The 56,394-nt window shown below is 67.4% G+C and carries 49 protein-coding genes and 1 tRNA gene (2 of these 50 running past the window's edge); 25 read left to right on the top strand and 25 right to left on the bottom strand.

What is annotated here, in order from left to right; all coding sequences use genetic code 11:
* The 5 genes from OLX23_RS06625 to OLX23_RS06605 form a co-directional block, all read right to left on the bottom strand.
* Window positions 1-2,892: the 5' portion of an error-prone DNA polymerase gene (locus OLX23_RS06625; protein ID WP_264443924.1), read on the bottom strand. The gene continues 486 nt to the left of window position 1, outside the view; the window shows 2,892 of its 3,378 coding nt (coding positions 1-2,892); the start codon lies at window positions 2,890-2,892; the stop codon falls past the left edge of the window.
* Window positions 2,889-4,424: a Y-family DNA polymerase gene (locus tag OLX23_RS06620; RefSeq protein ID WP_264443922.1), complete on the bottom strand. Its 1,536-nt coding sequence runs from the start codon at window positions 4,422-4,424 to the stop codon at window positions 2,889-2,891. Before OLX23_RS06620 ends, OLX23_RS06625 begins: the two co-directional genes overlap by 4 nt.
* Complete coding sequence (locus tag OLX23_RS06615; protein ID WP_264443920.1) at window positions 4,324-5,091, bottom strand: ImuA family protein; 768 nt, start codon at window positions 5,089-5,091, stop codon at window positions 4,324-4,326. The genes OLX23_RS06620 and OLX23_RS06615 overlap by 101 nt, the downstream gene beginning before the upstream one ends.
* Before the next feature lie 186 nt (window positions 5,092-5,277).
* Window positions 5,278-5,622, bottom strand: coding sequence for an arsenate reductase (locus tag OLX23_RS06610; RefSeq protein WP_264443919.1), 345 nt, complete (start codon window positions 5,620-5,622; stop codon window positions 5,278-5,280).
* Entirely contained in the window at window positions 5,622-5,930 is a 309-nt protein-coding gene (locus tag OLX23_RS06605) for an antibiotic biosynthesis monooxygenase family protein (RefSeq protein WP_264443918.1), read from the bottom strand. Before OLX23_RS06605 ends, OLX23_RS06610 begins: the two co-directional genes overlap by 1 nt.
* 73 nt (window positions 5,931-6,003) lie before the next feature.
* Here OLX23_RS06605 and aroC point away from each other — a divergent pair, with 73 nt between their 5' ends.
* Window positions 6,004-7,071 carry a chorismate synthase gene (gene aroC, locus OLX23_RS06600; RefSeq protein WP_264443917.1) on the top strand — a complete coding sequence of 356 codons (1,068 nt, stop codon included), beginning with the start codon at window positions 6,004-6,006 and terminating at the stop codon, window positions 7,069-7,071.
* Between the two features lie 93 nt (window positions 7,072-7,164).
* On the opposite strand, the gene OLX23_RS06595 is transcribed toward aroC, so the two are convergent.
* From OLX23_RS06595 to OLX23_RS06585, 3 genes are read right to left on the bottom strand one after another with little or no spacing between them, the layout of a single operon-like run.
* Window positions 7,165-7,761 (bottom strand): Smr/MutS family protein, encoded by a 597-nt coding sequence (locus tag OLX23_RS06595; RefSeq protein WP_264443915.1) that lies wholly within the window; start codon window positions 7,759-7,761, stop codon window positions 7,165-7,167.
* Complete coding sequence (locus OLX23_RS06590) at window positions 7,762-8,985, bottom strand: murein transglycosylase A (protein WP_264443914.1); 1,224 nt, start codon at window positions 8,983-8,985, stop codon at window positions 7,762-7,764.
* Window positions 8,986-9,003: 18 nt separating this feature from the next.
* On the bottom strand, window positions 9,004-9,684 hold the full coding sequence (locus OLX23_RS06585) for a Tim44/TimA family putative adaptor protein (protein ID WP_264443913.1): 681 nt from the start codon (window positions 9,682-9,684) through the stop codon (window positions 9,004-9,006).
* A 254-nt stretch (window positions 9,685-9,938) separates the two neighbouring features.
* Between OLX23_RS06585 and secB the strand changes: the two genes are divergently transcribed.
* From secB to trpS, 3 genes are all read left to right on the top strand, one after another.
* Complete coding sequence (gene secB / locus OLX23_RS06580) at window positions 9,939-10,439, top strand: protein-export chaperone SecB (RefSeq protein ID WP_264443911.1); 501 nt, start codon at window positions 9,939-9,941, stop codon at window positions 10,437-10,439.
* A 96-nt stretch (window positions 10,440-10,535) separates the two neighbouring features.
* Window positions 10,536-12,143, top strand: coding sequence for a murein biosynthesis integral membrane protein MurJ (gene murJ, locus OLX23_RS06575; protein ID WP_264443910.1), 1,608 nt, complete (start codon window positions 10,536-10,538; stop codon window positions 12,141-12,143).
* A gap of 5 nt (window positions 12,144-12,148) precedes the next feature.
* Window positions 12,149-13,168: a tryptophan--tRNA ligase gene (gene trpS, locus OLX23_RS06570; RefSeq protein ID WP_264443908.1), complete on the top strand. Its 1,020-nt coding sequence runs from the start codon at window positions 12,149-12,151 to the stop codon at window positions 13,166-13,168.
* A gap of 183 nt (window positions 13,169-13,351) precedes the next feature.
* On the opposite strand, the gene OLX23_RS06565 is transcribed toward trpS, so the two are convergent.
* A complete protein-coding gene (locus OLX23_RS06565) occupies window positions 13,352-14,551 on the bottom strand; it encodes an amidohydrolase family protein (protein ID WP_264443907.1) in 1,200 nt (399 codons plus the stop codon).
* 133 nt (window positions 14,552-14,684) lie between these two features.
* The gene (locus OLX23_RS06560) at window positions 14,685-15,761 is read right to left on the bottom strand and encodes an AraC family transcriptional regulator (protein ID WP_264443905.1); all 1,077 of its coding nucleotides are present in this window, start codon (window positions 15,759-15,761) and stop codon (window positions 14,685-14,687) included.
* Between the two features lie 164 nt (window positions 15,762-15,925).
* Between OLX23_RS06560 and OLX23_RS06555 the strand changes: the two genes are divergently transcribed.
* Window positions 15,926-16,999: a hypothetical protein gene (locus tag OLX23_RS06555; protein ID WP_264443904.1), complete on the top strand. Its 1,074-nt coding sequence runs from the start codon at window positions 15,926-15,928 to the stop codon at window positions 16,997-16,999.
* Here OLX23_RS06555 and OLX23_RS06550 read toward each other — a convergent pair.
* On the bottom strand, window positions 16,988-17,470 hold the full coding sequence (locus OLX23_RS06550) for an Lrp/AsnC family transcriptional regulator (RefSeq protein WP_264443903.1): 483 nt from the start codon (window positions 17,468-17,470) through the stop codon (window positions 16,988-16,990). The two genes, OLX23_RS06555 and OLX23_RS06550, sit on opposite strands and share 12 nt — an antisense overlap.
* 268 nt (window positions 17,471-17,738) lie before the next feature.
* On the bottom strand, window positions 17,739-19,181 hold the full coding sequence (locus OLX23_RS06545) for an NAD-dependent succinate-semialdehyde dehydrogenase (RefSeq protein ID WP_264443901.1): 1,443 nt from the start codon (window positions 19,179-19,181) through the stop codon (window positions 17,739-17,741).
* Window positions 19,182-19,369: 188 nt separating this feature from the next.
* Here OLX23_RS06545 and OLX23_RS06540 point away from each other — a divergent pair, with 188 nt between their 5' ends.
* The 6 genes from OLX23_RS06540 (at window position 19,370) to OLX23_RS06515 (ending at window position 26,774) form a co-directional block, all read left to right on the top strand.
* Window positions 19,370-20,758: an aldehyde dehydrogenase family protein gene (locus tag OLX23_RS06540; protein ID WP_264443899.1), complete on the top strand. Its 1,389-nt coding sequence runs from the start codon at window positions 19,370-19,372 to the stop codon at window positions 20,756-20,758.
* Window positions 20,759-20,907: 149 nt separating this feature from the next.
* Window positions 20,908-22,365 (top strand): aldehyde dehydrogenase family protein, encoded by a 1,458-nt coding sequence (locus tag OLX23_RS06535; protein WP_264443898.1) that lies wholly within the window; start codon window positions 20,908-20,910, stop codon window positions 22,363-22,365.
* A gap of 44 nt (window positions 22,366-22,409) precedes the next feature.
* Window positions 22,410-23,210 (top strand): SDR family NAD(P)-dependent oxidoreductase, encoded by an 801-nt coding sequence (locus tag OLX23_RS06530; RefSeq protein WP_264443897.1) that lies wholly within the window; start codon window positions 22,410-22,412, stop codon window positions 23,208-23,210.
* 2 nt (window positions 23,211-23,212) lie between these two features.
* Window positions 23,213-24,532: a cytochrome P450 gene (locus OLX23_RS06525; protein WP_264443895.1), complete on the top strand. Its 1,320-nt coding sequence runs from the start codon at window positions 23,213-23,215 to the stop codon at window positions 24,530-24,532.
* A gap of 149 nt (window positions 24,533-24,681) precedes the next feature.
* Window positions 24,682-25,716: an NADP-dependent oxidoreductase gene (locus tag OLX23_RS06520; protein ID WP_264443893.1), complete on the top strand. Its 1,035-nt coding sequence runs from the start codon at window positions 24,682-24,684 to the stop codon at window positions 25,714-25,716.
* A 32-nt stretch (window positions 25,717-25,748) separates the two neighbouring features.
* Window positions 25,749-26,774, top strand: coding sequence for a DUF2889 domain-containing protein (locus OLX23_RS06515; protein WP_264443891.1), 1,026 nt, complete (start codon window positions 25,749-25,751; stop codon window positions 26,772-26,774).
* On the opposite strand, the gene OLX23_RS06510 is transcribed toward OLX23_RS06515, so the two are convergent.
* Together OLX23_RS06510 and OLX23_RS06505 are read right to left on the bottom strand one after the other, a co-directional pair.
* Window positions 26,771-27,535, bottom strand: coding sequence for an enoyl-CoA hydratase/isomerase family protein (locus OLX23_RS06510; protein WP_264443890.1), 765 nt, complete (start codon window positions 27,533-27,535; stop codon window positions 26,771-26,773). The genes OLX23_RS06515 and OLX23_RS06510 overlap by 4 nt on opposite strands.
* A gap of 12 nt (window positions 27,536-27,547) precedes the next feature.
* A complete protein-coding gene (locus OLX23_RS06505; protein WP_264443889.1) occupies window positions 27,548-28,771 on the bottom strand; it encodes a CaiB/BaiF CoA transferase family protein in 1,224 nt (407 codons plus the stop codon).
* A gap of 217 nt (window positions 28,772-28,988) precedes the next feature.
* Between OLX23_RS06505 and OLX23_RS06500 the strand changes: the two genes are divergently transcribed.
* Entirely contained in the window at window positions 28,989-32,474 is a 3,486-nt protein-coding gene (locus OLX23_RS06500) for an indolepyruvate ferredoxin oxidoreductase family protein (protein ID WP_264443888.1), read from the top strand.
* Window positions 32,475-32,638: 164 nt separating this feature from the next.
* On the opposite strand, the gene OLX23_RS06495 is transcribed toward OLX23_RS06500, so the two are convergent.
* Complete coding sequence (locus OLX23_RS06495; protein WP_264443886.1) at window positions 32,639-33,049, bottom strand: GbsR/MarR family transcriptional regulator; 411 nt, start codon at window positions 33,047-33,049, stop codon at window positions 32,639-32,641.
* Window positions 33,050-33,178: 129 nt separating this feature from the next.
* Between OLX23_RS06495 and OLX23_RS06490 the strand changes: the two genes are divergently transcribed.
* The 4 genes from OLX23_RS06490 to OLX23_RS06475 are packed head-to-tail and all read left to right on the top strand — an operon-like array spanning window position 33,179 to window position 36,019.
* Entirely contained in the window at window positions 33,179-33,982 is an 804-nt protein-coding gene (locus tag OLX23_RS06490) for an SDR family NAD(P)-dependent oxidoreductase (protein ID WP_264443885.1), read from the top strand.
* Between the two features lies 1 nt (window position 33,983).
* Window positions 33,984-34,496 (top strand): nuclear transport factor 2 family protein, encoded by a 513-nt coding sequence (locus tag OLX23_RS06485; RefSeq protein WP_264443884.1) that lies wholly within the window; start codon window positions 33,984-33,986, stop codon window positions 34,494-34,496.
* Window positions 34,493-34,981, top strand: coding sequence for a nuclear transport factor 2 family protein (locus OLX23_RS06480; RefSeq protein WP_264443882.1), 489 nt, complete (start codon window positions 34,493-34,495; stop codon window positions 34,979-34,981). The genes OLX23_RS06485 and OLX23_RS06480 overlap by 4 nt, the downstream gene beginning before the upstream one ends.
* A gap of 3 nt (window positions 34,982-34,984) precedes the next feature.
* Entirely contained in the window at window positions 34,985-36,019 is a 1,035-nt protein-coding gene (locus tag OLX23_RS06475; RefSeq protein WP_264443880.1) for a zinc-binding dehydrogenase, read from the top strand.
* 151 nt (window positions 36,020-36,170) lie between these two features.
* Here OLX23_RS06475 and OLX23_RS06470 read toward each other — a convergent pair whose 3' ends face one another.
* The 4 genes from OLX23_RS06470 to OLX23_RS06455 form a co-directional block, all read right to left on the bottom strand.
* Window positions 36,171-36,917: an SDR family NAD(P)-dependent oxidoreductase gene (locus OLX23_RS06470; RefSeq protein WP_264443879.1), complete on the bottom strand. Its 747-nt coding sequence runs from the start codon at window positions 36,915-36,917 to the stop codon at window positions 36,171-36,173.
* Window positions 36,918-36,992: 75 nt separating this feature from the next.
* Complete coding sequence (locus tag OLX23_RS06465) at window positions 36,993-37,787, bottom strand: sterol desaturase family protein (RefSeq protein ID WP_264443878.1); 795 nt, start codon at window positions 37,785-37,787, stop codon at window positions 36,993-36,995.
* 17 nt (window positions 37,788-37,804) lie between these two features.
* Window positions 37,805-39,442: a carboxylesterase/lipase family protein gene (locus OLX23_RS06460; RefSeq protein ID WP_264443877.1), complete on the bottom strand. Its 1,638-nt coding sequence runs from the start codon at window positions 39,440-39,442 to the stop codon at window positions 37,805-37,807.
* Window positions 39,443-39,506: 64 nt separating this feature from the next.
* The gene (locus OLX23_RS06455; protein WP_264443875.1) at window positions 39,507-40,388 is read right to left on the bottom strand and encodes a LysR family transcriptional regulator; all 882 of its coding nucleotides are present in this window, start codon (window positions 40,386-40,388) and stop codon (window positions 39,507-39,509) included.
* A 96-nt stretch (window positions 40,389-40,484) separates the two neighbouring features.
* Between OLX23_RS06455 and OLX23_RS06450 the strand changes: the two genes are divergently transcribed.
* The 4 genes from OLX23_RS06450 to OLX23_RS06435 all read left to right on the top strand — a co-directional run bounded on the left by OLX23_RS06450 (window position 40,485) and on the right by OLX23_RS06435 (window position 45,096).
* Window positions 40,485-42,086 (top strand): carboxyl transferase domain-containing protein, encoded by a 1,602-nt coding sequence (locus tag OLX23_RS06450; RefSeq protein ID WP_264443874.1) that lies wholly within the window; start codon window positions 40,485-40,487, stop codon window positions 42,084-42,086.
* A 5-nt stretch (window positions 42,087-42,091) separates the two neighbouring features.
* Window positions 42,092-43,936 (top strand): acetyl/propionyl/methylcrotonyl-CoA carboxylase subunit alpha, encoded by a 1,845-nt coding sequence (locus OLX23_RS06445; protein ID WP_264443873.1) that lies wholly within the window; start codon window positions 42,092-42,094, stop codon window positions 43,934-43,936.
* Between the two features lie 146 nt (window positions 43,937-44,082).
* Complete coding sequence (locus tag OLX23_RS06440; protein ID WP_264443872.1) at window positions 44,083-44,538, top strand: MaoC family dehydratase; 456 nt, start codon at window positions 44,083-44,085, stop codon at window positions 44,536-44,538.
* A 24-nt stretch (window positions 44,539-44,562) separates the two neighbouring features.
* Window positions 44,563-45,096 (top strand): YybH family protein, encoded by a 534-nt coding sequence (locus tag OLX23_RS06435; RefSeq protein WP_264443871.1) that lies wholly within the window; start codon window positions 44,563-44,565, stop codon window positions 45,094-45,096.
* Here the strand turns inward: OLX23_RS06435 and OLX23_RS06430 are convergent, their stop codons facing one another.
* The 3 genes from OLX23_RS06430 to OLX23_RS06420 all read right to left on the bottom strand — a co-directional run bounded on the left by OLX23_RS06430 (window position 45,097) and on the right by OLX23_RS06420 (window position 49,143).
* Complete coding sequence (locus OLX23_RS06430; protein ID WP_264443870.1) at window positions 45,097-45,501, bottom strand: nuclear transport factor 2 family protein; 405 nt, start codon at window positions 45,499-45,501, stop codon at window positions 45,097-45,099.
* Window positions 45,502-45,643: 142 nt separating this feature from the next.
* Window positions 45,644-48,115 carry a TonB-dependent receptor gene (locus tag OLX23_RS06425; protein ID WP_264443868.1) on the bottom strand — a complete coding sequence of 824 codons (2,472 nt, stop codon included), beginning with the start codon at window positions 48,113-48,115 and terminating at the stop codon, window positions 45,644-45,646.
* A 221-nt stretch (window positions 48,116-48,336) separates the two neighbouring features.
* A complete protein-coding gene (locus tag OLX23_RS06420; RefSeq protein WP_264443867.1) occupies window positions 48,337-49,143 on the bottom strand; it encodes an IclR family transcriptional regulator in 807 nt (268 codons plus the stop codon).
* Window positions 49,144-49,258: 115 nt separating this feature from the next.
* Here OLX23_RS06420 and OLX23_RS06415 point away from each other — a divergent pair, with 115 nt between their 5' ends.
* The 5 genes from OLX23_RS06415 (at window position 49,259) to OLX23_RS06395 (ending at window position 54,827) form a co-directional block, all read left to right on the top strand.
* Complete coding sequence (locus tag OLX23_RS06415) at window positions 49,259-50,836, top strand: acyl-CoA synthetase (protein ID WP_264443866.1); 1,578 nt, start codon at window positions 49,259-49,261, stop codon at window positions 50,834-50,836.
* 25 nt (window positions 50,837-50,861) lie between these two features.
* Window positions 50,862-51,986, top strand: coding sequence for a MaoC family dehydratase N-terminal domain-containing protein (locus tag OLX23_RS06410; protein WP_264443864.1), 1,125 nt, complete (start codon window positions 50,862-50,864; stop codon window positions 51,984-51,986).
* Window positions 51,987-52,171: 185 nt separating this feature from the next.
* Entirely contained in the window at window positions 52,172-53,398 is a 1,227-nt protein-coding gene (locus tag OLX23_RS06405) for a CaiB/BaiF CoA transferase family protein (protein WP_264443862.1), read from the top strand.
* 43 nt (window positions 53,399-53,441) lie between these two features.
* Window positions 53,442-54,374: an SDR family NAD(P)-dependent oxidoreductase gene (locus OLX23_RS06400; protein WP_264443861.1), complete on the top strand. Its 933-nt coding sequence runs from the start codon at window positions 53,442-53,444 to the stop codon at window positions 54,372-54,374.
* A gap of 198 nt (window positions 54,375-54,572) precedes the next feature.
* Window positions 54,573-54,827: a hypothetical protein gene (locus OLX23_RS06395; RefSeq protein ID WP_264443860.1), complete on the top strand. Its 255-nt coding sequence runs from the start codon at window positions 54,573-54,575 to the stop codon at window positions 54,825-54,827.
* A gap of 16 nt (window positions 54,828-54,843) precedes the next feature.
* Here the strand turns inward: OLX23_RS06395 and OLX23_RS06390 are convergent.
* From OLX23_RS06390 to OLX23_RS06380, 3 genes are all read right to left on the bottom strand, one after another.
* A tRNA-Gly gene (locus OLX23_RS06390) sits at window positions 54,844-54,917 on the bottom strand.
* 41 nt (window positions 54,918-54,958) lie between these two features.
* Window positions 54,959-55,990, bottom strand: a complete 1,032-nt coding sequence (locus OLX23_RS06385; RefSeq protein WP_264443859.1) for an acyl-CoA dehydrogenase family protein — start codon at window positions 55,988-55,990, stop codon at window positions 54,959-54,961.
* Between the two features lie 4 nt (window positions 55,991-55,994).
* A protein-coding gene (locus tag OLX23_RS06380) for an acyl-CoA dehydrogenase family protein (RefSeq protein WP_264443858.1) crosses the window boundary here: on the bottom strand, window positions 55,995-56,394 show its 3' end. Its footprint extends 749 nt past the window's final position; only the last 400 of its 1,149 coding nucleotides appear in the window; its start codon lies beyond the right edge, outside the window — the gene reads right to left on this strand; its stop codon occupies window positions 55,995-55,997.

Raw genomic sequence — 56,394 nt, 5'->3', positions numbered from 1 at the left:
CTTCAGCGACAGCCGCGTCGTCTGGTAATCGGCCGCGACCTGTTCGCCGAGCGTCATCGCCGGCAGCGCGACCGCGGGCTCGACGCCGAGCTCGCGCGCCTGAGCATGGGCGAACAGCGGCAGCGCATCGGGCGGCGTGCGCCGCGCCTCCCACAGTGCCGCGCGGCGGTCCATCGCGATCGAGCCGAAGGCATCGGCATCGGCGAGCAGGCGCAAGCCCCGCTGCGGCACCTGCCCGCGCCGCGCCAGTTCCTCGACGCTGGTGAAGGGTCCCGAGGCTCCGATCGCTTCGGCGTAGAGCGCGTGGGCCCAGTCCTGGCGGAACCCGCCGACCTGCCGCAGGCCGAGCCGTAGCGCGAGCTTGCCGTCCGAACGGCATTCGAGCGTGCAGTCCCAAGCCGAATGGTTGACGTCGACCGGCCGCACCTCGACCCCATTTTCGCGCGCGTCACGCACGAGTTGCGCGGGCGCGTAGAAGCCCATCGGCTGCGAGTTGAGCAGCGCGCAGGTGAACACGGCGGGGTGGTGGCACTTGATCCAGGCCGAGACGTAGACCAGCCGCGCGAAGGACAGCGCGTGGCTCTCGGGGAAACCGTAGGAGCCGAAGCCCTTGATCTGGTCGTAGCAGCGCTGGGCGAAGTCGCGCGGATAGCCGCGCGCGGCCATGCCCTCAATCATCTTGCCTTCGAACTCGTGGATCGTGCCGACGTTGCGGAAGGTAGCCATGGCGCGGCGCAGCTTGTTGGCCTCGGCGGGGGTGAAGCCGGCGGCGGTGATCGCCAGCTTCATCGCCTGTTCCTGGAAGATCGGCACGCCATAGGTATAACCGAGCAGGCCTTTTAGCTCCCCGGGATCGTGTGGCGGCGCGGGGGAGGGATATTCGACCTTTTCCTCGCCGCAACGGCGGCGCAGGTAGGGGTGGACCATGTCGCCTTCGATCGGTCCCGGACGGACGATCGCGACCTGCACGGTCAGATCGTAGAGCGTCCGCGGCTTGAGCCGTGGCAGCATGTTCATCTGCGCGCGGCTCTCGACCTGGAACACGCCCAGACTCTCGCCCTTGCACAGCATGTCGTAGACCGCGTCATCGCTCGAATCGATGTCGACATCGAGTTCGTGCTCGCCAAGCCCGTGGTCCTTCATCAGCTCGAAGCTCTTGGCGATGCAGGTCAGCATGCCCAAGGCCAGGACGTCGACCTTCATCAGACCCAGCGCGTCGATATCGTCCTTGTCCCATTCGACGAAAGTGCGATCGTCCATCGCCGCGTGATGGATCGGTACGGTCTCGTCGAGCCGGTCCTCGGTCAGCACGAAGCCGCCGACGTGCTGCGACAGGTGGCGGGGGAACTGCAGGATCGCTTGCACGAAATGGTTGAGCCGGCCGATCTCGGCATTTTCGGGATCGAAGCCGGCATCGATCAGCCGCTTGCGTTCGTAGGTCGAGGCATAGGAGCCCCACACGGTGCTTGACAGCCGCGCGGTGACGTCTTCGGAAATGCCCAGTGCCTTGCCGATCTCGCGCACGGCGCTGCGCGCGCGAAAGTGGATCACCGTCGCGGCGATGCCGGCGCGGTGGCGGCCATAGCGTTCGTAGACGTATTGCATCACCTCCTCGCGCCGCTCGTGCTCGAAGTCGACGTCGATGTCGGGCGGCTCGGAGCGCTCTTCCGAGACGAAGCGCGAGAACAGCAGATCGTATTGCGCGGGATCGACCGAGGTCACGCCCAGGAGGAAGCAGACGATGGAATTCGCCGCGGAGCCGCGCCCTTGGCAGAGGATCGGCGGCTTCTGTGCGCGGGCGAAGCGGACGAGATCGTAGACCGTGAGGAAGTAATAGGCGTAGTTCCGCTCGCGGATCAGCTCGAACTCTTCGCGCAGCAGCTTGCGCACCTTCTCGGAGAGCGGATGTCCATAGCGCGTGATCGCCGCGCGCATCACCAGCCGGATCAGCCAGGCGAGCGGCTTCCAGCCCTCGGGCACGGGCTCGTGCGGGTATTCGTACTTGAGGTGTTCGAGTTCGAACTTGATTAGGTCAAGAAACCGCTGAGTCTCGGCGATCGCTTCGGGACAATCGGCGAAGAGCCGCGCCATCTCGGCCGGTGCTTTCAGGTGCCGCTCGCCGTTGGCCTCCAGGACCCTGCCGGCCTCGGTGATCGTCGTGCCTTCGCGGATGCAGGTCATCACGTCGTGGAGCTGGCGGTCGCCCGCCTCGGCATAGAGCGCATCGTTGGTGGCGATCAGCGGGACGCGGGCGGTTTCGACAAGGTCGCGCCAACGCGCGAGCCGGCGCGCGTCGTCGCCCTTGCGGTCCATCGTCGCGCCGAGCCAGACCCGATGGGGCGCGCGACGGGTCAGGCGTTCGAGCAGCGGCAGCAGGCCTGGCGGCTGGACCAGCCGCAGCGGCGGGATCGGTTCGTCGTCGCAGTATTTCGCGGGCTTGGGATGCGGTCGCTGCGGGGTCGAGGTCGATTCGGGCAGGACGATCAGCAGCAGGTCCTGGTGGAAGGTCAGCAGGTCGTCGAGCCCGAGGATGCAGTCGCCCTTGAGTGCGCGCAGGTTGCCGCGTGTGAGCAGGCGCGTCAGCCTGCCCCAGCCGTAGCGGCTGGTCGGATAGGCGAGGATGTCCGGTGTGCCGTCGACGAAGACCAGCCGCGCGCCGACGACGAGCTTGAACTTGGGAAAGGCCTCGCCGGCGGCCTCGGCATCTTCGCGTGCATGCTTCAACGTGGCATGCGCGCGGACCACGCCCGCAACGGTGTTGCGGTCGGCTATGCCGATCCCGGCCATCCCGAGCGCGATGGCCCGCGCCACCATGTCCGAGGGCTGCGAGGCGCCGTGGAGGAACGAATAGCTGGTCGCCGAGCCCAGTTCCGCGAAAGCCGGCGCGCTCATGCAAAAAGGCCGTGGATGTACCAGTCGGGATGTTCAACTTCGAGGCCGTAAAGACCATGCCGGAACAGCCAGAAGCGGTGGCCGGCCTCGTCCTCGACGCGGTAGTAGTCGCGAGTGAGGCCGGGGTTGCCCTGGTACCCGTCGCGGCGGTGCCACCATTCGGCGGCCAGGCGCTCGGGGCCTTCGTGGCGGAGCACGCTATGCGCCTTGCCGCGCCAGGAAAACTGTCGGGGTGGGCCTTCGGGAAGCGCATTGGTCACCCGCACCCGCTGGGGCGGATCGAGCAGGACCAGAGGGCGCAGCGGCGGCTCGTCCTCCTGGCCCTCAGGCCAGGGCGTGGTTTCCCGATCGTCGCGCAGGCCGCGCAATGTGCCGGCGCGTTCGGGCGTGTGGCTGTTGCACGCGACGAAGCGGAGCACGCGTTCGGGCCCATGGCGTACGGCGAGGCGATCGAGCAGTGGGCCGAGGTCGTCGGGACGCTTGCGTTCGGCTTCGAGGCCGACCTGCCGGTCGGGCAGCGCCTCGGCGTGGACGATCAGGAGATCGATGGCGTCATAGCCGAAACCGGGATCGAGCGGATCGGCAAGACCGTCGATACGCTCGCGCAGCAGGCGCAGCACCAGCGCGGGGTCGCGCGTCGGCGCGCCGGTCTCGACCGCGAGGCGGGCGACGTGGCCGTCGCTGCGGTGGAGCCGCGCGCGGAAGGCGCGGCCGCCTTCGCCACGTTCGCGCAGGGTGACGGCGGTGCGCTCGAGCAGGTGCTCGATCACGTCGAGCACGTCGTCGGTGCGGCCGATCGGTTCGGCGAAGCGCGCCTCGGCGAAGACTCTTTCGCGCGCCTGCTCGGGGACGATATGCGCGTCCTCCTCGCCGAGCAGGCGTGCGAGCCGGGTGGTCGTGGCCATGCCGAAGCGCGCGGCGAGCGCCTTGCGCGAAACCCTGCTCAGGTCACCCAGGCGGCGGAAGCCGGCGCGGGTCAGCGCGTGCAGCGTCTCGGCCTCGCAATCGAGCGCGGCGAGGGGCAGGGCAGAGAGATCACTGCCGCCGAACCGCGCGAGCGCGCGGGCGCCCTGCGGCGTCTTTGCCAGACCCGTGTGGACGGTCAGGCCCTCGGCGGCCACGCGCGCGACCAGGTGATCGCGCATCTGCGCCTCGCCGCCGTGGAGGTGGGCGCATCCGGTCACGTCGAGCAGCAGTCCCTGCGGCGGATCGCATTGCACCGAGGGCGTATAGTCTCCGCAGATTCGCGCCAGCCGGGTCAGCAGCGCGGCGTCGGCCAGGGGATCGTGCGGGAAGGCGGCAAGGTCGGGCAGGCGCCCGCGCGCGTCGGCCAGCGCCTGGCCGGGTTCCAGTCCGAGTCGGGCGGCCTCCGGGTTCAGCGCGACGATGCGCAGCGCCCCGCGCTGCTTCTCGATCAGCGCGAAAGACTGGTCAGCCGGTGCTTCTCCTCTGCTCATCAGCCGCTCCGCTGGCAGCCACGGCAGGAACAGCGCCAGGTAGCGGCGTTCGTGCGCGAAAAGAGACTTGGTCACGGTTCCACTCCAGGGTGATCGAAAGGCCTTCGCCGCCGCCGCGGCGGCGCAGCAGAGTCAGCGCGAAGGCGGGTTGGCCGGGGGCGTCGGCCGGCAGGACGCGCGAGGGCGCGGCCGCGACTTGCCAGCGGGTATGCGCGGCGCTGGGCGACAGGACGGATGAGGACGGCGGCGCCTGCGCGCGGGCGAGCAGGACCATCGTCGCGCTGGCGGCACCGGCCAGCGCCAGCCGCCGTGTCGCGGTGAGATCGAGCAGCGGCTGCCTGCCGTGGAGTTCGAGCAGCACCGCCGCGGCGGCGCCGTCGCGCACGCAGTCGAGCCCGGCGCGCAGCAGCGCCTTGCCGTCCTTGAGCATGAGCAGCGTCACCGCATCGGGATCGAGGCCCAGTTCGACGAGACCAGGGCCATAGGGCCGGCCCAGGGCATCGTCCTGTCGTGCCCAGATCAGCGGCCGCCCGTCGAGCTCGCGGCGCAATCGCGCGACGAGCAGCGCGAAGCCTAGCGCCGTCGCGCCGTCGAGCGGATCGGCGGCGTGGAACTCGTGCAGCCCGTCGGCGCGCAGCCCGCCCGCGAGCGCCTGGTCCAGCCAAGTCTCGCCGAGCGGCACCACGCCCATCGGCAACGGTGCCACCGGTTGCGCGGCGGGCAAGGGCGAATCGATTCGCATATGTTCATGATATGTTCTTTTTGCGAGAGAGTCAGCCTTCATCCTCCCCGGCACGGGGAGGTGGCAGCCCGCAGGGCTGACGGAGGGGGCTATCGGTAGGAACTATCATGGCGAAGATGGGCTCGATCGCGAGCCCCCTCCACCACGCCGCTGCGCGTCGCGGTCCCCTCCCCGTACCGGGGAGGATCAGAACGCCGCGTCCCATTCGGCTTCCTTGAAGCCCACGAGCAGCCCGCCCGGATGCTCGACCACCGGACGCTTGATCGCGCTGGGATTGGCTTCCATCACGCGCACGGCCTTGGCTGCGTCGAGGCCTTCCTTGTCGGCATCGGGCAGCTTCTTGAAGGTCGTGCCGGCGCGGTTGAGCACCTTCTCCCAGCCGGCCTGCTCGACCCAGGCCGCGAGCTTGGCCGGATCGGCACCCTGCTTCTTGTAGTCGTGGAAGGTGTAGGCCACGCCCTTCGTATCGAGCCAGGTGCGTGCCTTCTTGACCGTGTCGCAGTTGGGGATGCCGTAGAGGGTGACGCTCATCAATCGGGTCTTTCGAAGCGCCGGATGCGCGGGGCATCGCAGGCGAACAGGGTGAAGTCGTGATAGTATTCGGCGCGGCCGCGCTGCTGGATCGCGGCGTGGTCGGGATGGCTGCCCCAGGCGTGCATCGCCGCCTCGCTCGACCATTCGGAGATCGCCACGACCTCGCCGTCGTCGGCGACATAGCTCTTGAAGCTCAGGAAGCCGGGTTGGGCGCGGGCGAGCTCTTCCATGCGGGCGGCGTCGGCACCATAGGCCTGGGCGTCGATGTCGGCGCGCTTGCGGTTGCGGAAGACGACGAGGAACATGCGCGTGTTCCTAGCTGCTTCGCGCCGGCGGGGGGAGTGGACTTTTCCGCCTATTCACGACAAAGCGCAGCCCATGAGCGTCAACAGCTTCGGCCGTCTTTTCCGTTTCACCACCTGGGGCGAAAGCCATGGGCCGGCGCTGGGCGCCGTGGTCGACGGGTGCCCTCCGGGCCTGGCGATCTCCGAGGCCGATCTCCAGCCGTTCCTCGACGCGCGTCGTCCCGGCCAGTCGAAGTTCACCACGCAGCGGCAGGAACCCGATGCGGTGAAGATCCTGTCGGGTGTCTTCGAAGGCCGCACCACGGGCACGCCGATCTCGCTGATGATCGAGAACGTCGACCAGCGCTCGAAGGACTATTCCGAAGTCGCCAAGGCCTATCGTCCGGGCCACGCCGACTATGCCTATGATGCCAAGTACGGCTTCCGCGACTATCGCGGTGGCGGGCGGAGCTCGGCGCGCGAGACTGCGGCGCGGGTCGCCGCGGGCGGCGTCGCGCGGCTGGTGATTCCCGAGGTCACGATCCTCGCCTATGTCACCGAGATCGGTGGCGATGCGATCGACCCCGCGAATTTCGACGCGGCCGAGATCGCCAAGAACCCGTTCTTCTGCCCCGATGCCGAAGCCGCCAAGCGCTGGGAGAAGCTGGTCGACGACGCGCGTCTCGCCGGCTCCTCGCTTGGTGCCGTGGTCGAATGCGTCGCCGAGGGCGTCCCCGCCGGCTGGGGCGCGCCGCTCTACGGCAAGCTCGACGCCGACCTCGCTTCGGGCATGATGAGCATCAACGCGGTCAAGGGCATCGAGATCGGCGACGGCTTCGCCGCGGCGCGCCTGACTGGCGAGCAGAACGCCGATCCGATGCGGCCGGGCAATGGTGGCCCGCGCTTCCTGGCCAATCACGCGGGCGGCATCGCCGGCGGTATTTCGACCGGGCAGCCGGTGGTCCTGCGCGTGGCGTTCAAGCCGACCTCGTCGATCCTCACGCCGGTCGAGACGATCACGCGCGAGGGTGAGGCCAGCGAGATCCGCACCAAGGGCCGCCACGATCCCTGCGTCGGCATTCGCGGGGCGCCGGTGGTCGAGGCGATGATGGCGCTGGTCCTGGCCGACCACAAGCTGCTGCATCGCGGGCAGGTCGGCTGATTCCTCAGGGGCTTCGACAAGCTCAGCCTGAGCGGGTTTTAAACGGTTTCAGCAATACCATCCGCTCGGCCTGAGCTTGTCGAAGGCCAGGCGCTATCGCACCCGCTTGAGCACGATGTAGACCGCACCCGCGCCGCCGTGGCGTTGGTGCGCGGGGCGGATCGCGGCGATGCGGCTGGCGTGCGAGCCCGCGGCCAGCCAGTCCATGAACTTGCGCCGGATGGCGCCGCGGCTGCGGCGGTCCTCGCTCGGGCGTTCGCGTCCCGTCACCAGCAGCACCAGCCGCGCGCCTTGCGCCAGCGCAAGGGTCAGGCCGTGGTCGAGCCGCGAATAGGCGGCGTCGAGCGTCGCGCCGTGGAGATCGAGCGTGAAGTCGGGCGGCACCAGCCCCCGCGACAGGCGGCGATCCCAGCCGGCGTCGAGGCCCTGCTTGTCGAAGGTAGGGCGATAGAGCTGGGCGGTGGCGGGTTTGCGATCCTCCCCGGCACGGGGAGGGGGACCGCCGGCGCGTAGCGGCGGTGGTGGAGGGGGCTTTCGAACAGGCGCTGCGCTTGGCGGCGAACCCCCTCCACCAGCCTGCGGCTGGTCCCCCTCCCCGGAGCGGGGAGGATGCAGGCGTTCGACCGTCTGTGCCACGCGGGCCCAGAGCGCCGCCTCGTCGGCGGTCAGCTTGCGGCCCGGCCGTTTCACTTAGCGGGCGCCGAGGCGCGTCAGCGTGCCCTTGGGCAGCAGCAGCAGGGCCCGGCCGCGCGCGCTCATGCCGCCGGCGGTGGCGCGGGCTTCGGGGCCGGCGCCCCAGAAGGTGTCGAAGCGGTTGGCGCCCTTGATCGCGCCGCCGGTGTCCTGGGCGACCCACAGCCCGTTGGCCTCGCGATTGTCCATGCCCGAGAGGAACAGCGGCGCGCCCAGCGGCACGAACAGTGGGTCGGCCGCGGCGCTCGACCGCGCGCGCACGACGATGCCCAGTGCGCCGACCGGGCCGTCGGCGCTGATCTCGCGGAAGAAGACGAAGGATTCGTTGGCGCGCAGCATCGCGTGGCCATCCTCGGGCCGATCGCGAAGGAACTTTTGGATGCCCTGCAGCGAGCCCGAATATTGCCCCGGCTGGTTTCCGATCAGCCCGCGCTCGCGCATGATCGAGCCGATCAGCTTCGATGAGCGGCCGTTCTGCGCGGCATAGCCGAGGTGCATCACGCTGCCGTCGGGACCGACGAGCTTGCCCGAGCCCTGGATCTGCAAAAAGTAGAACTCGACCGGATCGGCAGCCCAGCCGATCTCCAGGCCTTTGCCCGCCAGCGCCCCGTCCTCGATCTCGCCGCGGTTGTAGTAGAGCTGGAAGCGCCCGTTCTCGTCATAACGGCCGAGCGGCTGGCGCCCATCGGGCAGCGGCGTGGCATCGCCGGGCCGCGCACGCACGAGATCGGTGGGGGCGGCATAGATCGGCACGTCGAAGCCCGGCTGGCGCACGCGCACGCCGGCGATCTCGGGTTCGAAATAGCCGGTGGCGAAAGCGGCGCCGTCACCGATCCGTGCGGTCTCGAGATAGCGTGCGAAGAAGCCGCGGGCGTCGGCCGAGAACCAGCTCGCCGCGGCGTCGCAGGCGGGCTTCCAGTCGGTGCCGCGGGTCAGGCCGCTGGTGTCGGTGCGCCGCTGGAGGCTGGGGCACGAGGCGCGGAAGGCGGTGAGCGCCTCGGCTGCATCGCTCGCGCCGATGTCGAGGCTCTCGATCGCCGGACCGCGCGTCACCCCCGCCGAGACGGCGTTGTTGGGCAGGACGATCGGCGGCTGGGTAACCGGGCGCGAAACCGGCGGCCGCGATACGGGCGGCAGCGGGCGCGGACCATGCGCGGGCGGAATGACGCGGCCGCAGGCTGCGAGGAAAACGAGCAGCGCGAGGGCCGCGTATCTGCGCAAGCCCCCCACTCCGAGAACTCAGCCTTCGTCGGTCTCGTCGAGCAGCCAGTCCGGATCGGACGAGGCGACGTTGCGGCTGAAGGTCCAGATGTCGATCGCCTCGATCGCATCGTCGAGCGAACCGGCGACGACATGGCCCTCGGCATCGCGCGTCACGGCAGCGATGTCGGCGCGGAAGCGCACGGTGATACGCGCGGTCTGGCCGTCGAGCTCCGCCGCGGAGATCGCCGATTCCTCGATGCGGATCAGGCGGTTGTCGAGCGATTCGCCGGCGGCGATGCGCGCGTCGATGGCACCTGCGAAGCTGGCGTAGACGTCACGATCGCAGAGCTGCTGCAACTCTTCCTTGTCGCCGCGCCAGAAGGCTTCGAGAATCATGCGATAGGCGCTGCGCGAACCCTCGAGGAAGGCGAAGGCGTCGAAATGGCGGTCGGCCGCGGCGATGGCGCGCAGGCCGCGCTCGACCGAAGCGGTGACCGTGGGCATCTCGCGCGGGCGGGCGACGGGGTTCTGCGTCTGCTGCTGGCGCTCGACCGGCTGGCGCGGCGCGGGCGCGGCGGGCGCACCGGTGCCGGTCTTGTTGTCGAACCGGCCGGGAACGACCTCTTCCTCGTGTTCGGCACGGCGCCCAAGCACCGAGTAGAGACGCAGCCCGAGAAAGGCTGCGATCATGGCCAGAATGACGATTTCGACAGTCACGCCTTTGCTTTCCAATTCTGTTGCCACGCACGCGGCGGGCCAACCATCATAGTAGACCCAGATAGGACGGGTTGACAAATGAACAACGCACGAGCGGCCGATCCGGGTGAATTTTTCGTCGATCGGATGTCATAAAGGCCACTCTCGCGCGATTCCCTGCCTTTCCCGTCGGGTCAGCGCCATTGCCGCCCGCCATGGGCAATGCTAGGCGCGCGCCAAGAATTACACCGCAAGCGTGAAGAAAGACGAAAACCATGGCCGACGACGGCAACATCATCTCGAATCTCGATCTCGGCGGCAACGGTGAGGACACGGCCCCCGCCGCCGGCCTGATCTCGCAGTACGTCAAGGACCTCTCGGTCGAGAACCCCAACGCGCCTGACAGCTTCTCGTGGCAGGATGCGCCGCAGGTCGACATCCAGTTCAACATCGGCGCGCGCCCGATCAACGAGGAAGTCCACGAGATCGAGATGAAGATCGTGGTCACGGCCAAGGCCGAGGCCGGCACCGCCTATATCGTCGATCTGTCCTATTGCGCGCTGATTGGCATGCGCAACATCGACGAAGGTCAGGCCCACGCCTTCACCTATGCCGAAGCGCCGCGGATCATCTTCCCCTTCGCGCGCCGCGTCCTGGCCGACGCCGTCCGCGATGCCGGCTTCCCGCCGCTGATGCTCGAGCCGATCGATTTCAATGGCCTCTACGTTCAGCAGCTCCAGGGCCAGGCCGAAGGTCAGCCGGTCGGCAACGCTTGAGTATCCTTCGACAAGCTCAGGATGAGCGGGCGTGGGTTTTAAGCCAGCGCCGCTCGTGCTGAGCCTGTCGAAGCACAGTCCCGCAAGGTCCGCCGCATGAGCCTGCTCAAGAACGTCGGCACGATCGGCGGGCTGACCGCGATCAGTCGCGTGTTCGGTTTCGCGCGCGACATGTTGCTCGCGCGCGCGCTCGGTGCCGGGCTTGCCGCCGATGCCTTCCAGCTCGCTTTCACCCTGCCCAACACCTTCCGCCGGCTCTTCGCCGAGGGCGCCTTCTCGGTGGCCTTCGTGCCGATGTATTCGCGCGCGCTCCACGGCGATGGCGGCGAAGAGGCGGCCGAAAAGTTCGCCGGCGACGTGCTCGCGGTCTTCGTCTGGGTGCTGCTCGCCTTCTCGGCCTTGGCGATGATCGTCATGCCCGGGATCGTCTGGGTGCTGGCGCGCGAATACCAGGACATTCCCGGCAAGTTCGAGCTCTCGGTCGCGCTCAGCCGCGTGACCTTCCCCTATCTCGGGCTGGTCAGCCTCGTCGCGATGCTCTCGGGCCTGCTCAACGCGCGCTCGCGCTTCGGGCCGGGGGCCTTCGCGCCGGTGCTACTCAACATCACCTTGATCACGGGCATCCTCACCGGCGCCTGGCTGCGCGGGCCGGGGGGCGACGATACGATCGTCGCCTATGCCCTGGCCGTGTCGGTCAGCCTCGCCGGCGTGGCGCAGCTCGCATACCTCGCCTGGGCGACGCGCAAGGCCGGGGTGAAGCTCAAGGTCACCTGGCCCAAGCTCACGCCCGAGGTGAAGCGGCTCGGCGCGCTGATCCTGCCGGCGACCTTCGGCGCCGGCATCTACCAGATCAGCCAGTTCGTCGACACGTTCTTCGCGACGCAGCTGCCGCAAGGCTCGCTGACCCTGCTCAAGCTGGCCGACCGGCTCAACCAGATGCCGCTCGGCATCGTCGGCATCGCGCTGGGCACGGCGATCCTGCCGATGCTGTCGCGGCACATCCATTCGGGCGAGGCGGCCGAGGCGCAGCGGTTGCAGACCCAGGCCTTCGAGATGGCGACCCTGCTGACCCTGCCCGCGGCCGCGGCGCTGGCGGTCTGCGCGCCGGCCTTCACCGCGGCCTTCTTCGTCGGCGGCAAGTTCACCGCCGGTGACGGTGCGATCATGGCCCAGATCGTCATCGCGCTCGTCGCGGGGCTGCCGGCCTATGTCATCGTCAAGATCCTGAACCCCGGCTTCTTCGCGCGCGAGGATACGCGCACCCCGGTCTGGACCGCGCTGGTGGCGCTGGTGTTCAACGTCGTGCTCAACGTCTTCGTCGTGCGATCCTACGGCATCGTCGGCCTCGCCGCGGCGACGGCCTGCTCGGCCAGCCTCAACTGCCTGCTGCTCTATGCGATCCTGCACAAGCGCGGCTGGTTCCATTTCACCCTGCCGCTCGCGGGCAAGATCGCGCGTCAGCTCGTGGCGACAGCGGCGATGGCCGGCGCACTGATCTGGGTCATGCCCTTGATGGCCACGCGCTACCACGGCGGCGTGATCGAACGCGTCTGGTCGCTGTCGGTGCTGGTCGGGCTCGGCCTGGTGATCTTCGGCCTGGTCGCCTTCGCGACGGGAGCAGTCGACAAGCGGGTGCTCGGCCAGCTAAGGCGCCGGCGTCCCAAGCGCACGGCCGAGGACGACGAAATTCTGGAGGTTCAGTAAAAGCTATGCGTATCGTTTCCGGCATCCAGCCGACGGGCAATCTCCACCTCGGAAATTACCTGGGCGCGATCCGGAACTGGGTGCGCATGCAGGACGAGCTTACCTCGACCGGCGGCGACTGCCTGTTCTTCCTCGCCGATCTCCACGCGATCTCGATGCCGCACGAGCCGGCGACGCTTTCGGCCAACACGCGCGAGATGGTCGCGGCGCTGGTCGCCTGCGGGATCGATCCCGACCGCTCGACCCTGTTCAACCAGGCGCAAGTCCCCGCCCATGCCGAACTGCAATGGCTGCTGACCGGAACCGCGCGGATGGGCTGGTTGAACCGCATGACGCAGTTCAAGGACAAGTCGGGCAAGAACCGCGAGGGCGCCTCGATCGCGCTCTACACCTATCCGGTGCTCCAGGCCGCCGATGTGCTGCTCTACCAGGCGACGCACGTTCCCGTCGGCGAGGATCAGAAGCAGCATCTCGAGCTGGCGCGCGACATCGCCCAGAAGTTCAACAACGACTTCGCGAGTGAAGACAAGCCGGTCTTCACGCTGCCTGATCCGATCATCCCGCCCGAGGCGGCGCGGATCATGTCGCTGCGCGACGGCAGCGCCAAGATGAGCAAGTCCGACCCCTCGGACATGAGCCGCATCAACCTGACCGACGACGCCGACACGATCATGCAGAAGGTCAAGAAGGCCAAGACCGATCCCGAGCCACTGCCGAGCGAGGCCGCGGGACTCGAGGGCCGCGCCGAGGCGAAGAACCTCGTCGGCATCTATGCGGTGATGGCGCAGACCAGCGTCGACGCCGTGCTCGCCGACTTTGCGGGCAAGGGCTTCGGCGCGTTCAAGCCTGCGCTCGGCGAACTGCTGGTGACCAAGCTGGCGCCGATCAACGATCGCTTCGTCGAACTGCGCCAGGATCGCGCCGCGCTCGATGCGATCCTCAAGAAGGGCGCGGAAAAGGCGCGGACGCTGGCCACGCCGACCCTGAACGCCGCCTACGAGGCGCTGGGCCTGGTTCGCGGGTAGTTCGTTTCGAACTTCGGCCGACATAGAAAACCACCGTCATCCCCGCGAAAGCGGGGATCCATCTCCCGAGCCGTCGATCTGAACGGCACCAGCAGGTAATGGCCCCCCGCTTTCGCGGGGGTGATGCGATGTTGTGAGATCGCCGTGGGCGGGTGTGCCGTTTGGTATACCCGCCCGCAGCCCTCAGATCGCGATGTTGTAGAGCCGCGCGGCGTTGGTGCTGAGCACCTTGGCGCGGTCTTCCTGGGTCAGGCTGGCCAGGCGCTGTTCGAGATTGTCGATCGGATAGAGGCTGGTGGGGTGCGGGAAGTCCGTCTCGAACAGGCAGTTGTCGATGCCGACCTTGTGCAGCATGTCCGACACGTCCTTCTTCTCGAACCAAAAGCAGGCGTAGAAGTTGCTCTTGAAGTATTCCGACGGGCGCTTCTCGAAGCCTTTGGTCTCGGCGATCTCGTCGAGCTGGTAGTCGAGCGCTTCCATCAGGAAGGGCACCCAGCCGATACCGCTCTCGACCGAGACGAACTTAAGATCCTTGTAGCGGTCGAGCACGCCCGAATAGATCAGGTTCGAGACGGTCTTGCCGTTGTTGAAGAACAGCATCGCGCCCGAAATGCCCGAACGCAGGTCGCGCGGCAGCGACGGCCAGCCCTGCTGCCCCATCCAGTCGATCGAGGTTTCCGAGGCGCCGATGTGGAAGTTGATCGGCAGGTTCTTGTCGTTGCAGACCTCCCACAGCGGGTACCAGTGCTCGTGGCCCAGATCGGGGATGTAGTCGCCGTTCTCGTCCTTGCTGGTGTGCGGGTCCGAGTTGATGTTGATGCCCTTCATGCCCATGGCGATGCAGCGCTCGGTCTCCTTGACCGCTTCCTTCATGTCCCACCAGGGCAGCAGCGCCATCGGGAACAGGCGCTGGCCGCTCTCTTCCTGGATCTCGGCCATGGCGTCGTTGTAGATCTGGACCGTGGCGAGGCGCAGAGCGGGATCGACCTTGGCCGCCATCTGGCCGCCGAAGCCGAGGATGTTGGGATAGACGATCTGCGCGTAGATCCCGGCCTCGTCCATCACCTTGAGGCGTTCCTTGACGTTCGACGAGCCGGCGTGGACCTGCTCGAACTGCAGCGAGAGGAACTGGTCGAGATCGCGGACCTTGCCGCCTTCCTTGAGTACGGCCGAGTTAGGGTGCGCGCCGGTGCCGATCGACTTGTCGCCGTCGATCACCCAGCAGCGCACGCCGTTGAGCATCTTTACCTGCGGGACGCGGTCGCGGATCGAGGCCGGCGCGCGCTTGATCCACATGTCGTGCGGTTCGGTCAGGTGGGTGTCGGCGTCGATGATCTTGATCGACGACTTGGCTTGCGGGCGGTCTAGGGTTTCGGTGGTCATCGGTCTTCTCCCGGATTTCGTTGCTACCGACATCGCGCGGCGCCCGTCTTGCGGCAATGGCCGCCTGTCCATGCGCCATGACCGATCGTCCAAGGCGCGGAGCGTGCCCGTGCCCCACATCCCGTGCCTAGGATCAATCGCGCTTGAAGCTGAGTAGCACGCCGCCGCCTTGCGGCCGTGCTTCCGACAGGCGCGATGGCGTGGGCCGGTGCTGGCGGGCAAGCGCGGCCGTACCTTGGCCGAGCCGGCCGGCGAGCAGGGGCTGGAAGGCGGGCGGTGCGGGGGCGGGCTTGTCGGCGACACGGCGTTCGCGTTCGCGCATCTGGCTCGGCGAGAGACCGAAATGGCGGGTGAAGCGGCGGCTGAACGCGGCCTCGGAGCCATAGCCGGCCATCTCGCTGATCTCGGCGATCTTGAGCTTGCCCTGGCGTAGCAGGTCGGCGGCATGCTCCATGCGCTGCTCGGCGACAACTTCCATCGGTGCGCGCCCGACCGCCTGGGTGAAGTGTGCGGCGAAGTTCGAGCGGCCCATGCCGACCGAGCGCGCCAGCCGCTCGACCGTCCAGTTCGCTGCGGGATTGGCTTCGATCAGCCGCAGCGCGTCGGCGATCGGGTCCTGGCGGGTGGGGGAGAAGAGCTGGCGGCAGCGCGGATCGGCGCGCAGGCCGGCCACCAGCATCATCGCCGCAAGCCGCGTGAGCAGCGCCGCCGATCCCGGCCCGATGCCCGCGAGCGGCAAGGCCTCGGGGCGCAGCAGCGCGGCGAGCGGCCCGGCGTCGTTCCGGCTCAATGCGAGCAGCGAGGGCAGGGTCGCGCGATTGACCTCGCCGGGCCAGGTCGCACGCAGCTTGCCGCTGAGCACGCGCGCGGTCACGCGGCCCTGGCCGATCGACAGGCTCGGCGGAACGTCGACCTCGGTCTCGTCGCGCAGGAAGGCGTGGGTGCTGGCCGTGGCCGTGGGGCTGGTACGCAGCGCGTGGGCCTCGCCCGAGAGGACGATGACCGCATCGCCGACGCCGAGTTCGATCATCGCGCCGCCTGCGCAGGCGATTCGCGCCGATCCGTGGAGCACGGCGTGGAACAGCACGGCGTCGCCCGGTGGCACCGAGAAGCCCGCATCCTGCGCGACATCGCTGTAGCACCAGGTCTGTCCGCGCAGGTCGAGCCCGGACAACAGGCCCGACAGGGACTTGTCTTCGGCGCGCTGCATTTCTCCGAACTCCCTTGGCGCATGCCTTGCCGGCCGCGTCCATCGCGCGGCAGGATATGCCTTTGCCGGGGGAGGTCAACCAAGCGTTCGATAGGGTGAACGTCAATTCGGCTTTGACGCCGTGGGCCATGAGGGGCCAAAGCCGCTCGAAAGGAAGGGAGACGATGAACCGGACGATCGACCTGCGCATCGACGTGACCGACGCGGTCGATCTCGACGCGCCCGTACATGTCGCGGTGACGGTGGTGCTGCCCGATCCCGCTGACCTGCCGGCGCGGCCGGTGGTCTGCTTCGCCAAGCCCGGTGGCGGTTATTCGCGGCTCTACTTCACCCATGCCCTGCCGGGACCGGGGGAGGGCGCCCAGGCCGATTTCCACGTCGACCGCGGCTGGATATTCGTCGCGCTCGACAATCTCGGCTCGGGCGACAGCTCGATGCACGATTCGCGGGCCTTGGGCTTCACCGCGGTGACGCGCGCGGCGCTCGCGGCCGAACAGGAGGTGCTGTTGCGGCTCGCCAACGGCATTCTCGCGCCCGGCTATCCGCCGGTGCTCCAGCCGGTGCGCCTCGGCATCGGCCAGTCGACCGGGGGCAGCCTGACCATCGTCCAGCAGGCGCGGCACGGCTGTTACGACGGGATCGCCGTCCTGGGCTTCAGCGCGGTGCATAGTCATCCGGCGACGCCGCCCGGACACGCGCCGATCGTCACGCCTTGGTTCTCGCGCGAGATCGCGCCCGATCAGCCCGGCGGGATCATCAACGCCGCGGCCGTTGCGGGTGCCGCGGGCTCCTCGTCCGACGCGGCCTGGGCGGCGCTCGCCTGGGGCTTCCACTACGACGACGTGCCGTCCGAAGTGGTAGAGCAGGACCTCGCGCACTACGACAGCATCGCCCAGGCCATCGCCGGCGCCGCGCCGCCGGGGCGCGAGCGCGATCCGGCGCCGTGGAATTCCTATACGCCGCCCAACGACGCCACGCGCTTCACCCTGACCCCCGGCGCGGTCGCGCCCGAGGCTGCGGCGGTGGCCGTGCCCGTGCTCAGCGCGATGGGCGAGCGCGACCTCGTGGTCGATCCGCTCGGCGAGGCACGCGCCTTCCGCTCGGCCGCGAGCTTCGATCTCTTCGTCTGCCCGCGCATGGGCCACATGCACAACTTCGCCGGCACGCGCAGGCTGTTCTGGGAACGCCTGCACCGCTTCGGCGAATGGTGCGCGGCGGCGAAGGCGTTAGGCGAGTAGCGGTCGGCGCGAAGGTCCGTCGGCTATGATCGGGCGGATCGCGATGAAGGTCTTGAAGCCGAGGACGCCGTCGTCCTCGTCGAGTTCCTCGCGAATGAAGGCGTCGTACTCGGCCATCGAGCCGACTTCGACCTTGAGCACGAAGTCGTCCTCGCCGGTGACTTCCCAGGCGGCGGTGACTTCGGGCCGGCGGGCAATCCGGCGCGCGAAGGCGTCCATCGGCTGACGGCCGGGTATCTTCATCTGCACGAGAACGTGCATGGTCAGCGCCGCGCCCGTCAGCGCCGGATCGACCACGGCGATGTCGGCAACGATCACCTTGTCGGCGCGCAGCCGCCGGAGCCGGCGCAACACCGCGGAAATCGACAGGCCGACCTTCTCCGCCAAGGTCCGCGCCGGTTCGAGGTTGTTCTGCCGGACGAGTTCGATCAGCCGGCGATCGAAGTCATCGAGTTCGACTGTTTTTCGCATTCGCGAAGATTAAACGCAAAATTTGGTCGTTTGAAGGACCAAATTAGGCGCCAATCGCTCGGCGCGCGAAACTACATCGTCGGTCGAAACGACCAACGGAGTTCGCAGCGTGACCAATCGTGATTCTAAGCCCGGCACTTTCGGCCGGATCTGGCGCAGCCTTCTGGCTACGTCCGAGGCCGCGGTCGCGATCCACTATCGCGCACCCTGGCAGTTTGCCGCGGCGAAGTCGGACCGGCGCGCCGCGGCGGACGCGCCGGAAACCGGCTCAGATACCCATGCAGAGGTACTTCGTCTCCATGAAGTCCTCGAGCCCGTACTTCGAACCTTCGCGACCCAGGCCCGACTGCTTGACGCCGCCGAACGGCGCCACCTCGGTCGAGACCAGGCCGGTGTTGATGCCGACCATGCCCGCCTCGAGCGCTTCGGCCACGCGCCAGACGCGGCTGAGGTCGCGTGAATAGAAGTAGGAGGCCAGGCCGAACTCGCTGTCGTTGGCCAGCTTGATCGCCTCGTCCTCGGTCTTGAAGCGGATCACGCCGGCGAGCGGACCGAAGGTTTCCTCGTGGGCGAGCTTCATGTCGGGCTTCACCCCGGCGATCACCGTGGGTTCGAAGAAGGTGCCGCCCAGCGGGCTGCGCTTGCCGCCGGCGAGCAAGGTCGCGCCGCCGTCGAGCGCGTCCTTGAGGTGCTCCTCGACCTTGGCGACCGCGGCTTCGTCGATCAGCGGGCCGGCGTCGGTGCCGGCTTCCATGCCGTAGCCGACCTTCATCGCCGAGACGCGCGCGGCCAGCTTCTGGACGAACTCGTCATAGACGCCGTCCTGAACGTAGAAGCGGTTGGTGCAGACGCAGGTCTGGCCATTGTTGCGGAACTTGGAGATCATCGCGCCTTCGATCGCGGCGTCGACGTCGGCATCGTCGAAGACCAGGAACGGCGCATTGCCGCCGAGTTCCATCGAGCACTTCTTGATCGTCTCGGCGCTCTCGCGCAGCAGCTGGCGGCCGATCTCGGTCGAGCCGGTGAAGGTGATCTTGTGCACGGTCGGGTTGCGCGTCAGCTCGCCGCCGATCTGGCCGGCGCTGCCGGTGACGACGTTGACCACGCCCGCGGGAAGCCCGGCCATCTCGCAGAGCGCGGCGATGGCGAGCGCCGAATAGGGCGTCGCCGTGGCCGGCTTGATCACGATCGTGCAGCCCGCGGCCAGCGCCGGGCCGAGCTTGCGCGTAACCATGGCATTGGGGAAGTTCCACGGCGTGATTGCGCCGACGACGCCGAGGCCCTGCTTGAGCACGACGATGCGCTTGTCGGCGGCGTGGCTCGGGATCACGTCGCCATAGGCGCGCTTGCCCTCTTCGGCGAACCACTCGATGAAGCCCGCACCATAGGCGACTTCGCCCTTGGCTTCGGTGAAGGGCTTGCCCTGTTCGCGGCTCAGCAGTTCGCCGAGCGCATCCTGGTGCTCCATCATCAGGTCGAACAGCTTGCGCATCAGCTTGGCGCGGTCGCCCGCGGTCCGGGCGCGCCAGGCCGGCAGCGCGGCTTCGGCCGCTTCGATCGCGCGGCGAGTCTCGGCGGTGCCCATCTTGGGAATCGTGCCCAGGACCTTGCCCGTGCCCGGATCGGAGACGTCGATCGTCCCGCCCGAGTCCGCGTCGCACCACTTGCCGTCGATGTAGCACTGCTGCTTCAGGAAATCGGTGTAGTTCATGCGCTTGATCCCCCAGGGGCGAGGCCGGCGAAGGCCCGTCGATTCCGTACTTGGCCGCCTTAGGCATGGCTCTGCGCCGATGGCAACAGCCCAAGGTGGCATCCGCGTTTGACGATCGCCCGCACTGGCTTATTGATCAGGCAAGATGTCGCAAGAGCGGCACGACAGTTTGCGGAGAGGAGCAGACTATGAGCACGACGGACAGCGCATTTTCGGTCGACCCCGAAATCGTGGCGCTCGTGTCGCGGGCGCGGATCGCGCAGGCGGATTTCGAGAGCTTCGATCAGGACCAGGTCGACGCGATCGTCCGCGACATCGGCAAGTACGTCTACGACAATGCCGAGACGCTCGCGCGCATGGCGGTGGACGAGACCGGCATCGGCAATTTCGAGGACAAGGTCCTCAAGAAGAAGGGCAAGGCCCGCGCGATCTGGAACAGCCTCAAGGGCAAGAAGAGCCGCGGGATCATCGGCGAGGACGAGGAGACCCAGATGGTCTTCGTCGCCAAGCCGATGGGGGTGGTCGGCGCCGTCACGCCGATCACCAATCCCATCGTCACGCCGATGTGCAACGGCATGTTCGCGCTCAAGACGGGCAATGCCGTGATCTTCGCGCCGCATCCCAAGGCCCAGGCCTGTGCCGAGCATCTGACCGAGGCCTTCATGGCGATCGTTCGCCAGCACGGCGGGCCTGAGGATCTGATCCAGGTCGTCCGCAACGGCTCGATCAGCAAGACCCAGTCGCTGATGGAATCGGTCGACGTCGTCGTCGCCACGGGCGGCGGGGCCATGGTCAAGTCGGCCTATTCGTCGGGCAAGCCCTCGTTCGGCGTCGGCGCGGGCAATGTGCCGGTGATCATCGACCGCGGCGTCGACCTGGCCGAGGCGGTCGGCAAGATCGTCACGGGCGCCTCGTTCGATAACGGCATCATCTGCAGCCACGAGCAATTCGTGCTCGCGCCCCAGGAGCGCTTCGCCGAGACGGTCGCGGAGTTCACCGCGACAGGGAAGGTCTGGTTCACCGACGATCCGGCGCAGGTCCAGGCGCTGCGCGAGGTCGTGTTCCCCGGCGGCCAGCTCAACAAGGATGTCGTCGGCATCCCTGCCAGCGAGGTCGGGCGGATGGCCGGCATTGCCGTGCCCGACACCGCGCGGCTGATCCTGCTGCCGGCCAAGGGCGCGGGCGAGGACGACATCCTGGCGCGCGAGAAGCTGTGCCCCGTCGTCGCGATCCTGCCCTACGAAAGCTTCGAGGAGGCGGTGCAGAAGGCCAAGGCCAACCTGCTGGTCGAAGGCGCCGGCCATTCGGCGGCGCTGCATTCGCACGACGAGGCGAACATCCGCCACGCCGGGCTCGAGCTGCCGATCAGCCGGCTCGTGGTCAACCAGCCGAGCTCGCTGACCGCAGGTGGTTCGCTGACCAACGGCTTCGCGCCGACGACCACGCTCGGCTGCGGCTCTTGGGGCGGCAACTCGATCTCCGAGAACCTCGACTACAAGCACCTGATGAACGTCTCGCGGATCGGCAAGGTCATCGCCAACAAGCCCGTGCCGAGCGACGAGGAGATCTGGGCCTAGAACCGCCGTCCATCAGCCGTTTCCCCGGCTCTTTCCGCCCCGACGATGCCTGCGCTCCGCCGCGAGTCAGATTGACGGGTCGCAGATGCTCAGCTAGGTTAGAAAAACCGAACAGAAGTTCGCTATAGCGAATATTTGGGAGAGAATGAGTGACCTACGCCGGCTATATCGATGGCGCTTTCGTTTCGGGTGAAGGCCAGGGCTTCGTCGTCGAGAACCCCTCCGACGAGTCGGTCGTCGCCGAAGTCACCGGCGTCAGCACCGCCCAGGTTTCGCGCGCCATCCAGGCCGCGCGCACGGCGTTCGACGACGGCCGCTGGAGCGGGCTGACGATGAAACAGCGCGGCGAGACCATGCGCCGCTATGCCGAGGCGCTGCGCAAGCGCGCCGACGCGCTGCGTCAGCTCGCGATCGAGGAGGCCGGCTGCCCGACCTCGTCGAACGTCATGGGCGCGCAGGTCCACGCGCCGCTGCGCATGACCGACGAGATTGTCGACATGTTCCTCAAGCTGCCCGAGCACGAGAACAACCCGCTGCCGCTGCACGAGCTGGTGAACCCCTATTTCGCGGTGCAGAGCCTCAAGCTCTATCGTCCGCTCGGCGTTGTCTCGGCGATCTCGGCCTACAACGTGCCGTTCTACACCGCCTTTTGGAAGGTCGTGCCGGCGCTGATGGCGGGCAATTCGGTGATCCTGCGCCCGAACCCGCTGACCCCGCTGTCTTCGCTGATCTTCGCCGAGGCGGCCGAGGAAGCCGGCATCCCCGCGGGCGTGATGAACGTGATCATCGAGCAGGGCCTCGAAGGCGGGCAGATGATCTCGACCGACAAGGCGGTCGACATGGTCTCGTTCACCGGCTCGTGCACGGTCGGCGCCAAGGTCGCCGAGCAGGGTGCGCCGACGCTCAAGCGGCTGGTGCTCGAGCTCGGCGGCAAGTCGGCGGCGATCTTCCTGCCCGATTCGGTCGGCCGCGCTGCCGGCCACGCCTTCCAGGTCTGCACCTCGCACGCCGGCCAGGGCTGCGTCCTCGGCACGCGCGTCTTCGTGCCGCAAGAGAACAAGGCCGAAGTGCTCGAGCAGATGGCCGCCGCCGTCGCCAACGTGAAGATCGGTCATGCCAAGGACCCCGACACCGTGCTCGGCCCGGTCATCAGCGCCGCCCAGCGCGCGCGCGCCGAACACTTCACCGCCGCCGCGGTGGCGGCGGGTGGTCGTGTGGTCGCGGGTGGCAAGCGCCCCGAAGGCTTCGACAAGGGCTTCTACTTCGAGCCGACCGTGCTCGACGTGCCCGACAATTCGAACCCCGCCGCGCAGGAGGAGATCTTTGGCCCGGTGGTCACGGTGATCGGCTACAAGGATCTCGATCACGCGGTTCAGATGGCCAACGACAGTCAGTTCGGCCTGTCGGCCTGGGTCACGGGCCAGGACAAGGTCGCGGCCTACCAGACGGGCCTCAAGCTCCGCTCGGGCGCGGTCAACGTCAACGGTGCGGTCATGTCCAGCTACGCTTCGGGCGGCGGCATCAAGATGAGTGGCCTCGGCCGCGAGCGCGGCATCGAAGGCCTGCGCGAGTTCCAGATGGTCACGACGTTCAATCTCGGCGGCTGATCGCCGCCGGCCAACCACATAAAAACGGGACGAGGGATACAACGATGCAAGGACTTCTCGAAGGCAAGGTCGCGGTCATTACCGGCGCCGGCTCGGGCGTGGGCCGCGCCGCGATCAAGCTCTGGGCCGAGCACGGCGCCAAGGTCATCGCCGCCGACATCAACCTGCCCAACGCCGAGGAATCGGTGAAACTGGCCGGCGCGCCGCAGGGCCAGATCAAGGCGGTCGAGTGCAACGTCGCCGATCCCGACTCGGTCAACGCCGCCGTGGCGCTGGCGGTCGAGACCTTCGGCCGGCTCGACATCATCTACAACAACGCCGGCATTACCGTGCTGCCGGTTCCCGGCGTCGGCATGAAGAAGCTGGTCGATCTCGACCACGCCGAGATGCGCAAGGTCGAGGAAGTGAACATCAACGGCGTGATCTTCGGTTGCCAGGCCGCGATCCGCCAGTTCGACAAGCAAGGTGGTCCGGGCGTCATCGTCAACACCGCCTCGGTCGCGGGCCTCACGGGCTACGGCGGCGTACTCTACGGCTCGACCAAGGGGGCGGTCGTCGCCATGACTCGCACCTTGGCGATCGAAGTCGCCGAAAAGGGCATCCGCGTGAACTCGGTCTGCCCCGCCGGGATGCTGACCAACTACGGCGGCATGAACCCCGAGCACGAGCAGAAGGACAAGATCCTCGAAGGCATGGGCCGCGCCCATCCGCTCGGCAAGGCGATCGATACGGCCGACACCGCGGGCGCGGCGATGTTCCTCGCCTCGGACCTCGCGGGCAACATCACCGGCGTGAACCTGCCCGTCGACGGCGGCCTGACCGCCGGCAAGAAGGTTGGAGGCTGACCATGGCGACCTGCCCCGTATCGCACGGCCAGTCGAACGCGCTGGCTTCGCTCGTCTCGGACAACCCGCGCTACGACGAGCTATTCAACATGAAGAAGCAATCGGCCAACACCGGCGTCGACATGTCGAAGGACTATACCGACGACATGAACGCGCTGCGTGACAGCGCGGCCGTGCATAAAGGCAGTCTGCGCGAACTTCTCGGCGTGCCCGAGATGCCGGGCATGCACGGGCCCGAGCGTGAGTCCTACACCTTCTTCTCCTATCGCGCCTGCGAGGTCGGTTTCCGCGAGAACCTCGTGTTCTCATCGGAAGGCTACAACGAGAGCGCCGGCGTGCGGACGATCGGCAAGACGATCCTGTCGATGGTCGGCAAGCCGCACAAGCGCCTGCGTTCGGCCGCGCAGCCGCTGTTCAAGCGCCCCAAGGTGCTCGACTGGTGGAACAAGCGCTGGATTCAGGAGACCGTCGACGCGCTGCTCGACCGGATCCAGGACCAGGACGCGGTCGACCTCAATTCCGAGCTCTGCGCATTGCTGCCGATGGCGACAGTGACGCGCGCGATCGGGCTCGAGGGCGAGAACGTCATCGAGTTCCGCTACCAGCTCGACCGCGCGACCTTCGGCGCGGCGCGCCTGCCGGCCGAGGAATCGGCGGCCTCGCGCGCCTGGGTCGACAAGACCCTGCGCGACCTGATCGCCGAGAACCAGCGCGAGCCGGGCGACAACCTGATCTCGGGCCTGATCAAGGCCGAGATCGTCGACGAGGACACCGGCGACAAGCGCCTGCTCACCGAGGACGAGATCTTCGGTTACTGCAAGCTGGCGATCTTCGCGGGTGGCGGCACCACCTGGCGCCAGCTCGGCATCACGATCGACGCGCTGATGAACCACACCCATTTCTGGGACGCCGCGGTCAAGGAACGCGGCCTGCTCGACCAGGCGGTCGAGGAAGGTCTGCGCTGGCGCGCGACCGATCCGGTCTTCCCGCGGCTCTGCACCGAAGACACCGAGGTCGAGGGCGTGCTGATTCCCGCGGGCAGCCGCGTGCACATGTGCCTCGGCGCCGCGAACCACGATCCGACGATCTTCAAGAACCCCGAAGACTACGACATCTTCCGCGACAAGAGCCACCAGATGGGCTTCGGCTTCGGCCCACACCGCTGCCTCGGCATGGACGTCGCGCGGCAGGAGATGATCGTCGCGATTTCCGGCCTGATGGACCGCTTCCCCAAGATGCGGCTCGATCCCGACTTGCCCAAGCCCGTCTACCGCGGGCTCGATCACCGCGGCATGTCGGCGATGACGGTGCGGTTGAAGTAGAGGCAGAGGGGTTCAACGAGGTTCGTCACCCCTGCGAAGGCAGGGGCCTAGCTGACGGTGCATCACGCGCCTTCGTGTCGGGACAAAAGCTTGGTTGGGCCCCTGCCTGCGCAGGGGCGACGGTTCTTGGGTTAGGGAGTGAGGGCGTTATGACCGACACGATGAAGCAGATCGTCCTGGCCTCCTATGCCAAGGGCAATCCCAAGCCGTCCGACTTCCGCCTCGAGGAAGTGCCGCTCCCCACCGCCGGCGATCGCGAGATCCTGCTGCGCACCTTGTGGCTTGCGGTCGATCCGCTGTTCCGCTTCGCGATCGACGAAGTGCGTCTGTCGGGCGCGACGCATCTCGAACTCGGCGACGTGATGGTCGGCGCGACCGTGTCCGAAGTCGTCGCCTCCAACCATCCCGACTACGAGCCCGGCGACGTGGTCGAAGGGCGTACCGGCTGGCGCGAATATGCCGTCGTCGCGCCCGACCAGTCGGATTACCGCGGCCCACCGCGCAAGCTCGATCGGAGCCTGGCACCAGTCTCGACTGCACTCGGCGTGCTCGGCATGCCCGGCCAGACCGCGCACGGCGGCGTCGAGACCTTGCGGATCAAGCCCGGCGATACCGTGGCGATCTCGGCCGCGGCGGGTGCGGTCGGCTCGATCGCCGGCCAGATCGCCCGGATCAAGGGCGCGCGCGCCGTCGGCATCGCGGGCGGGCCGGCCAAGTGCCAGGCGCTGCTCGACCTCGGCTTCGATGGCGCGGCCGACTACAAGTCGCCCGATTTCGCCGCGCAGCTCAAGGCCGCCGCGCCGAACGGCATCGACTGCTATTTCGACAACACCGGCGGCGACGTTACCCTGGAAGTGTTCCGCCAGCTCAACCGCGGTGCGCGCATGGCGATGTGCGGCTACATTGCCTACTACGGCATGGGTTTCGAAGGGCCGGGTCCCGATCACATGCCAGCGCTGTACCGCACGATCATGAACACCGGGCTCGAGATTCGAGGCTTTGCCGGCGTCTTTGCCCCGCCTTCGGTGCTCGAAGAGATCGCCGGGTGGATATCGGACGGCAAGATCACTTATCCCGAGACGGTGGTCGAGGGCCTGGAATCGGCACCCGATGCCTTTGCCAGCGTGTTTTCGGGCAATGACGCGGTCGGCAAGCTGTTGGTGCGGGTCGCCGATCTCGCTTGAAAAGCAGGCCGAACGGGAACACTTTACTAAGCATGGCTAGTAAAGTTCTTCCGCCGCCGCCGCGCTCCACGGCAAACCCCGCGCCCGCTCGCGTTTCGAGTTCGGTCCGCCGCACCTCGAGCATCGACGTCACCTGGCCCGAGGGCGAGGATGGTGACAGGCTGTTCGTCGGCCGTGCGCGCGATTTCTTCACGCCGGCCGGTGGCGGAAAGGGACGTGTGCTCGAAGAGGCCGGCTACCGTGCGACCCTGGCGCAGGACAAGACGATCACCTCGATCGTCGGAGAACCGCGCGATGCGCGGCTCGATCGTCTGGTCGGCGTGCGTGGTGGCAACCACCTGCGGCTGTTCATCAAGGAGACGATGCCCGAGCTGATCGAGACGGGCGCGCCGCTCTATCTCCCGCTCGACGACATTTCGGGTACGGCGCTGGTCTCGGCCTTCGCCTGGTCGCAATGGCACGACGATTGGCAGGAACGCCTGCGCGAGCGCATGGGCAACGAGCAGATGGATCAGATGATGGCCGCGCGGGTCAACGTCTGCTGGGGGCTCCAGGAAGGGCACAGCGGCCTCGATCGCGACGGGCCGCAGCGCAACGTCGCCGATGCCGATGCCGGCGACGTGCGCAATCCGCTCGATCCCGAAGGCTGGCATCCGCTCCACGACGTCGATGGCCCCGGATTCCGCCGCGCGCGCCGCATCGACGTGACGCGCGACAGCTCGGGTTTGATCCGCATTGATGCCGCTTTCCAGGACAGCGCCAAGCGCAAGGACGGCACCCGCGTGGCGATCCACGAATACAACCTCGTGGTCATCGCCGATCCCGTGACGCTCGAGATCCTGACGCTCGAGCCCGAGGCACGCATCCTGCCGTTCTCCGAATGCCCGGGTGCGATTCACAACGCGCGGCGGCTGGTCGGCTCGCGGATCGCCGAGGTGCGCGATACCGTGCTCAACCAGCTGCGTGGACCCGAGGGCTGCACCCATCTCAACGACGCGCTGCGCGCGCTCGCCGAAGTGCCCAAGCTCGCCGAGGATCTGGCGCGCGCCGAGGCCTAGACCGGCGGGACCAGCGTCGCCAGCGCCTCGTGCGCGAGGCCGCTGTGCAGTTCGTCGAACATGCGGCGGCGCAGTTCCCTGACCAGCAGGGTGCGCGTGTGGCGCAGCGCCGGTAGCGGCTTGGCGGCGAGCCAGGCGGCCAGTTCGCGGGCGCGCGGTAGCAGCGCATCGGGGCTCAGAACCTCGGCGACGACGCCGATCTGGCGCGCCTCGGCCGCGGCAATGCGCTCGCCGGTCAGCAGGAAATAGCGCCCGCGATTGGGGCCGAGCAGCATCGGCCAGACGACGTGGACGCCGTCGCCGGGGATCGAGCCGGTGCCGGCCAGATGCGCGAGATCGGCGAATTCGGCGGTGTCCGAGGCGAGGACGATGTCGCAGAGCACGGCGAGTTCGGCATGGATCAGCGCCGGCCCATTGACCGCGGCGATCATCGGCACCGGGATCGCCAGCAGGTTGTTCAGCAGGCTCACGCCCTCGTCGTAGATCCGCGACCACATGCCGCCGAGGCTGTCCTCGGGATAGCCCTGGGTGCGGTCGAAATCGTCGATGAAGGCATCGCCCGTGCCCGTGAGCAGGATCACCCGGTTCTCGGGATCGCGGGCCAGGTCGAGGAAGGCCTCACCGAGTTCGGCGTGGAGGCTGTCGGGTGCCGAGCCCCACTTGGCCGGCCCGCCGCGCGTGTGGATCGTCATCTCGAGCACGCCGTTTTCGCGGGCGAAGCGGATGCCGGTATATTTGTCCTGATAGTCGCTGAGCTTCATCGTCCGGCTCCCTTACGCGATCGCGCCCTTGGCCTTGAGCGCTTCGATCTCGTCCCATTCGAGCCCGAATTCCATGAGAAAGGTCTCGGTATGCTCGGAGGCCTGCGGGGCGCGCGTGGTCACCAGCGGTTCGTGGTCGAACTGGACCGGGCTGCGCACGAGGCGGATCGGTTTGCCGCCGTCGCCTTCGACTTCGAAGATCATGTCGTTGGCCAGGGCCTGGGCATCCCGGGTCAGGTCGGCCGCGCTCTGCGCCGGGGCCCACTGGCCCTTGAGGGTGCGCAGATGCTCGCGCCAGTAGGCGAAGGGCTTGGCGGCGATGGCTGTGGCGATCAGCGCGCCGCCAGCTTCCCAGTTCTCCATCAGCGCGTGGATTTCGGCGAAGCGCGGGTCGTCGGCCAGCTCGGGCAGGCCGAGGTGGGTGAAGGTGTCGCGGATATAGGGGCCGGGCTGCAGGTGGCAGAGGTTGATCGTGCCGCCGTCCGAGGTCTGGAAATTGCCCATGAACGGATTGCCCGGCGTCGCGCCCGAGCGTGGATAGGGTGAGCGCAACTGGAAGCCGTATTCCATGTTCATCGCCAGGCTCGAGGCATAGGCCCAGGCGGCCGAGCTCATCAGCGAGACGTCGACCTCGCTCGGCTTGCCGGTCTTCTCGCGGTGGAACAGCGCGGCGGCAATGCCGCCAGCGATGTTCATGCCGCCGATCGTATCGCCGAAGGCCGGGATGCCCTGCGACATCACGCCGGGCAGTTCCTCGGGCGTCAGCGCATAGCCGATGCCGCCGCGCGCCCAGAAGGCCGTGCCGTCGTAGCCGCCCTGTTCGCGTTCGGGGCCCTTGTCGCCATGTGCCGAACCGCGCGCATAGATGATCTGCGGATTGACCGCGCGGATGTGCTCGACGTCGATCTGCAGCTTCTGCCGCGTCTCGGGCAGGAAATTGGTCAGGAACACGTCGGCGGTTTCGGCGATGCGGTAGATCAGCGCGCGGCCCTCGGGCGTGGCGACGTCGATGCCGACCGAACGCTTGCCGCGGTTGGGGTGCTCCATCACCGTGTTGCGCGTCGGCGTGATCGGATGCGCGCCGACGCGAACCAAACCGCGCTGCGCGTCGCCGCGCACGGGATGCTCGATCTTGATCACGTCGGCGCCCCAGTCGGCCATGACCGCGCCCGCGGCCGGCACGAAGGTGAACTGCGCGACTTCGAGCACGCGCACGCCTTCCATGACTTTGGTCATATTCGTCCTCTTCCCGATCTTCGCGACGCTCAGGAATCGCCGCCTTTCGCGCATCATTGCGGGGGTGTGCGCAAATGCAAGCTATCGTTTGCTTGGTTTGTGCGTCGCCCGCCTGCCAGCAAGGCCGCTTGACCGCCGCGGCGCAAGCCCGGCTTGCCGCTTGCAAGGCCGAACCCCATCTGGAAAGCGGATCGGGTAGGCATAGAACGGGAATTTCGTGACCAAGACGGTCGTCACGCTAGAAGACAAGTACACGCAGGAAGACGGGCAGGTGATGCTGTCCGCCTTGCAGGGCGTCGTGCGCCTGATGCTCGACCAGTCGAAGCGCGACCGCGCCGCCGGGCTGAGCACCGCGGGCTACGTCACCGGCTATCGCGGCTCGCCGATCACCACGCTCGACGCGCAGCTGTGGGCCTCGGAAAAGCTGCTGACCGCGCACGACATCCGCTTCGAGCCGGGGCTCAACGAGGAACTCGCCGCGACCTCGGTGCGCGGCACCCAGCAGCTCGGCTGGTACGGCAAGCCGCGCGTCGATGGTGTCTTCTCGCTGTGGTACGCCAAGGGCGTCGGCGTCGAACGCGCGGGCGAGGCGATCAAGGCGGCGAACTTCGAGGGCACGCACCGCAATGGCGGCGCCCTGCTGCTGTGCGGCGACGATCACGCGGCGAAATCGTCGCTGACCGCGCACCAGTCCGAACATGTGCTGGTCACGGCGATGGCGCCGATGCTCTATCCCGCGACCACCGACGAGATCCTGTCGATGGGCCAACTCGGCTGGGCGCTGTCGCGCGCCTCGGGGCTCTATGTCGGCATGAAGGCCGTCACCGACACGCTCGACCTGACGACGACGGTCACCCTGCCCGGCCATTCGTTCCCGATCCACATGCCCGATCTCACGGGCCGTGTCTCGCCGAACCTCAAGCAGAACGCCTCGGCGCTCGCGCAGGAGCAGGCGATGATCGAGCATCGCCTGCCGATCGTGCCGCTGTTCGCGCAGCTCAACGCGCTCGACCGGATCAGCCACGACGCGCCCGATCGCCGGCTGACAGTGGTCACCGCGGGCAAGGCCTGGCTCGACGTCTGCCAGGCGCTCGCCGACCTCGGCCTCGACGAGGGCAAGCGTCGCGCGATCGGGCTGCGCGTGGTCAAGCTCGGCCTCGTCTGGCCGCTCGACGCACAGTTCGCGCGTGAGGCCTGCGGCGGTTCGACCGAAGTGCTCGTGGTCGAGGAGAAGCGGTCCTTCGTCGAGGAACAGCTCGCGCGGATCTTCTACGGTCGTGGCGATGCCCCGGCCTTGTCGGGCAAGACCGAGCCTGACGGCACCCCGCTGATCTCCGAAATCGGCGTGCTCGATCCGGGCACCGTGCGCAAGGCGCTGGTCAAGCGGCTTGCCGCGCTGGGCTTGCTGACCGACGAAGTCGCCGCGCGCGATGCGAGCTTGCGCGATCTCGAAGGCAGCGCGAAGGACCTCAAGCCCACTTCGATCCGTGCCGCCTATTTCTGCTCGGGCTGCCCGCACAACACTTCGACCCTGGTGCCCGAGGGCTCTGCGGCGATGGGGGCGACCGGCTGCCACGGGCTCGCGCACTTCATGCCCGAGCGCAAGACGATGCAGACCGTGTCGATGGGGCAGGAAGGCATGCCCTGGGTCGGCGCGCAGAGCTTCGTCGAGACGCCGCACATGTTCCAGAACCTGGGTGACGGCACCTATACCCATTCGGGCCTGCTGACGATCCGCGCCGCGGTGGCCGCGAAAAGCAGCGTCACCTTCAAGATCCTCTACAACGATGCCGTGGCGATGACCGGCGGTCAGCCCGCCGAAGGCGCGCTGACGCCCGAACAGATCATCACCGAACTGGTAGCCGAGGGCGTCAAGCCGGTGGTCCTCGTCAGCGAGGCGCCCGAGCGCTTCGATCCCCGCGACCTGCCGCCGGGCACGCGGATTCTGCACCGCGACGAGCTCGATGCGGTCCAGCGCGAACTGCGCGAGGTGCGCGGCACCTCGGCGATCGTCTACGAGCAGACCTGCGCCAACGAGAAGCGGCGCCGGCGCAAGAAGGGCAAGTACCCCGATCCCGACAAGCGGCTGTTCATCAACAAGGCAGTCTGCGAGGGCTGCGGCGATTGCTCGGTCCAGTCGAACTGCCTGTCGGTCACGCCGATCGAGACCGAATTCGGCCGCAAGCGCGCGATCGACCAGTCGACCTGCAACAAGGACTTCTCCTGCATCAAGGGCTTTTGCCCGAGCTTCGTCACGGTCGAAGGCGGCACGCTGGTCAAGCGTAGCTTCGACGATGCGGCGCTGGCGCGGCTGGTCACGACCCTGCCTGTGCCGCCGGTGCGCGACGTCTCCACGCAACCGATGGCCATGCTCGTCACGGGCATCGGCGGTACCGGCGTGCTTACCGTCGGCGCGATCCTGGCCATGGCCGCGCATCTCGAGGGCAAGGCCGCGAAGGTGCTCGATCAGACAGGCATGGCGCAAAAGGGCGGCGCCGTGACCAGCCACCTGCGCATCGGGCAGGACACCGCAGCGATCCCCTCGGCGCGGCTCGGCACGGGCCAGGCCGACGTCATCATCGCCTGCGACCTGATCGTCGGTTCGGGCCCCGACGTGCTGACGCTGGCGCGGCCCGATACCCAGGTTCTCGCCAACGAGGACGTGACGCCCACCGGCGAGTTCCAGACCAACCGCAACCTCGACCTGACTGCCAGCCGCTTCATCGGCGCGATCGGCAAGCGCGTCGAGCCCGCCAACGTCGCCACCCTGCGCGCGGGCGCGCTGGCGACGCGGCTGCTCGGCGATTCGATCTTCACCAACCTGATGATGGTCGGTTTCGCTGCGCAGAAGGGCCTGCTGCCGGTCTCGCTGGCCTCGATTGAGGAAGCGGTGCGGCTCAACGGCGTCGCCGCCAAGGCCAATCTCAACGCACTCGCGCTGGGCCGCCTGGCCGCGCACAGCGCCGCCGATCTGTTCGATCTCGCCGATGCCTCGGTCGAGGGGCCGGCGCTGCCGCGTTCGCTGCCCGAGGTGATCGAGAGCCGCGTCAAGCTGCTGACCGCCTATCAGGACGCGGCCTATGCCGATCGGTATCGCGGTTTCGTTGATGACGTGATCACCAGCCTGCAAGCGCAGGGCCTTGGCGCCGAGGCGCAGCCGTTCCTGGTCGAAGTGGCCAAAGGTCTCGGCAAGCTGATGGCCTACAAGGACGAGTACGAGGTCGCCCGGCTCTACAGCGATCCGGCCTTCATGGCGGGCCTGCGCGACCAGTTCGCGGGTGATCCCAAGCTCAAGATCAATCTCGGCTCGCCGCTGCTGGCCTGGGGGCGGAAGGATGCCAAAACCGGCCGTCCGAAGAAGGTGGCGCTGCCCGCCGGGCTGGTGCTGCCGGCCTTCCGCATGCTCGCCAAGCTCAAGGGCCTGCGCGGCACGGCCTTCGATCCGCTGGGCTGGCAGGCCGACCGCAAGCTCGAGCGCGAACTGATCGGCGAATACCGCGCGCTGATCCGCGACGTGGTCGCGAAGATCACTCCGGCCAACCTCCACACCGCGGTCGAAATCGCCGCGGCGGCGGACCTCGTTGCCGGCTATGGCGTGGTCAAGGAACAGGGCGCCGAAGCCTTCCGCGCGCGGGTGGCGGAGTTGTTGCCGAAGCTGGCCCAGACGGCGAGCGCAGAGGCGTCGGAGCCGGTTACGGTTTAGGCGCTCTCGCAGGCTCCTCACAAAACCCTATCGTCACCCCCGCGAAAGCGGGGGCCCATCACCCGAGTTCTCAGATCGAACCGCGGTGCAGTATGAGAGCCCCGGAGATGGGCCCCCGCTTTCGCGGGGGTGACGGTAGAAAGGGGGGGCGTCCGAGCAGTCCCTCAATCCCGAAACTCGGGCCTTTCGTAGACCTCGTCGATCGCCTCGCGCATCGCCGTGAGAAACGCCGCGACCTTGGTCAGGCGGCCCTTCACCACCGCGCTCTCGGTCGGCTGGCGCACCATCAGCGCCGCGATCGTGCCCATCATCGCTGCCTGGTCGGGGAAGGGGCCATAACGCTTGTTGGGCGCCGAATAGAGGATCTGCTTGGTCCCCGGCTGGCTCTGCCGGCGAGCGTTGCCGTATTGTTCGAGCTCGCGCGTCGCCACGCTGACGATCGACTTGCTGATGCCCAGGTGCTCCGAAATCTCGTCGAGCGTCGCCGGGGTCTCGCGCAGCAACAGATAGGCGAAGATCCGCGCGATGTGCCGCGACCAGCCCCAGGGGGCCATCAGCGATGCGACTTCGTCCATGAACCGTCGGTCGGCGTCGGAAGGGAATGTTTTTGACATATTCTGAATTTCATGAATTTATCACGCTCATTGGACGAATCAAGCGCCAATGCGATCCTGGCGCGCAAAGACAAATGGGAGAGTGCGGACATGAGCGAATTCGCCGCGAAATATGGCCCTTGGGCGCTGATCACCGGCGCTTCGGACGGCACCGGTCTGGCCTTCGCGCGCCGGCTGGCGGGTGAGGGGATCAACCTGATCCTCGTCGCGCGCAGTGCCGACAAGCTCGCCGCGGCTTCGGCCGAAATCGCCGGTCTCGGCGTCGAATGCGTGACCGCTTCGGTCGATCTCTCGGCGCCCGACGCGGCCGCGCGGATCGCCGATGCCGCGGGCACGCGCGAGGTCGGCCTGCTGATCACCAACGCCGGCGCCGATCCCAACGGTTCGCGCTTCCTCGACGGCGACATCGCCGCCTGGGACGGGCTGGTGACGATGAACGTCAACACGACGATGCGGCTCGCGCACCATTTCGGCCAGGGCATGAAGGCGCGGGGGCGCGGCGGCATGATCCTGGTGAGCTCGGGCGCCTGCTACGGCGGACTCCACGGTATCGCCACCTACTGCGCCTCGAAGGGTTTCGTGCTCAATTTCGCCGAAGGGCTCTGGGCCGAGCTGCGTCACGTCGGGGTCGACGTGCTGACCTTGGTGCTCGGCCGCACCGACACCCCCGCGCATCGCAAGATCCTCGAGGAGAGCGGTCAGGCCATCCCTGACGACATGGCCCAGCCCGAAGACGTCGCGCGGATCGGCCTGCGCCAGCTGCCGCATGGGCCGATCTGGAACTGGGGCCAGGAGAACGACGTCGCCGGCATGGCGCCGAACTCGCCCGACGATCGCCGCGCCAAGATCGAATATATCGAGCGGATGATGCCGAGCTACGAAGTGGAGCATTGAGATGGCCGGCGAAAGCGAGATCCGGGCGCTGCTCGACAAGCAGGCGATCCACGAGGCGCTCTACGCCTATTGCCGCTCGGTCGACCGGCTCGATCACGCGCTCGGCCATGCCGTGTTCCATGAGGACAGCCACGCCGACTATGGCGAGGGCGTCTACCAGGGGCCCGGCCGCGGGGCGATCGACACGATCATCAAGCAGCATGACGGGCTGACCAGCCATTCGCACCAAGTCTCGAACGTGCTGATCGCGCTCGACGGGGATCGCGCGGGTAGCGAGGCCTACATGACCGGCACGATGCGCATGCAGCGCGACGGCAAGGAGTTCCAGATCTTCGTCCGCGCGCGCTATCTCGACCGTTGGGAAAAGCGCGACGGCCGCTGGGGCATCGTCGAACGCGCGATCGCCTACGACCACGACGAGGTGCGCGAAGTGACCGCGATGCGCGGCACACACAATTCCACGCGTGATACCTCGGACCCGTCCTACGGCTTCCTGCAGGGTTTCACGCTGTGACCCCCGAAGACCTGGCCGACCGGCTGGCGATCACCGACAAGATCTACCGCTATTGTCGCTCGGTCGACCGGCTCGACGTGCCCGTCGGCCATTCGGTGTTCCACGAGGACAGCCATGCCGATTTCAGCCCCGGCTACGTCGGCTCGGGGCGTGGCTGGATCGACTACATCTGCGAGAAGCACCGCGAGTTCCTCCACCATTCGCATCAGGTGACCAACGTCATCATCGAGCTCGACGGTGATCGCGCCGGCTCGGAATCCTACGTCTATGCCACCCTCCAGCGGCAGGACGGCGAACGCGTGATCGAGCATGCCTTCTGGGCACGATACGTCGACACCTGGTCGAAGCGCGCCGGTGATTGGGCGATCGATCGGCGCGACTGCCTGGTCGACTACGGCACGATGACCGAGGTCACGCCGCTGCCCGGCAATCCGCGCAGTCGACGCGACCGCGAGGATCCCTCTTATTCCGTACTCAAGGGTTAGATTATGAAAGCCGCCTACTTCGAAAACGGCAAGGTCCACGTCGGCGAGCAGCCCGATCCCGTGCCCGGCAAGGGCCAGGCGCTGGTGCGCACGCACTCCTGCGGGCTCTGCGCCTCGGACCAGCACTTCCTCCACGCCGGGCAGAACATCATCGATCTGTCGCGCCGGCTTGGCGGGCCTTACGCGGCGCTCGACTTCGGCCGGCCCTTCGTGCCCGGTCACGAATTCGTCGGCGAGGTGATCGACTATGGTCCGGGCAGCCGCCGCACGGTCGCGCCGGGGCGCAAGGTCACCTCGGTGCCTATCATGCGCCAGCAGGGTGCCCATGCCGTGATCGGCTACAGCCACGATTGCCCGGGTGGTTTCGGCGAACTGATGCTGCTCGACGAGGAGATCATGATCGAGGTCGCCGGCGGCCTCGACGACGACCATGCCGCCATGGTCGAACCGCTCGCGGTCGGGCTCGAACACGCGCGCCGCGGCCGCCCGACCAAGGACGACGCCGCGCTGGTGCTCGGCTGCGGCGCGATCGGGCTCGGCGTCATCGCCGGGCTCAAGCTGATGGGCATTGCCCCGATCATCGCCGCCGATTTCCATGCCGGCCGTCGCGAACTGGCGATCAAGGCCGGGGCACACATCGCCGTCGATCCGCGCGAAATCTCGCCGCATGCACCGCTGCCCGATTTCGGCAACCGCGTACCCAACCTGATCTACGAATGCGTCGGCCAGAAGGGCATGCTGCAGCGGATCATCGAGGCGGCGCCGTTCGATGGGCGGATCGTCATGGGCGGTTATTGCATGGACGAGGAGGCGCTGTTCGTCTTCGCCGCGCAGAACAAGCGGCTCAACGTTCAGTTCGCCGGCGGCGAGGAGCCGCAGGACATGGAAACCGCATTGCGCGCGATCGCCGATGGCTCGATCGACGTCACCCCCTGGCTCGGCGCAAGGGTCGGGCTTTCGGGGGTGGAGAAGGTGCTGGCCGAGATGTCGGGGCCATTGGCACCGGTGCGGACTGTGGTCGATCCGCGGGTGTTGTGATCTCTTGATCCTCCCCCATCGGGGGAGGTGGCAGTCGCATAGCAACTGACGGAGGGGACGGGTTGAGCGGGGCCTCGCTTATGCAGGCGCCCCCTCCACCACTCGCTTCGCGGGCGGTCCCCCTCCCCCAGAGGGCGAGGATCTTTGGGAACTACCCCGCCGTCACGCCCGCATCGATCTGGATCACCGAACCGTGATAGCCGCGCGCCGCGTCGGTCGCGAGGAAGGTGACCGTCTCGGCGACGTCCTCGATCTCGCAGAGCCCGCGCGGTGAGCCGATGCGCTGGACCAGTGGCCAGTCGGTGTCGGGCGGCAGCAGCTTCATCCCGTCGGTCAGCCCTGTCATCATACCGCCCGGCGCCACCGCGTTGATCCTAATCGGCTGGTTGGTGAACTCCATTGCCAGCGCCTTGGTCATGTTGGCGAGGCCCGACTTGGTCGCGCAGTAGGCGGCGAAATAGGCCTGGCCCTGGAAGGCCGCGCAGGAGGTGACGTTGACCACCGCGCCTTTCGCTTCGAGCAGGTGCGGGATCGCCGCGCGGATCAGGAAGAACGGCGCGGCGAGGTTGACCGCCATGGTCAGGTCCCAGGCCTCGTCGGTCATGCTGGCGCTGGGGCCGGGGATCATTACCCCGGCGACGTTGCACAGAGAGTCGAGCCGGCCGAATTCGGCCACGGTCCGCTCGACCGCCACGCGGCAATTGGCGCGCTGCGACAGGTCGAGCGGCAGGACCAGCACCTTGCGCCCCAGCGCGCGGATCGTCTGCGCGGTCTCTTCGAGCCCGGCCTCGGCCACGTCGGTGATCGCCAGGTCGGCGCCGACTTCGGCGAGCCGCAAGGCGCTCGCCCGTCCGAGCCCCGCTGCAGCGCCGGTCACCAGCGCGACTCTTCCCGTCATGTCCGATGGCACCATCATGATCCCGTCCCCTCCGCACGTTTCTCACGCGCAAGGGGCGGCATGCGACGCATCAAGTCAAGCCGGCTGCGGATCGCCGGCGGGGGCATCGCCCTGGCGTGCGGTCTGGCGGCCCTTGGGGTTCTCGAAATCGCTCTCGAACTTCTTGCGCATGGTGCCGCAGATGCGGTCCCAGATCGTCGTGTAGCCGCCGAAGTTGTAGTTGAAGTACTTATGGTGCTGGTCGTGGAAGGTGGCGGTGATGAACCACTTAGTCGCCCAGCTTTTGTTCCACCAGCGCGGGAAGAACTCGTAGCCCGAGTGGACGTAGAACCCCATGATGATCGTCGTCGGCCCCATCAGCGCCAGCGATTCCGGGTGGACGCTGTAGAGCGAGAGGAACAGCGGCATGAAGCCGCCGTTGATCAGCGATTCGAGCGGGTTGACCGACAAGGTCGTCAGCAGGTTTGGCGCGGTCGAATGGTGGTGCAGCTTGTGCACCCACGAATAGACCGGCTCCTTGTGCATCCAGCGGTGCAGCCAGTAGAAATAGGTGTCGAAGCCGATGAAATAGGCGCCGTATTCGAGCGCGATTTCCCACCATGCGGCCGGCCCCTGCTGGAAGCTGATCCAGCCGTTCTGGCGCAGCCAGGTCTGGCCGAAGCCGAGCACCGTGCCCGAGATCGTCAGGGTGACCACCGCGACCAGCGCTTCCTGGCCGAAGATCTTCCACTTGAAGCCCTTGGGCTGGATCTTGCGCGCCTTGAAGAAGCCCGTGGCGATCCCGGCGACGAGCCCGCTGGCCAGGAACAGGACCAGCCAGGTCGTCAGCATGTTTTCGCCGGTGAAGGCTTCTTGCAAGGCGTGCAGCATTCGTCTCTTTCGCTCCGTTACAGGTAGCCGGTGGTGCGGACGCGCAGTTCGCGGTCCTTGCCCAACGGGTCGTTCTCGATGTGCGGCTCGGTCGCGAGAATCATCGTCTCGCGCTTGTCCGCGCTATAGGCGGGCCAGGCCGGCAGGCCCGGCGCCGTGGGTTTGCCGGTCTTGGCGAAATTGGCCCAGGCCGTGCTCGCGCGCCGCGCCAGCAGCTGCGCGCCGGCGTTCTTCTCGGTGATCGGCAGGGCTTCGGTGTTGTCGAAGTAGAACGAGCCGTCGATGCCGTGCGCCGACTTGAGGTAGGGCAGCACCGGGCTCTCCCAGTGGAACAGGTACATGTAGGCCGGCGCCTTGCCGGCCTTGGCGGCGGCTTCGGCCAGTTCGATCTCGCCCATGCGCATCGAGTCCGACCACATCCGCACCATCAGGTCGCCCGGCGTGTAATCGGGGTGGTTGGCCTTGTAGCCGGCGACGAGTTCGGGCGCCTTGTCGGCGAAGAACATCCCCGACATCTGCGTCAGCTTGGCCTCGTCGATGGACCGCGGATCGACGCCCATGCCCATCAGCATCAGCGCCATCTCGTGCATCACGCTGCCGATCATCAGCGGTTTGTCGCAGCGTCCGGCGGCGACGGCATCGACCGGCTGCAGTGGCAGGTCGGGCGTGCCCGCGGTGGGGACGAAGCCGCGGCGCGGGCCGGGCCGACCGGCCTTTTCCATCTTCGCCTGGGCCTCGAGGATCTGCTGCATCGGCAGGTCCTGCAGCTTGCGGAAATTGGCGCGATCGAGGCCGACTTCCTTGAGCAGCATCTCGGCCCATTCGGTCGCGCCGTCTGGTGTCGGCACGTGCGTCGCCGTGCCGCTCTGCAAGGCGGCGCGGTGGAACAGGCTCTGCGCCTTGGGCATGCCCAGCAAGGTGCAGATCTTCGCGCCGCCGCCGCTCTCGCCGTGGATCATCACGCGGTCGGGATCGCCGCCGAACCGGGCGATGTTGTCGCGCACCCATTCGAGCGCGAGGATCAGGTCGAGCTGACCCTGGTTGCCGCTGTGCGCGAATTCGGGATCGAAGCCGCCGAGATAGGCATAGCCCATCGCACCGAGCCGGTGGTTGAGCGAGACCGAGACCACGCCCTGGTTGCGCGCGAGGTTCGATCCGTCGGTGCGCGGGCCGGCGCCCGTGCCGATGGCGAAGCCGCCGCCGTGGATCCAGACCATGACCGGCCGCTTGCCGCCGTCGTCGAGCCCGGCGGTGAAGACGTTGAGGAACAGGCAATCCTCGCTGACCGGCGTCTGGGTGCCCGCGGCGGTGCCGAAGAACTTGCCCATCTCGGCGCCCATGCCGGCGGCGGGATTGGCGGTCGACTGGCCCTGCGGCGCCATATTGCCCCAGCCGAGGCAGTCCTTGATCCCGGTCCAGGCTTCGGCCGCGCGTGGCGGCAGGAAACGGTTCTTGCCGCCCGTCGGCGCGCCGTATGGCACGCCCTTGAAGCTGTAGACACCGTCGGCAAAGGCACCGCGCACCTTGCCCGCGCGCGTCTCGACCACCGGCTCGCCTGTCCCCTTGGCGCGTGCGATTCCGGGCAGCGCCGACGCGGCGGCAAGCCCCGCGGCGGCGGCGGTTCCCATGGCAAACTGACGACGACTCGTTTCCATTCTGGCTCTCCCTTAGTTTATTTGTTCGAAAAATGAACTAAGATCGCGACGGATGCAAGATTGGCTACTTTCGACCAATCTCGGCGTAGTGTTCGCGCAGCAGTGAGAGGAACGGACTGCCGGCGAACCGGTCGGTTTCGTGTCCCGCAGCATAGAGCACGCCTATATCGCGCGTCAGCGCGAAGTCCGCGACGCGGACCATGGCGACCATGGGATCGGCGAAGCTTTCGGGCATCATGCCTATGCCCTGGCCGGCGCGGACGACGGCGAGCACGCGCTGGTCGCTGGTGGTCTTGAGCACGAAGCGCGGCCGCACCCCGCGCGCGGTGAAGAAGCGGTCGATCTCGGGCAGGGCCTCGCAGTGACGGCGCACGACCATGCGGTCGCCGGCGAGATCCTCGGGCGCGACGCGCTCGGCCCCGGCGAAAGGATGATCGCGCGGCAGGACCATCAGATAGCGTTCGCGCGCCAGCAGTTCGGGCTTGAAGCGCGCGTGGTGCGGGCGGATCACGGTCAGCGCCAGGTCGAGCCGGCCGCGGTCGAGGCGTTCGGCGAGGTCGCGCTCGCTGCCGTCGAGCAGTTCGACCACCTCGTTGCCGCCGCTTTCACCGTGCCGGGAGAGCAGGTGTTCGACCGTCGCGGTCGGCACCGTGTTGAGCACGCCCACGCGCAGCACGCTCGGCTCGGGGCGGTGCTGGATGTCCTGCAGCGCGCGGTCGTATTCCTCGGCGATGCGCCGCGCGCGGGCGAGGAAACGGCTGCCCGCGGGGGTCAGCGCCACGCCCTGGCGGTCGCGATCGAACAGTCGCGTGCCGAGCTGGCGCTCGAGCTTGGCGATTCCGGCCGAGAGCGTCGGTTGCGTCACGCTGACGGCCTTGGCCGCGCGGCTGAAGTTGCCGGTCTCGGCCACGGCCAGGAAATAGCGCAGCATATATTGGTCTATCATAGACGTTGTCTATTACGCGGCGGCGATTCTTTCAATTTCCGCGGGGCGCCGCTCGGGGCTAGATAGCCGCCAACAGACGATACGAGAGGATCTTCGATGAGCGCGCCGGTGCTCCAGACCGCACTCAACCCGGACAGCCCCGAGGCCCAGGCCCGCGCCGCGCACAACCGCGCGCTTGCCGCCGAACTGCGCGAGCGTGTCGCCACGGCCGCGCTCGGCGGCAACGCCAAGTCGCGCGAGCGGCACACGAGCCGCGGCAAGTTGCTCCCGCGCGACCGCGTCGAGCGCCTGCTCGATCCGGGTTCGCCGCTGCTCGAGATCGGCCAGCTAGCGGCCGACGGCGTCTATGGCGAGGACATTCCCGGCGCGGGCATGATCGCGGCGATCGGCCAGGTCTCGGGCCGGCCCTGCATGATCGTCTGCAACGACGCGACGGTGAAGGGCGGCACCTACTATCCGCTGACGGTCAAGAAGCACCTGCGCGCGCAGGAGATCGCCGAGGCGAACAACCTGCCCTGCGTCTACCTCGTCGACAGCGGCGGCGCCAACCTGCCGCACCAGGCCGAGGTCTTCCCCGACCGCGACCACTTCGGCCGCATCTTCTTCAACCAGGCGAACATGAGTGCCAAGGGCATCCCGCAGATCGCCTGCGTCATGGGCTCGTGCACCGCCGGCGGCGCCTATGTGCCGGCGATGTCCGACGAGACCGTGATCGTGAAGGAACAGGGCACGATCTTCCTCGCTGGCCCACCGCTGGTCCAGGCCGCGACGGGCGAGGTGATCAGCGCCGAGGATCTCGGCGGCGGTGACCTCCACAGCCGCAAGTCGGGCGTCACCGACCATCTCGCCGAGGACGACGAGCATGCGCTGACGATCGTGCGCGACGTCGTCAGCCACCTCGGCCCGCGGCACGCGCACGGCCTGACCATCCAGGAAGCGCGCGAGCCCAAGTATCCGGCCGAGGATCTTTATTCGATCATCCCCGAGGACGTCCGCGCGCCCTACGACGTGCACGAGGTGATCGCCCGCCTCGTCGATGGCAGCGAGTTCCACGAGTTCAAGGCGCTCTACGGCTCGTCGCTGGTCTGCGGCTTTGCGCATATCCAGGGCTATCCGGTGGCGATCCTCGCCAACAACGGCGTGCTGTTCTCGGAGTCGGCGCAGAAGGGCGCGCACTTCATCGAGCTCGCCTGCCAGCGCAAGATCCCGCTGCTGTTCCTCCAGAACATCTCGGGCTTCATGGTCGGCGGCAAGTACGAGGCCGAGGGTATCGCCAAGCACGGTGCCAAGCTGGTCACCGCCGTCGCCACGGCGACCGTGCCCAAGATCACCGTGCTGATCGGCGGATCGTTCGGCGCGGGCAACTACGGCATGTGCGGCCGCGCCTATGCGCCGCGCTTCCTGTTCACCTGGCCCAACGCCCGCATCTCGGTGATGGGCGGCGAGCAGGCGGCCTCGGTGCTGGCGACGGTTCACCGCGACGCCGCCACCTGGACGCCCGAGGAAGCCGAGGCCTTCAAGGCGCCGGTCCGCCAGAAGTACGAGGACGAGGGCAACCCCTATTACGCCACCGCGCGCCTCTGGGACGACGGCGTGATCGACCCCGCGCAGACGCGCGACGTGCTCGGCCTCGCGCTGGCCGCGAGCCTCGAAGCCCCGATACCCGACCGGCCGCAGTTCGGCGTGTTCAGGATGTGATGACCATGATTCAATCCCTCCTCATCGCCAATCGCGGCGAGATCGCCTGCCGGGTCATTCGCACCGCACGGCGGCTCGGCATTCGTACGGTCGCGGTCTATTCCGATGCCGACGCGCAGGCGCTGCACGTGCAGATGGCCGACGAGGCCGTGCACATCGGTCCGGCGCCCGCGCGCGAGTCCTACCTGGTCGGCGAGAAGATCATCGCTGCGGCCAAGGCGACCGGCGCCGAAGCGATCCATCCGGGCTACGGCTTCCTTTCGGAGAACGCCGAGTTCGCCCAGGCCGTCGCCGACGCGGGCCTCGTCTGGGTCGGGCCCAAGCCGAGCTCGATCACCGCGATGGGGCTCAAGGACGCGGCCAAGAAGCTGATGGCCGCGGCCGGCGTGCCCGTCACCCCCGGCTACATGGGTGAGAACCAGGACCCGGCCGTGCTCGCCGAGGAGGCCGGCAAGATCGGCTATCCGGTGCTGATCAAGGCCGTGGCCGGCGGCGGCGGCAAGGGCATGCGACTGGTCGAGAAGCCCGAGGACTTCGCCGACATGCTCGCCTCGTGCCAGCGCGAGGCGGCGAGCTCGTTCGGCAATGCCCATGTGCTGATCGAGAAGTACATCCTCTCGCCGCGGCACATCGAGGTTCAGGTCTTCGGCGATAGCCACGGCAACGTCGTCCACCTGTTCGAGCGCGACTGTTCGCTGCAGCGGCGCCACCAGAAGGTGATCGAGGAAGCCCCGGCACCGGGCATGGACGCGGCGACGCGCGCCGAGCTCTGCGCCGCCGCGGTGCGGGCTGCCAAGGCGGTCGACTACGTCGGCGCGGGTACGATCGAATTCATCGCCGACGGCTCCGAGGGCCTGCGCGCCGACCGCATCTGGTTCATGGAAATGAACACACGCCTCCAGGTCGAGCATCCGGTGACCGAGGAGATCACCGGCGTCGACCTGGTCGAATGGCAGCTGCGCGTCGCTTCGGGCGAGCCGATCCCGCTCGCGCAGGACGAGCTGTGGATCGACGGCTGGGCGATGGAAGCGCGGCTCTATGCCGAGGATCCGGCCAAGGGCTTCCTGCCCTCGATCGGTACGCTCGAGGTGTTCGACCTCGGCGAAACCGAAGGTGGCCGCATCGACACCGGCGTCTACGAGGGCGCCGAGGTTTCGCCGTTCTACGATCCGATGATCGCCAAGCTGATCGCCCACGGCGAGACCCGCGACGAGGCGCGTGAGCGGCTGTCGGACATGATCGAGGACAGCGCGGTCTGGCCGGTCAAGACCAACGCCGCCTTCCTGATCCAGGCGCTGGCGCATCCCGACTTCGCCGCGGGGACCGTCGACACCGGCCTGATCGGCCGTGACGGCGAGGCCATGGCCGCTGAACCGCAGCCCTCGGCCGAGGCGCTGTCCGATGCCGCGGATTCGCTCGTCCCCTTGGCCGAGAGTTTCGGCTTCCGGCTCAACGCCCCTGCGCGTCGCACCGCCCATTTCCTGCTCGATGGCGAGCCGGTCGAGGTCGAGCTGACCGGCGAGGGTAGCGAGGAACCCGTGACCGGCGTGCTGATCGCCGAGGGCGGCATGGTCTGGGAACTGACGCCGTTCCGCAAGGACGGCAGCCACGGCGGCCATGGCGGTGACGGCGCGATCCTGGCGCCGATGCCGGGCAAGGTCATCGCGGTCGAGGTCGCCGCGGGTGACGCCGTGACCAAGGGCCAGAAGCTGCTCACGCTCGAGGCGATGAAGATGGAGCACACGCTGACCGCGCCGTTCGACGGCACCGTAGCGGAGCTCAACGCTACGGCCGGCGCGCAGGTTCGGGTCGACGCGTTGCTGGCGCGGATCGAGGCGAACGAAGAGTAATTGCGACGATCCTCCCCATCGGGGGAGGTGGCATCGCGAAGCGATGACGGAGGGGGCGCCTCCGCGCGCGGCGGTGGCGTTTGGGGCAACCCCCTCCACCACCGCTTCGCGGCGGTTCCCCTCCCCCGAAGGGGAGGATCTGATAGATGCCGGGTAGATACTTCGACGAATGGACCGTGGGCGACAAGGTCGTCCACCAGCCGAGCCGCACGGTCACCGAGACCGACAACCTGCTGTTCAGCGCGATGACGCACAACATGCAACCGCTGCACCTCGATGCCGAATATGCCAAGGCCAGCGAGTTCGGGAAGATCCTGGTCAATTCGACCTTCACCTTCAGCCTCGCGGTGGGCCTGTCGATCGCCGACACCACCGTCGGCACGCTCGTCGCCAACCTCGGCTTCGACAAGGTGGTCACGCCCAAGCCGACCTTCATCGGCGATACGCTGACCTGCTCGACCGAAGTCGTCGAGAAGCGCGAGTCCAAGTCGCGCCCGGGGCAGGGCATTGTCGTGTTCCAGCACGAGCTGACCAACCAGCGCGGCGAGACCGCGCTGTCGATGCTGCGCACGGTCTTGCTCAAGGGCAAGCCGGCGGACTAGGCTCTCTCTCAAGGGAGAGCCGGCATGACAGACCTCGTCGCCGTCGAATGCGCGATCCGGCAGTTGCACGCGCGCTATGCCGATGCGCTCTGGCGCAAGGATCCCGACAGTTTCGCGGCGCTTTTCGCGGTCGATGCCGAATGGAAGGTCGCGGGCATGCACATGCGCGGCCGCGAGGAGATCCGCGAGACCTTCGCGCGTTTCATGGTCCACACCGGCCGCACGCTGATGACCTTCCGCTCGCCGATCGTCGAGCTGGTCGACGGCGTGGTGACCGCGCGCACCTACGTCACCGAGCAGAACAGGTTTGCCGACGGCCAGAGCGCCGACACGATCGGCATCTATCACGAGCGCTTCGTCGAGGAGGCGGGCGCCTGGCGGTTCCACTACCGCCACTGGAACATGGAATACATCGGCCCGCCCGACCTGACGGCGAAGTTCTACGACGTGCGCGACTACGGCCCGCCGCCGGGCTTTCCTGGTCCCGACGATCCGACGACGGTGCGCACCGATTTCCTGTTCAGGGGCGCGGGCGGAACGGCCTCGGCCGAGCCCTGACTACTTCGCGAAGAACTCGGCCGCCGATTGCGTGTCGATGTATTCCTTCACGCGCCAGACCAGGCCGTCGCGGAAGGTGAACAGGTAGTGGTAGGTGTTGGTATAGACGCGGCCGTCGGGCAGGGTGCCCTTGGTCGCGGCTTCCACCGCGACACGATCGTGTTCGGCGGTGATGTCGCCGAAGCGGGTCTCGACGCCGCCGACGAAAATGCTCGGGCTGGCCATATAGGCGCAGATCTTCTCGCGGCTCTGGACGCCCGCATAGGCGAAGAGGTGCGGCTTGCCGACGGTCTCCCAGGTCGCCTCGGGATGCATCAGCGCCGCAAAGGCCGGGCCTTCGTGCTTGCCCGAGGCTTCGAGCAGCGCGACGGCGAGGCGCTTGTTGGTTTCGATCGAACTACTCATCCTCGCACCACCTCGTCATCCACGCGTAGGCGGGGATCCATCTCCTGACGTTGCGTCTAACACGGCCGCGGTGTCTGTCGACACCTGGGGAGATGGGCCCCCGCTTTCGCGGGGGTGACGAGGTCAGTGGTGGGGTCCCCTTTTAGTACCGGAACGTTGCCTGAAGCGCGATCGTGCGCGGCATCGTCGGCGTGCCGATGATGTCCGAGGCGGCGGCGCAGCCGGTCTGGAAGGCGGCGGTGCAGCTCGGCAGCGCCGTACCCTTGCCGCTGCCCGTGCCCGTGCGGTCGATGCCGTTGATCAGGTTCAGCTTGTTGGTCAGGTTGCGGCCGATCACCGCGAACTCCCAGCGCTTGTCCTCGCTGAACAGCCGCAGCGTCGCATCGAGCTTCGCATAGGCGTTCTGATAGGCGAGCGGCTGGTAGTTGGTGCCATACTCGTAGCCACCCGAATAGGAGCCGTCGACCGACAGGCCGAGCATCAGCCCGGTCGACACCGGCGTCTCGTAGTAGCCGCCGAAGGTCGCGGCGAATTCGGGCGCCTTGCGCAGCCGCTTGCCCGACAGGTCCTGCGCGGTGAACACGCCGGTGGCGGTGTTCTGCACGCGGTTGCAACCCAGCGCCACCGTCTGGCCCTGGTAGCAGTCGGCGGTGTCGAAGCGGCGGAACTTGGCGTCGTTGAAGGCGCCGGTGGCATGGAAGCTCAGGCCGGGAACCGAAGCGGGGCTGTAGCGCAGCTCGGCCTCGATGCCGCGGACGCGCGCAGTGCCCGCGTTCTGCAGGCGGAAGGCGCGGCTGATCGTGTCGAATACCGAGACCTGGAAGCCCGAGTAGTCGTACCAGTAGCCGGTCAGGTTGAAGGTCACCTGGCGATCGGCGAAGCGCGACTTGAGGCCGATCTCGCCGCCCTTGACGTGTTCGGGCTGGAAGGTCTGGCCGCGCGCCGGATTGGCGACGATCGCGCCGCCGGTATAGCCCGCGTCGAAGCCGCCCGACTTGAAGCCTTCCTTGTACGAAGCGAAGACCATCACGTCGGTGCTGGGCTTCCAGGTGATCGTCGCCTCGGGCGAGAAGTCGTTGTAGGCGAGGCGGCGGCTGCCGTAGCGCGGATCGGCGGCGACGTTGACCGGCGCGCCGTAGCCTGCGGCCGTCCCCAGCGCGACCGAGTAGTCGAGCAGGTTCTTGACCTCGTGCGTGTAGCGCGCGCCGGCGGTCACCTGGATCTGATCGGTCGGATCGAAGATCAGCTGGCCGAAGCCCGAATAGGACTCCTGCTTCTGGTTGGTCGATTCGATCGGCAGGCGCGTGTTCGCGGGCACCGGCGTCGCCGGCAGCGCCGGGCTCAGCACGGCGCCGAAGGGCTGGACGATGATCGTCGAGGTGAACAGCTTGCGGTCTTCATAGAAGCCGCCGAGCAGGAAGTTCACCGGCCCCTCGAAGTCCGAGGCGAGGCGCAGTTCCTGGCTGATCTGCTCGTTCTTGAAGCGCACGGCGAAGGCGTTGTTGCTGTAAGGGCCATAGCCGCCGTTCGAGGTCAGCCGCTCCTTGACGTTGTAGTAGCCGGTGACCGAGGTCAGCTTGAGGGTGTCGGTCACGTCCCAGTCGAGCTGGCCGCTGATCAGGGTCTGGTTGTTGTAGCGGGCACCGTTCGGGTTCTCGAACAGCGGGCTGATCGCCATGGTCGAGGCCGGGATCTGCGAGATCAGCAGGGTGCGGTCGTTGCGGCAATTGAACGATGTCTCGCCCGGGCGCTGCGGCGTGCCGTAAGGGCAGGCGACGATGTCCGAATACTGCGACGAGCCGCCGATCATGTCGGTTTCTGTCACGGTCGCCTTGAGGCGGAACGAGACGCGGTCCGACGGGGTCCAGGCCAGGGTGCCGCGCAGGAACAGCTCTTTCTGGTCGGGGAAGCGCTCGATATCCATCGGCACGGCGCCGGGAACCTGGGCCGAGACCAGCTTGAAGTAGCCATCCATGTCCGAATAGCGGCCGGTCAGGCGCAGGCCGACCGTGTCCGAGATCGGCGTCGAATACATGGCCTCGACGTATTTCTCGCGCGCGGTGAATTCGTAGCCCGCGCGGAGCAGTGCTTCGGTATCCTTGCCCGGATCGGCCGTGGTCAGCGAGATGATGCCGCCGGGGCTGTTCTTGCCGAAGAACAGCGCCTGCGGCCCGCGCAGGACCTCAATTTGCTTGAGGTCCATCTGGGCGGCGCGCAGGATTTGCGCCGAGGAGATCGGCACACCGTCGATGTTCGACGAAACCGCCTGGTCGATGAAGGCCATGCTGTCGCCCGAACCGATGCCGCGCAGCGAGATCGTGCCGCCCATCGCGCCCGACGATTCACCGGTATAGAGCCCCGGCGTCATCGACTGGATTTGCGAGACGCCGCGCACGCCGTAGCGATCGAGCAGCGCATCGTTGAGCACGGTCAGCGCGACGGGGGTTTCCTGCGCGGTCTCGTCGCGGCGGCGGGCGGTGACGATGATGTCGCCTTCGTTGGTGGTTGCGCCCGACTGCGCCTGCGTGCCCGTGTCCTGTGCCAGGGCAGGCGTGACGCCGCCCAGCGTTGCCAGCAGCGCGCAGCCGCTCAGGAAGATTGCCTTGCACCTCATCCCATGTCTCCTCGTCGTTCGAATTATTGTTCGAATCGCTCTGGCATGGCGGTCCGGACCGGACTTTGACCCGGCGCAATTATCTTGCGCAGGGGTCCGGTGTCGTGTTGCCCCACCCATTCTCTTGCCGGATAGTGCGCATCGAAATGATACGGGGCAATACGCTTTTCCGGATTTTATGGAACTTGCGTGTCAACTGTCTCCCGATTGCAACGGTGCGACTACCCGCCCAATTGCCCGGAAAGCGTCGCCGCCGCGGCCAGAAGGGCCTGCTGCAGCTCGGCAAGGCCATTGCGCTTGAGGGCCGAGCCGAGGCCGATCGCGACGAGCGCATGGCTTGGTCGCGTGCGGGCGTGGTCGGGCGTCTTCCAGACGGGCGCCGCCAGTACGGTCACGCCAGCGATGTAGTTGCCCTCGTCGATGCCGAAGCCCTGCGCGCGGGTCTGCGCGACCTGGTCCTGCCATTCGGTGAAGCTGGGCGGATCGTCCCAGCGCAGCGGCTTGAAGCGCGCCTCGAGCTGCGCCTCGGGATAGTCGCCGAAGGCGGCGATGCAGCGGCCGGTGGCGCTGATCAGCGCGGGAAAGCGGCTGCCGACCTGGACCGAAACCTGGAAGGCGCCGGCCTGCGACACCGCGACCGCGATGATCCGGTCCAGCCCGAAGATCTGCACGCCGAGCATGGTCACACCAAACTTCTGCGCCAGCCGGTCGAGCGCGGGCTGGGCAAGGTCGGGGAACTCGTTGCGGCTCAACCACTGCCGCGCCAGCGTCAGCACCCCGGCGTCGAGGGCATAGCGCTTGGTGTCCGCATCGAACGCGACGAGCCCTTCCGCCACCAGCGCACGCAGCACGTAAAGGCAGGTCGAGGGGACCAGTCCCAGCTCTCGCGCAATCGGCTGGAGGCCGAGCGGCGTTTCGCTCTTGCCGAGCAGTCGCAGCACCGCAGCGGCGCGCGAGATCGCCGGAGCTTTCGAATCCTTCACCGCCTTGGCGAGGCGGTCATCGGCGGGGGCGTAGAAATCTGTCATTCAATATATTGAATATCATTCTATATTTACAACAACAAGGACTTTCTGCCATGAGGCGCGTGGAGAGACGCGGCGCGCGATTCGCCGCATCCTGAAACGCAAATCCGGTGGATCGATGTCCAAGCTGACCGAGTACACGAGCTACGCCGACGCTCAGGCGCATGCCAATTCCGCGGCGCTGTGGGAGCTGTTCGACGGCGATCGCGAATATCTGAACATCGCGCACGAATGCATCACCCGCCACGCCGACGGCTCGGGTCGCGCCGCGGTGCGCATCGCCCATTCCGACGGCGCCGACGAGATCCTGTCGTTCGACCAGATCGCGGCGGGCGCGGCGCAGTTCGCGCACTGGCTCGACGCGCAGGGCATTCAGCAGGGCGATCGCATCGCCTTCATGCTCGAGCCGAGCCTGCCCTTCTACGTCTGCCTGTTCGGCGCGATGCAGACCGGCGCGATCTCGGTGCCGCTGTTCACGCTGTTCGGCCCCGATGCGCTCCGCCTGCGCGTGGGCGATTGCAACCCGACGATCCTGATCACCAATGCCGAGAAGGCCGATCTGGCACGCGGCGCGGTCAATGCCGACGGAAGCCCGCGCGTCGTCGTCGCGGACCAGGGCCTGCTCGACGAAATCAAGCAGTACCCCGCCACTTACACGCCGAAGACCAAGGCCAACGACATGGCCGTCTTCCAGTACACCAGCGGCACCACGCGCGAGCTGCCCGAGGCGGTCAAGCATTCGCACCGCACGCTGGTGACGCTGATGTTCGCCGCGCTCTATGGCACCGGCATCCGTCCGGGTGACGACTTCTTCTGCCCGTCGAGCCCGGCCTGGGGTCACGGCCTCTGGCACGGCACGCTCGCGCCGCTGGCGATGGGCGTAACCACCGGCACTTTCGCCGGCCGCTTCGATCCGGTGCGGCTGATGAAGGCGCTCGACGACTTCGGCATCACCAACATGTCGGCGGCGGCGACGCACTACCGCATGATGAAGAACAGCGGGAAGGGCGGCGACTACCGCTTCCACTTCCAGAAGCTGTCTTACACCGGCGAGCCGATCGATCCGGCGACGCTCGAATGGGTCGACGAATACTTCAAGGTTCCGGCCTGCTCGATGTACGGCACGACCGAGATCGGCGTGGTGCTGGTCAACTATCCGGGCGCCAAGGACTTTCAGGTCAAGCCCGGCTCACTGGGCAAGGCGGTGCCGGGCCAGAAGCTCGAAGTCCACCGGCCCGACGGCACGCAGACCGATCCCGGCGAAATCGGCGAACTGATGCTGTGGCGTGGCGGCGGGTGGATGACCACCAAGGATCGCGCCAAGACCGACGAGGACGGCTATTTCTATCACTGTGGCCGCGCCGACGACGTGATCATCTCGGCCGGCTGGACGATGTCGGCGGTCGAGATCGAGAACACCATGCTGCGCCATGACAACGTGCTTGAATGCGGCGTGATCGGCGTGCCCGACGAGAAGCGCGGCCAGGTGGTGAAGGCCTTCGTCGTCGCCAATGTCGCCGGGTCGGACGCGCTTACCAAGGAACTGCAGGACTTCACGCGCGAGCGTCTGGCCCAGCACGAGTTCCCGCGCATCGTCGAATATGTCGCCGAATTGCCCAAGAATCCCGCGGGCAAGGTTCACCGCAAGATGCTCCGCGATCAGGAGGCTGCGAAGGCAGCCGCCGCCGCGGCCTAACCCCTTTCAGAAGGAAGAAGAGAAAATGGCAGCCAAATTCCCCAAGATCACCGAGGAAGGCCTCGCCTCCCTCCGCGAGCGTATCGGCGTTCGCATCGAGAACACGGTCGAGCCGTGGAACTACGAAGCCTCGCGCGACGCGATCCGTCACTACGCGCACGGCATCGGCGACGACAACCGCCTGTGGACCGATCCCGAGTACGCGGCGAAGACCCAGTACGGCGACATCGTCGCGCTGCCGTCGTTCCTGTTCTCGACCAACCGCATCATTTCGGGCTACTCGGGCGGCCTGTCGGGCGTCCACGCGATGTGGGCCGGTGCCGACTGGACCTGGCACAAGCCGGTCATGCGCAATGACGTGATCAGCACCGAAGCGCACCTGAAGGATCTGGTCGAGCACCAGACCAAGTTCGCCGGTCGCTCGTTCCAGCAGATCTACCACGTCGACTTCTACAACCAGCACGGCGACCACGTTGCCGGCGCCGACAGCTGGGTGTTCCGCACCGACCGTGACGAGGCCCGCGAGCGCGGCACGAAGTACACCGAAGCCCGCGGCCGCGTTGAGCCCTTCACCGAAGAGCAGCTGGCCGAGTTCAGCGAATACTACGCGAACGAGGAAGTCCGCGGCGCGACCCCGCGCTACTGGGAAGACGTCAATGTCGGCGACGTGCTGCCGCGCATGATCAAGGGCCCGATGACCGTCACCGGCTTCATCGCCTATGCCCAGGGCTGGGGCGGCCTCTACATCCGCGCCAACAAGATGGCGTGGAAGATGCAGCAGGCGCACCCGGGCCTCGGCATCAAGAACCGCTTCAACGTGCCGGATTGCCCCGAGCGCGTGCACTGGGACGAGGACTTCGCTCTCGAGGTCGGCGCGCCGGGCGCTTACGACTACGGTCCAGAGCGCTGCTCGTGGCTGACGCACCAGATGACCAACTGGATCGGCGACGACGGCTTCCTGCACAAGTCGAGCTGCCAGATCCGCCGCCACAACCCCGACGGCGACGTGATCTTCATCGACGGTACCGTCACCAAGAAGTTCGAAGAGAACGGCAAGAAGTACGTCGAGGTCGAGCAGAAGGCGACGACGCACCGCGGCGAGCTTTCGGCCTTCGGTACCTCGGTAGCGCAGCTGCCGACCAAGGGCTGATCTCTCGGCCAGGCTATCACGCATCCCGGTCGCGCTTCGGCGCGGCCGGGATCGTGCGTTTTGAAACAGGATTTACCGTCATCCCCGCGCAGGCGGGGGCTCCTTTCCGAACCGGGCCATGTGTCGAAGCCCGGACGGATGGTTTCCCGCTTTCGTGGGAATGACGAAGCTCTTAGGGCAATGGGATGACTGAAGGCGCAACTCCCACCGAGGCCAAGGCGGAGTGGAAAGGCCCACTCGCGGGCGTCCGCGTGCTCGATTTCACACGGGTGCTCGCCGGCCCCGCCGCCAGCCTGGCGCTGGCCGATCTCGGCGCCGAGGTGTTCAAGATCGAGCCGCCGGGCAGCGGCGACGAGACGCGCGATTTCCCGCCGATCCGCGAGGGCGAGAGCCACTATTACCTCAGCGTCAACCGCGGCAAGAAGTCGATCGTCATCGACCTCAAGTCGCCGGCGGGCGTCCAACTCGCCAAGGATCTCGCCGCCCAGTGCGACGTGGTGGTCGAGAACTACCGCCCCGGCGTGATGGACCGTCTCGGGCTCGGCTACGCAGCGCTGTCGGAGGTCAATCCGCGGCTGATCTACTGTGCGATCTCGGGCTATGGCCAGACTGGCCCGCTCAAGGACCGACCGAGCTTCGACATCGTGCTCCAGGCCATGTCGGGCGCGCTCAGCGTCAACGGCGAGCCCGGCCAGCAGCCGACCAAGCTGGGCATTCCGCTCGGCGATCTCGTCGGCGGGATCAACGGCCCGATCGCGATCATCTCGGCGCTCTATGAGCGCGAGCGCACGGGGCGCGGCCGCTGCATCGACATCAGCCTGATGGACGGCATGCTCGGCATGCTCGGCTACATCGCCCAGCTTGCCTGGTTCAACGGCGAGGATCCCAAGCCGCAGGGCTCGCAGCATCCGAACCTCGTGCCCTATGGCGCCTTCCCAGCGAAGGACGGCTCGATCATCGTCGCCTGCCTGACCAACTCGTTCTGGGGCAAGATCTGCGATGCGCTCGGCTGTCCCGAGAATACTGCGGACCCGCGCTACGATTCGATCCTCAAGCGCCGCGAGGCGCGCGAGGAGGTCAATGCGATCGTCTCGGCAGTGACGCAGACCTACACGATCGCCGAACTCGTCGAGCTGTTCACCAAGCACGAGGTGCCGCACGCGCCGATCCTCGGTGTGACCGAGGCGCTGTCGCAGCCGCAGACCGTGGCGCGCGAGATGGTCGTCGAGGTCGAGCACCAGGCGCTCGGTAAGATCCCGATCGTCAACCGTCCGATCAAGTTCGACGAGAAGCAGCCCAAGCCCACAGCGCCGCCGGTGCTTGGCCAGCACACCGACGCGATCCTGGCCGAGGTGCTGGGACTGTCGGCGGACGAGATCGCCGCATTGCGTTCGGCGAAGGCGGTCCGCTAAGGCGCCTCCAGACATTTGCGCCGATTGTATACGGGAGAGTGCCATGGCTGAGCTGAGATTCGACGATCGCGTGGCGGTGATCACCGGCGGCGGCCGCGGCCTCGGTCGTGCCTATGCCCTGCTGCTCGCCGCGCGCGGCGCCAAGATCGTGGTCAACGATCCCGGCGTGTCGATGTCGGGCGACGCTACCGACGCCAAAGATTCTGAGGGGGGCCCGGCCGACGCGCTCGTCGCCGAGATCAAGGCGGCCGGCGGCCAGGCCGTCGCCAGTCTCGATTCTGTCGCCACGCCCGAAGGCGCCAAGGCGATCGTCCAGACCGCGCTCGACGCCTTCGGCCGGGTCGACATCCTGATCCATTCGGCTGGCAACGTCCGCCGCGGCTCGCTGACCGAGCTGTCCTACGAGGACTTCGAGAGCGTCCTCGCGGTCCACCTCAAGGGCGCGTTCAACATGGTGCGCGAGGCGATGCCGGTGATGACCGCGCAGAACTATGGCCGCATCGTGCTGACGGGGTCGATCAACGGGCTCTACGGCAAGGCCAACAACGCCACCTATGCGCTGTGCAAGGCCGGTTTCATGGGCCTGTCGAACACCGCCGCGATCGAGGGCAAGGACGCCGGGATCAAGAGCAACGTCATCATCCCGGCCGCGGTCACGCGCATGTCGGCGGGGATCGACACGAGCAAGTTCCCGCCGATGGAGCCCGAGATGGTCGCCCCGGCCGTGGCCTGGCTGAGCCATGAGGACTGCTCGATCTCGGGCGAGATGCTCGTCGCGATGGGGGGCCGCGTCGCCCGCGCCTTCATCGCCGAGAGCGAGGGCGTGTTCCGCCAGGACTGGACGATCGAGGACGTCGCCAGCGACATCGACGCGATCCGCGCCGCCGACAAGCCGCTGGTCTTCGCGCCCGTACCGCAGGGCGAACTCGACCACCTGCTGTTCGGCTTCGACATGGCGCGCAAGCACGGCGCCTGAAGCCGGGTCTTCTGAATCCGGGCCTTCGTCAGGCGTTCTCGAAAGCCTGGCGTGCCGCCCAGCCGACGAAAGCACCGCCGACGATCATCGAAATCAGGGTCATCCTCTTCCTCCGACACGACAACGGCGTGGCGGGGGAAAGGGTTCCCGGCGGAACCGGCTCGGCCGCGGCGGGTTAACCGGGCGGAGGAGACGTCGATGCCCGTATCCGAACTCAGCGCGATCGAGCGGATCGCCCGCGTCCTGGCCGGCCAGCGGCTCAGCGCCAATGCCCATGGTGACGACAGTTCGGCCGCCGAACAGGTCGATGCCCGCTGGTATGCCTATCAGGACGATGCCGTGGCCGTGCTCAAGACCTTGCGCGAGCCCGACGCGACAATGGCCGATGCCGGCGATGCAGAGCTGTGGCGGCAGATGGTCGACGCGGCGTTGAAGGACTTCGCGGGCGCCTGACTAGAGGCGGGGCGTCTGGAGCGGGTGAGGGGAATCGAACCCCCGTATTCAGCTTGGGAAGCTGCTGCTCTACCATTGAGCTACACCCGCATCCGAAGGCGCCGGCAGGTGCCACAGAATGCGGGCCCTGGTCAACCGGCGGCTTGCGCAACCTCGCTGGCGAAAGTCATGGCGGGCCCTGTCGGGGCCGTGGTCATGCGTTCGATCACCGTCGCGGTATCGGCAGCGGGCGTGCTCCAGGCGGTCTTGAGCGCCATGGCGCGCTTGAGGAAGAAGTGGACGTCTACCTCCCAGGTCATGCCCATGGCGCCGTGGACCTGGACCGCGGTGCGCGCCGCAAGATCGGCGGCCCTGGCTGCGGCGAGCTTGGCATGGGCGGCACGCGTGCGCGACGCCAGGTTGTCCAGCGGCAGCTCGGCGGCGGCGGCCTGGACGACGGGGCGGGCGAACTCGATCGCGACCTGCGCCGTGGCGACGAGGTGCTTGATCGCCTGGTAGGATCCGATCGGCTTGCCGAACTGCTGGCGGTCCTTGGCATAGGCGACCGCCAGGTCGACGCAGCGCTGGCCGAGCCCGATGAGCTGCGCGGCGATGAGCACTTGGCCGCGCTGGACGATGTCGCCCCAGTCGCCGGCCACGCGCGTGGCGTTCGACGGTGTCCATTCGACGCGGAACAGGCGGCGGAACGGATCGAAGCTCTCCATTCGGATGAGCGTGACGGTATCGCGCGCGACGAGGTGGACTTCGCCCTGGTGATCGAGCAGTAGCGCCGCGGCGCTGTCGGCATCGGTTACGAAAGGATTGGCCGGGTGACCGATCGCGAGGATCTCGCTGGCCAGCACTCGTTCGACCGGACCGCCGAGACTGGCGAGTAGGGGGGCGATGAGCCCGGCCTGATCGATCAGAGGTTCGGGCAAGGCCACGTAGCCCGCGGCTTCGGCAATGCCGATCAGGTCGATCGTATCGAGGCCGAGTCCGCCTTGATCCTCGGGTACGCAAATGCCGAGCAGGCCCATCTCGCGGATCGTCGCCCAGCGTGCAGTGTCGAAGGCTTCGTCGCTCGCCAGCAGGCGCCGCAGGTCGGTGGGCGTGCAGCTCTCGACCAGCATCTCGCGCGCGGCCTCGGTGATCGCGGCCTGGTCTTCGGTGAAGGCGAAATGCATTCGCTCAGCCTTTCGGCAGGCCGAGCATGCGCTCGGCGATGATGTTGCGCTGGATCTCGTTCGAGCCCGCGTAGATCGGGCCGGCGAGCGCAAAGACCCAGTAGTCGAGCCATTCGCCCGGCAGTTCGGCACCCCTCAATTCAGCATAGGGCCCCAGGATGTCGAGTGCGGTCTGCGCGAGCGCCATGTCGAGCTCGGACCAGAAGATCTTGTTGGTCGAGCTCTCGAGCCCGATCGTGCCGCCGGCGGCGAGGCGCGAACACATCGCATAGATCGCCAGGGCATAGGCGTCGGCATCCATCCAGCTCTGCGCGACTCTTTCCGCCATCGAGGCGGGCAGGCGGTCCTTGTTCGCCTGGTAGAGCGCGATCAGCTTGCTCGCGGCATGCTGGTAACGTGCGGGC

The organism is Novosphingobium sp. JCM 18896, from assembly GCF_025938095.1.
Classification (GTDB): domain Bacteria; phylum Pseudomonadota; class Alphaproteobacteria; order Sphingomonadales; family Sphingomonadaceae; genus Novosphingobium.
This window is presented reverse-complemented; position numbering and strand designations above follow the sequence as displayed.

Excerpts from the sequence above, each read along its gene's own strand:
- trpS (WP_264443908.1), top strand. The coding sequence starts at position 12,149 with ATGCGTATCGTTTCCGGCATCCAGCCGACGGGCAATCTCCACCTCGGA.
- OLX23_RS06455 (WP_264443875.1), bottom strand. The coding sequence starts at position 40,388 with ATGATAGACCAATATATGCTGCGCTATTTCCTGGCCGTGGCCGAGACC.
- OLX23_RS06505 (WP_264443889.1), bottom strand. The coding sequence starts at position 28,771 with ATGACCAAAGTCATGGAAGGCGTGCGCGTGCTCGAAGTCGCGCAGTTC.
- OLX23_RS06385 (WP_264443859.1), bottom strand. The coding sequence starts at position 55,990 with ATGCATTTCGCCTTCACCGAAGACCAGGCCGCGATCACCGAGGCCGCG.
- OLX23_RS06465 (WP_264443878.1), bottom strand. The coding sequence starts at position 37,787 with ATGCTGCACGCCTTGCAAGAAGCCTTCACCGGCGAAAACATGCTGACG.
- OLX23_RS06450 (WP_264443874.1), top strand. The coding sequence starts at position 40,485 with ATGAGCGCGCCGGTGCTCCAGACCGCACTCAACCCGGACAGCCCCGAG.
- OLX23_RS06515 (WP_264443891.1), top strand. The coding sequence starts at position 25,749 with ATGGCTAGTAAAGTTCTTCCGCCGCCGCCGCGCTCCACGGCAAACCCC.
- murJ (WP_264443910.1), top strand. The coding sequence starts at position 10,536 with ATGAGCCTGCTCAAGAACGTCGGCACGATCGGCGGGCTGACCGCGATC.
- OLX23_RS06545 (WP_264443901.1), bottom strand. The coding sequence starts at position 19,181 with ATGAACTACACCGATTTCCTGAAGCAGCAGTGCTACATCGACGGCAAG.
- OLX23_RS06510 (WP_264443890.1), bottom strand. The coding sequence starts at position 27,535 with ATGAAGCTCAGCGACTATCAGGACAAATATACCGGCATCCGCTTCGCC.
- OLX23_RS06490 (WP_264443885.1), top strand. The coding sequence starts at position 33,179 with ATGAGCGAATTCGCCGCGAAATATGGCCCTTGGGCGCTGATCACCGGC.
- secB (WP_264443911.1), top strand. The coding sequence starts at position 9,939 with ATGGCCGACGACGGCAACATCATCTCGAATCTCGATCTCGGCGGCAAC.
- OLX23_RS06440 (WP_264443872.1), top strand. The coding sequence starts at position 44,083 with ATGCCGGGTAGATACTTCGACGAATGGACCGTGGGCGACAAGGTCGTC.
- OLX23_RS06525 (WP_264443895.1), top strand. The coding sequence starts at position 23,213 with ATGGCGACCTGCCCCGTATCGCACGGCCAGTCGAACGCGCTGGCTTCG.
- OLX23_RS06415 (WP_264443866.1), top strand. The coding sequence starts at position 49,259 with ATGTCCAAGCTGACCGAGTACACGAGCTACGCCGACGCTCAGGCGCAT.
- OLX23_RS06610 (WP_264443919.1), bottom strand. The coding sequence starts at position 5,622 with ATGAGCGTCACCCTCTACGGCATCCCCAACTGCGACACGGTCAAGAAG.
- OLX23_RS06615 (WP_264443920.1), bottom strand. The coding sequence starts at position 5,091 with ATGCGAATCGATTCGCCCTTGCCCGCCGCGCAACCGGTGGCACCGTTG.
- OLX23_RS06565 (WP_264443907.1), bottom strand. The coding sequence starts at position 14,551 with ATGACCACCGAAACCCTAGACCGCCCGCAAGCCAAGTCGTCGATCAAG.
- OLX23_RS06430 (WP_264443870.1), bottom strand. The coding sequence starts at position 45,501 with ATGAGTAGTTCGATCGAAACCAACAAGCGCCTCGCCGTCGCGCTGCTC.
- OLX23_RS06530 (WP_264443897.1), top strand. The coding sequence starts at position 22,410 with ATGCAAGGACTTCTCGAAGGCAAGGTCGCGGTCATTACCGGCGCCGGC.
- OLX23_RS06445 (WP_264443873.1), top strand. The coding sequence starts at position 42,092 with ATGATTCAATCCCTCCTCATCGCCAATCGCGGCGAGATCGCCTGCCGG.
- OLX23_RS06540 (WP_264443899.1), top strand. The coding sequence starts at position 19,370 with ATGAGCACGACGGACAGCGCATTTTCGGTCGACCCCGAAATCGTGGCG.
- OLX23_RS06550 (WP_264443903.1), bottom strand. The coding sequence starts at position 17,470 with ATGCGAAAAACAGTCGAACTCGATGACTTCGATCGCCGGCTGATCGAA.
- OLX23_RS06560 (WP_264443905.1), bottom strand. The coding sequence starts at position 15,761 with ATGCAGCGCGCCGAAGACAAGTCCCTGTCGGGCCTGTTGTCCGGGCTC.
- OLX23_RS06555 (WP_264443904.1), top strand. The coding sequence starts at position 15,926 with ATGAACCGGACGATCGACCTGCGCATCGACGTGACCGACGCGGTCGAT.
- OLX23_RS06520 (WP_264443893.1), top strand. The coding sequence starts at position 24,682 with ATGACCGACACGATGAAGCAGATCGTCCTGGCCTCCTATGCCAAGGGC.
- OLX23_RS06605 (WP_264443918.1), bottom strand. The coding sequence starts at position 5,930 with ATGTTCCTCGTCGTCTTCCGCAACCGCAAGCGCGCCGACATCGACGCC.
- OLX23_RS06475 (WP_264443880.1), top strand. The coding sequence starts at position 34,985 with ATGAAAGCCGCCTACTTCGAAAACGGCAAGGTCCACGTCGGCGAGCAG.
- OLX23_RS06425 (WP_264443868.1), bottom strand. The coding sequence starts at position 48,115 with ATGAGGTGCAAGGCAATCTTCCTGAGCGGCTGCGCGCTGCTGGCAACG.
- aroC (WP_264443917.1), top strand. The coding sequence starts at position 6,004 with ATGAGCGTCAACAGCTTCGGCCGTCTTTTCCGTTTCACCACCTGGGGC.
- OLX23_RS06410 (WP_264443864.1), top strand. The coding sequence starts at position 50,862 with ATGGCAGCCAAATTCCCCAAGATCACCGAGGAAGGCCTCGCCTCCCTC.
- OLX23_RS06400 (WP_264443861.1), top strand. The coding sequence starts at position 53,442 with ATGGCTGAGCTGAGATTCGACGATCGCGTGGCGGTGATCACCGGCGGC.
- OLX23_RS06405 (WP_264443862.1), top strand. The coding sequence starts at position 52,172 with ATGACTGAAGGCGCAACTCCCACCGAGGCCAAGGCGGAGTGGAAAGGC.
- OLX23_RS06460 (WP_264443877.1), bottom strand. The coding sequence starts at position 39,442 with ATGGAAACGAGTCGTCGTCAGTTTGCCATGGGAACCGCCGCCGCCGCG.
- OLX23_RS06485 (WP_264443884.1), top strand. The coding sequence starts at position 33,984 with ATGGCCGGCGAAAGCGAGATCCGGGCGCTGCTCGACAAGCAGGCGATC.
- OLX23_RS06470 (WP_264443879.1), bottom strand. The coding sequence starts at position 36,917 with ATGACGGGAAGAGTCGCGCTGGTGACCGGCGCTGCAGCGGGGCTCGGA.
- OLX23_RS06420 (WP_264443867.1), bottom strand. The coding sequence starts at position 49,143 with ATGACAGATTTCTACGCCCCCGCCGATGACCGCCTCGCCAAGGCGGTG.
- OLX23_RS06395 (WP_264443860.1), top strand. The coding sequence starts at position 54,573 with ATGCCCGTATCCGAACTCAGCGCGATCGAGCGGATCGCCCGCGTCCTG.
- OLX23_RS06495 (WP_264443886.1), bottom strand. The coding sequence starts at position 33,049 with ATGGACGAAGTCGCATCGCTGATGGCCCCCTGGGGCTGGTCGCGGCAC.
- OLX23_RS06435 (WP_264443871.1), top strand. The coding sequence starts at position 44,563 with ATGACAGACCTCGTCGCCGTCGAATGCGCGATCCGGCAGTTGCACGCG.